General features: G+C 73.3%; 49 protein-coding genes and 1 pseudogene (1 of these 50 only partly in view). 24 read left to right on the top strand and 26 right to left on the bottom strand.

Going from position 1 to position 56,548, the window contains the following annotated elements; all coding sequences use genetic code 11:
- The first annotated feature begins 278 nt into the window (after nt 1-278).
- Nucleotides 279-1,397: a phosphoserine transaminase gene (gene serC, locus C4U44_RS11615; protein ID WP_103885619.1), complete on the top strand. Its 1,119-nt coding sequence runs from the start codon at nt 279-281 to the stop codon at nt 1,395-1,397.
- An 81-nt stretch (nt 1,398-1,478) separates the two neighbouring features.
- Here serC and C4U44_RS11610 read toward each other — a convergent pair whose 3' ends face one another.
- Nucleotides 1,479-2,498, bottom strand: a complete 1,020-nt coding sequence (locus tag C4U44_RS11610; RefSeq protein WP_103885618.1) for a WD40 repeat domain-containing protein — start codon at nt 2,496-2,498, stop codon at nt 1,479-1,481.
- 90 nt (nt 2,499-2,588) lie between these two features.
- On the opposite strand from C4U44_RS11610, the gene C4U44_RS11605 reads away from it, so the two are divergent.
- Entirely contained in the window at nt 2,589-3,584 is a 996-nt protein-coding gene (locus C4U44_RS11605) for an aldo/keto reductase (protein WP_103885617.1), read from the top strand.
- A 160-nt stretch (nt 3,585-3,744) separates the two neighbouring features.
- On the opposite strand, the gene thpR is transcribed toward C4U44_RS11605, so the two are convergent.
- From thpR to C4U44_RS11590, 3 genes are all read right to left on the bottom strand, one after another.
- Nucleotides 3,745-4,386, bottom strand: coding sequence for an RNA 2',3'-cyclic phosphodiesterase (thpR, locus tag C4U44_RS11600; protein WP_103885616.1), 642 nt, complete (start codon nt 4,384-4,386; stop codon nt 3,745-3,747).
- A complete protein-coding gene (locus C4U44_RS11595) occupies nt 4,383-5,882 on the bottom strand; it encodes an MFS transporter (protein WP_103885615.1) in 1,500 nt (499 codons plus the stop codon). The genes thpR and C4U44_RS11595 overlap by 4 nt, the downstream gene beginning before the upstream one ends.
- 98 nt (nt 5,883-5,980) lie before the next feature.
- Nucleotides 5,981-6,358: a MarR family winged helix-turn-helix transcriptional regulator gene (locus tag C4U44_RS11590; RefSeq protein WP_103885825.1), complete on the bottom strand. Its 378-nt coding sequence runs from the start codon at nt 6,356-6,358 to the stop codon at nt 5,981-5,983.
- A 234-nt stretch (nt 6,359-6,592) separates the two neighbouring features.
- Between C4U44_RS11590 and C4U44_RS11585 the strand changes: the two genes are divergently transcribed.
- Nucleotides 6,593-6,874: a hypothetical protein gene (locus tag C4U44_RS11585; RefSeq protein ID WP_103885614.1), complete on the top strand. Its 282-nt coding sequence runs from the start codon at nt 6,593-6,595 to the stop codon at nt 6,872-6,874.
- Here C4U44_RS11585 and C4U44_RS11580 read toward each other — a convergent pair.
- Nucleotides 6,844-8,298: an NCS2 family permease gene (locus C4U44_RS11580; RefSeq protein ID WP_103885613.1), complete on the bottom strand. Its 1,455-nt coding sequence runs from the start codon at nt 8,296-8,298 to the stop codon at nt 6,844-6,846. The two genes, C4U44_RS11585 and C4U44_RS11580, sit on opposite strands and share 31 nt — an antisense overlap.
- Nucleotides 8,299-8,481: 183 nt before the next feature.
- Between C4U44_RS11580 and C4U44_RS11575 the strand changes: the two genes are divergently transcribed.
- Together C4U44_RS11575 and C4U44_RS11570 are read left to right on the top strand one after the other, a co-directional pair.
- Nucleotides 8,482-8,835 carry a DUF2530 domain-containing protein gene (locus tag C4U44_RS11575; RefSeq protein ID WP_103885612.1) on the top strand — a complete coding sequence of 118 codons (354 nt, stop codon included), beginning with the start codon at nt 8,482-8,484 and terminating at the stop codon, nt 8,833-8,835.
- 38 nt (nt 8,836-8,873) lie between these two features.
- Nucleotides 8,874-11,264, top strand: coding sequence for an HAD-IC family P-type ATPase (locus C4U44_RS11570; protein WP_103885611.1), 2,391 nt, complete (start codon nt 8,874-8,876; stop codon nt 11,262-11,264).
- A 123-nt stretch (nt 11,265-11,387) separates the two neighbouring features.
- Here C4U44_RS11570 and C4U44_RS11565 read toward each other — a convergent pair whose 3' ends face one another.
- The 3 genes from C4U44_RS11565 to C4U44_RS11555 all read right to left on the bottom strand — a co-directional run bounded on the left by C4U44_RS11565 (nt 11,388) and on the right by C4U44_RS11555 (nt 19,492).
- Nucleotides 11,388-14,513 (bottom strand): S53 family peptidase, encoded by a 3,126-nt coding sequence (locus C4U44_RS11565; protein WP_160145018.1) that lies wholly within the window; start codon nt 14,511-14,513, stop codon nt 11,388-11,390.
- A 412-nt stretch (nt 14,514-14,925) separates the two neighbouring features.
- A complete protein-coding gene (locus tag C4U44_RS11560; protein WP_235031987.1) occupies nt 14,926-18,306 on the bottom strand; it encodes a sacsin N-terminal ATP-binding-like domain-containing protein in 3,381 nt (1,126 codons plus the stop codon).
- Nucleotides 18,307-18,550: 244 nt separating this feature from the next.
- Entirely contained in the window at nt 18,551-19,492 is a 942-nt protein-coding gene (locus tag C4U44_RS11555; protein ID WP_103885608.1) for a DUF3027 domain-containing protein, read from the bottom strand.
- 252 nt (nt 19,493-19,744) lie between these two features.
- On the opposite strand from C4U44_RS11555, the gene C4U44_RS11550 reads away from it, so the two are divergent.
- The 4 genes from C4U44_RS11550 (at nt 19,745) to C4U44_RS11535 (ending at nt 23,541) form a co-directional block, all read left to right on the top strand.
- Nucleotides 19,745-21,130: an MFS transporter gene (locus tag C4U44_RS11550; protein WP_407642828.1), complete on the top strand. Its 1,386-nt coding sequence runs from the start codon at nt 19,745-19,747 to the stop codon at nt 21,128-21,130.
- 124 nt (nt 21,131-21,254) lie between these two features.
- Nucleotides 21,255-21,746, top strand: a complete 492-nt coding sequence (locus C4U44_RS11545) for a hypothetical protein (protein ID WP_200823216.1) — start codon at nt 21,255-21,257, stop codon at nt 21,744-21,746.
- A 102-nt stretch (nt 21,747-21,848) separates the two neighbouring features.
- Nucleotides 21,849-22,643, top strand: a complete 795-nt coding sequence (locus C4U44_RS11540) for a futalosine hydrolase (protein ID WP_103885607.1) — start codon at nt 21,849-21,851, stop codon at nt 22,641-22,643.
- Nucleotides 22,636-23,541: a 1,4-dihydroxy-6-naphthoate synthase gene (locus tag C4U44_RS11535; protein WP_103885606.1), complete on the top strand. Its 906-nt coding sequence runs from the start codon at nt 22,636-22,638 to the stop codon at nt 23,539-23,541. Before C4U44_RS11540 ends, C4U44_RS11535 begins: the two co-directional genes overlap by 8 nt.
- A 107-nt stretch (nt 23,542-23,648) precedes the next feature.
- On the opposite strand, the gene C4U44_RS43440 is transcribed toward C4U44_RS11535, so the two are convergent.
- On the bottom strand, nt 23,649-24,032 hold the full coding sequence (locus C4U44_RS43440; protein WP_103885605.1) for a cold-shock protein: 384 nt from the start codon (nt 24,030-24,032) through the stop codon (nt 23,649-23,651).
- Between the two features lie 254 nt (nt 24,033-24,286).
- On the opposite strand from C4U44_RS43440, the gene C4U44_RS11525 reads away from it, so the two are divergent.
- Nucleotides 24,287-24,595: a hypothetical protein gene (locus C4U44_RS11525; RefSeq protein WP_103885604.1), complete on the top strand. Its 309-nt coding sequence runs from the start codon at nt 24,287-24,289 to the stop codon at nt 24,593-24,595.
- Here the strand turns inward: C4U44_RS11525 and C4U44_RS11520 are convergent.
- Together C4U44_RS11520 and C4U44_RS11515 are read right to left on the bottom strand one after the other, a co-directional pair.
- The gene (locus tag C4U44_RS11520; protein WP_265737318.1) at nt 24,574-25,203 is read right to left on the bottom strand and encodes an HAD family hydrolase; all 630 of its coding nucleotides are present in this window, start codon (nt 25,201-25,203) and stop codon (nt 24,574-24,576) included. The genes C4U44_RS11525 and C4U44_RS11520 overlap by 22 nt on opposite strands.
- A 174-nt stretch (nt 25,204-25,377) precedes the next feature.
- Nucleotides 25,378-26,415 (bottom strand): hypothetical protein, encoded by a 1,038-nt coding sequence (locus tag C4U44_RS11515; protein WP_103885603.1) that lies wholly within the window; start codon nt 26,413-26,415, stop codon nt 25,378-25,380.
- Between the two features lie 89 nt (nt 26,416-26,504).
- Here C4U44_RS11515 and C4U44_RS11510 point away from each other — a divergent pair, with 89 nt between their 5' ends.
- Nucleotides 26,505-28,976 carry a helicase C-terminal domain-containing protein gene (locus tag C4U44_RS11510; protein ID WP_103885602.1) on the top strand — a complete coding sequence of 824 codons (2,472 nt, stop codon included), beginning with the start codon at nt 26,505-26,507 and terminating at the stop codon, nt 28,974-28,976.
- A 33-nt stretch (nt 28,977-29,009) separates the two neighbouring features.
- Here C4U44_RS11510 and C4U44_RS42400 read toward each other — a convergent pair whose 3' ends face one another.
- Nucleotides 29,010-29,495, bottom strand: a complete 486-nt coding sequence (locus C4U44_RS42400; RefSeq protein WP_407642822.1) for a VanZ family protein — start codon at nt 29,493-29,495, stop codon at nt 29,010-29,012.
- A gap of 160 nt (nt 29,496-29,655) precedes the next feature.
- Between C4U44_RS42400 and C4U44_RS42395 the strand changes: the two genes are divergently transcribed.
- From C4U44_RS42395 to C4U44_RS11485, 4 genes are all read left to right on the top strand, one after another.
- Complete coding sequence (locus C4U44_RS42395) at nt 29,656-30,213, top strand: hypothetical protein (RefSeq protein WP_235032030.1); 558 nt, start codon at nt 29,656-29,658, stop codon at nt 30,211-30,213.
- A gap of 10 nt (nt 30,214-30,223) precedes the next feature.
- A complete protein-coding gene (locus tag C4U44_RS41500) occupies nt 30,224-30,442 on the top strand; it encodes a hypothetical protein (protein ID WP_160145017.1) in 219 nt (72 codons plus the stop codon).
- 1,050 nt (nt 30,443-31,492) lie between these two features.
- Nucleotides 31,493-31,804, top strand: coding sequence for a hypothetical protein (locus tag C4U44_RS41490; protein WP_103885599.1), 312 nt, complete (start codon nt 31,493-31,495; stop codon nt 31,802-31,804).
- 239 nt (nt 31,805-32,043) lie between these two features.
- Nucleotides 32,044-33,672 (top strand): DNA repair helicase XPB, encoded by a 1,629-nt coding sequence (locus C4U44_RS11485; protein WP_103885598.1) that lies wholly within the window; start codon nt 32,044-32,046, stop codon nt 33,670-33,672.
- Between the two features lie 22 nt (nt 33,673-33,694).
- Here C4U44_RS11485 and C4U44_RS11480 read toward each other — a convergent pair whose 3' ends face one another.
- Together C4U44_RS11480 and C4U44_RS41900 are read right to left on the bottom strand one after the other, a co-directional pair.
- A complete protein-coding gene (locus tag C4U44_RS11480; RefSeq protein WP_103885597.1) occupies nt 33,695-34,207 on the bottom strand; it encodes a hypothetical protein in 513 nt (170 codons plus the stop codon).
- Nucleotides 34,208-34,320: 113 nt separating this feature from the next.
- Nucleotides 34,321-34,491 (bottom strand): hypothetical protein, encoded by a 171-nt coding sequence (locus C4U44_RS41900; protein WP_200823215.1) that lies wholly within the window; start codon nt 34,489-34,491, stop codon nt 34,321-34,323.
- Nucleotides 34,492-34,910: 419 nt separating this feature from the next.
- Between C4U44_RS41900 and C4U44_RS11475 the strand changes: the two genes are divergently transcribed.
- A complete protein-coding gene (locus C4U44_RS11475; RefSeq protein WP_235032022.1) occupies nt 34,911-36,965 on the top strand; it encodes a HelD family protein in 2,055 nt (684 codons plus the stop codon).
- Between the two features lie 38 nt (nt 36,966-37,003).
- Here the strand turns inward: C4U44_RS11475 and C4U44_RS11470 are convergent, their stop codons facing one another.
- The 3 genes from C4U44_RS11470 to C4U44_RS11460 all read right to left on the bottom strand — a co-directional run bounded on the left by C4U44_RS11470 (nt 37,004) and on the right by C4U44_RS11460 (nt 39,160).
- Entirely contained in the window at nt 37,004-37,714 is a 711-nt protein-coding gene (locus C4U44_RS11470) for a copper homeostasis protein CutC (protein WP_103885596.1), read from the bottom strand.
- 84 nt (nt 37,715-37,798) lie between these two features.
- Nucleotides 37,799-38,479, bottom strand: a complete 681-nt coding sequence (locus C4U44_RS11465) for an HD domain-containing protein (protein WP_407642821.1) — start codon at nt 38,477-38,479, stop codon at nt 37,799-37,801.
- Between the two features lie 30 nt (nt 38,480-38,509).
- Entirely contained in the window at nt 38,510-39,160 is a 651-nt protein-coding gene (locus C4U44_RS11460; RefSeq protein WP_103885821.1) for a ScbR family autoregulator-binding transcription factor, read from the bottom strand.
- 119 nt (nt 39,161-39,279) lie between these two features.
- Between C4U44_RS11460 and C4U44_RS11455 the strand changes: the two genes are divergently transcribed.
- Both C4U44_RS11455 and C4U44_RS11450 read left to right on the top strand, forming a co-directional pair.
- The gene (locus C4U44_RS11455; protein WP_103885594.1) at nt 39,280-40,224 is read left to right on the top strand and encodes a ScbA/BarX family gamma-butyrolactone biosynthesis protein; all 945 of its coding nucleotides are present in this window, start codon (nt 39,280-39,282) and stop codon (nt 40,222-40,224) included.
- A gap of 219 nt (nt 40,225-40,443) precedes the next feature.
- Nucleotides 40,444-41,103, top strand: a pseudogene (locus C4U44_RS11450) (HAD family hydrolase); the annotation flags it as partial.
- A 74-nt stretch (nt 41,104-41,177) separates the two neighbouring features.
- Here the strand turns inward: C4U44_RS11450 and dhaL are convergent.
- The 3 genes from dhaL to C4U44_RS11435 all read right to left on the bottom strand — a co-directional run bounded on the left by dhaL (nt 41,178) and on the right by C4U44_RS11435 (nt 44,226).
- Nucleotides 41,178-41,879, bottom strand: a complete 702-nt coding sequence (dhaL, locus tag C4U44_RS11445; RefSeq protein ID WP_103885592.1) for a dihydroxyacetone kinase subunit DhaL — start codon at nt 41,877-41,879, stop codon at nt 41,178-41,180.
- A gap of 50 nt (nt 41,880-41,929) precedes the next feature.
- Complete coding sequence (locus tag C4U44_RS11440; protein ID WP_103885591.1) at nt 41,930-42,937, bottom strand: dihydroxyacetone kinase subunit DhaK; 1,008 nt, start codon at nt 42,935-42,937, stop codon at nt 41,930-41,932.
- A 503-nt stretch (nt 42,938-43,440) separates the two neighbouring features.
- Nucleotides 43,441-44,226 carry an AraC family transcriptional regulator gene (locus C4U44_RS11435; RefSeq protein WP_103885590.1) on the bottom strand — a complete coding sequence of 262 codons (786 nt, stop codon included), beginning with the start codon at nt 44,224-44,226 and terminating at the stop codon, nt 43,441-43,443.
- Nucleotides 44,227-44,280: 54 nt separating this feature from the next.
- Here C4U44_RS11435 and C4U44_RS11430 point away from each other — a divergent pair, with 54 nt between their 5' ends.
- Both C4U44_RS11430 and C4U44_RS11425 read left to right on the top strand, forming a co-directional pair.
- Nucleotides 44,281-45,513, top strand: coding sequence for an MFS transporter (locus C4U44_RS11430; protein ID WP_103885589.1), 1,233 nt, complete (start codon nt 44,281-44,283; stop codon nt 45,511-45,513).
- A gap of 96 nt (nt 45,514-45,609) precedes the next feature.
- Complete coding sequence (locus C4U44_RS11425; RefSeq protein ID WP_103885588.1) at nt 45,610-48,159, top strand: excinuclease ABC subunit UvrA; 2,550 nt, start codon at nt 45,610-45,612, stop codon at nt 48,157-48,159.
- Between the two features lie 257 nt (nt 48,160-48,416).
- On the opposite strand, the gene C4U44_RS11420 is transcribed toward C4U44_RS11425, so the two are convergent.
- The gene (locus tag C4U44_RS11420) at nt 48,417-48,677 is read right to left on the bottom strand and encodes a DUF4031 domain-containing protein (protein WP_103885587.1); all 261 of its coding nucleotides are present in this window, start codon (nt 48,675-48,677) and stop codon (nt 48,417-48,419) included.
- 7 nt (nt 48,678-48,684) lie between these two features.
- Nucleotides 48,685-49,020 (bottom strand): hypothetical protein, encoded by a 336-nt coding sequence (locus tag C4U44_RS11415; protein WP_103885586.1) that lies wholly within the window; start codon nt 49,018-49,020, stop codon nt 48,685-48,687.
- Nucleotides 49,021-49,102: 82 nt separating this feature from the next.
- On the opposite strand from C4U44_RS11415, the gene C4U44_RS11410 reads away from it, so the two are divergent.
- From C4U44_RS11410 to C4U44_RS11395, 4 genes are all read left to right on the top strand, one after another.
- Entirely contained in the window at nt 49,103-50,071 is a 969-nt protein-coding gene (locus C4U44_RS11410) for a MurR/RpiR family transcriptional regulator (protein WP_103885585.1), read from the top strand.
- 122 nt (nt 50,072-50,193) lie between these two features.
- The gene (murQ, locus tag C4U44_RS11405; RefSeq protein ID WP_200823213.1) at nt 50,194-51,138 is read left to right on the top strand and encodes an N-acetylmuramic acid 6-phosphate etherase; all 945 of its coding nucleotides are present in this window, start codon (nt 50,194-50,196) and stop codon (nt 51,136-51,138) included.
- A gap of 246 nt (nt 51,139-51,384) precedes the next feature.
- Nucleotides 51,385-51,879, top strand: a complete 495-nt coding sequence (locus tag C4U44_RS11400) for a glutathione peroxidase (protein WP_103885583.1) — start codon at nt 51,385-51,387, stop codon at nt 51,877-51,879.
- Between the two features lie 105 nt (nt 51,880-51,984).
- Complete coding sequence (locus C4U44_RS11395; protein ID WP_146088242.1) at nt 51,985-52,794, top strand: hypothetical protein; 810 nt, start codon at nt 51,985-51,987, stop codon at nt 52,792-52,794.
- Nucleotides 52,795-52,896: 102 nt separating this feature from the next.
- Here C4U44_RS11395 and groL read toward each other — a convergent pair whose 3' ends face one another.
- From groL to thrC, 4 genes are all read right to left on the bottom strand, one after another.
- On the bottom strand, nt 52,897-54,522 hold the full coding sequence (gene groL, locus C4U44_RS11390; RefSeq protein ID WP_103885581.1) for a chaperonin GroEL: 1,626 nt from the start codon (nt 54,520-54,522) through the stop codon (nt 52,897-52,899).
- Between the two features lie 320 nt (nt 54,523-54,842).
- Nucleotides 54,843-55,046, bottom strand: coding sequence for a cold-shock protein (locus tag C4U44_RS11385; RefSeq protein ID WP_009339379.1), 204 nt, complete (start codon nt 55,044-55,046; stop codon nt 54,843-54,845).
- A 491-nt stretch (nt 55,047-55,537) separates the two neighbouring features.
- Nucleotides 55,538-55,813, bottom strand: a complete 276-nt coding sequence (locus C4U44_RS11380; protein ID WP_103885580.1) for a ubiquitin-like small modifier protein 1 — start codon at nt 55,811-55,813, stop codon at nt 55,538-55,540.
- On the bottom strand, nt 55,810-56,548 hold the 3' portion of the coding sequence (gene thrC / locus C4U44_RS11375; RefSeq protein WP_103885579.1) for a threonine synthase. Its footprint extends 560 nt past the window's final position; 739 of the gene's 1,299 nt are visible here — the last part of the coding sequence; the start codon falls outside the window, past its right edge; it ends in the stop codon at nt 55,810-55,812. Before thrC ends, C4U44_RS11380 begins: the two co-directional genes overlap by 4 nt.

The following is a 56,548-nucleotide window of genomic DNA, read 5'->3' as shown; positions in this document are numbered from 1 at the left end:
TTCCGGCCGCCGCGCGAACGACCGCCCCCGACGCCGGCGGGTTCAGGGAGGGTGCCGTACCGGTACGGCACCCTCCCTGGACCCGAGCGGGGAGCGCCACCGGCCGGATTGGCGGAAACCCTCCGTGGGGCTGCGCAGCCCTCGCCGGAAGAGTCCGCGGACGGGGTCGCAAGGGGCGCCCGGTGTCCTCCGAAGGGTGCTGCCACAGGTGGGCGGCCCGCCGTCTCATCCGATGGAACGCGGGCGGCAACAGGCCGTTAACGGACTACGCTGCCGACGTGGCCGATATTGAGATCCCCGCTGACATCAAGCCCGCCGACGGACGGTTCGGGTCGGGCCCCTCCAAGGTGCGGACGCAGGCGCTCGACGCGCTGGCCGCCACCGGGACGTCCCTGCTGGGCACTTCTCACCGCCAGGCGCCGGTGAAGAACCTGGTCGGGCAGGTCCGGGACGGCGTGCGCGCGCTGTTCTCCCTCCCCGACGGCTACGAGGTGGTGCTCGGCAACGGCGGTTCCACCGCGTTCTGGGACGTCGCCACCCACGGTCTGATCAGCGCCAAGTCGCAGCACCTCTCCTTCGGTGAGTTCTCCTCGAAGTTCGCCAAGGCCTCGCTCCAGGCACCGTGGCTGGCGGATCCGACGATCGTGAAGTCCGACCCGGGCACCCACCCGGAGCCGGTCGCGGAGGCGGGCGTCGACGTGTACGCCCTGACCCACAACGAGACGTCCACGGGCGTCGCGGCCCCGATCCGCCGGGTGGCGGGCGCCGACGACGGCGCGCTCGTCGTGGTGGACGCCACCTCCGGCGCGGGCGGCCTGCCGGTCGACATCACCGAGACCGACGTCTACTACTTCGCACCGCAGAAGTCCTTCGCGGCGGACGGCGGGCTGTGGTTGGCGGTGTTCTCGCCGGCTGCCCTGGAGCGCGCCGCGTCCGTCGCCGCGTCGGGCCGGCACATCCCGGCGTTCTTCGACCTGCCGACCGCGATCGACAACTCGCTGAAGAACCAGACCTACAACACCCCCGCGGTGGCCACCCTGTTCCTGCTCAAGGAGCAGCTCGAGTGGATCAACGGCCAGGGCGGTCTGGACTGGGCCGTCAAGCGCACCGCCGACTCCTCGTCGCGGCTGTACGGGTGGGCGGAGAAGGCGTCGTACGCGACCCCGTTCGTGGCCGACCCCGCACAGCGCTCCCAGGTCGTCGGCACCATCGACTTCGAGGACGGCATCGACGCCGCGGCGGTGGCGAAGGTGCTGCGGGCCAACGGCATCGTGGACACCGAGCCCTACCGCAAGCTGGGCCGCAACCAGCTTCGGGTCGCGATGTTCCCTGCCGTCGAGCCGTCCGACGTCGAAGCGCTCACCGCGTGCATCGACCACGTCATCGGGCAGCTCTGACCGCCCCATCGACCTGGCCCGTGAGGGCTGCCGTCCGCGGCGGCCCTCACGGGTGGTCCGGCATCCGGACCTCATCGTGCGTCAGCCGCGTCGGCGGCGAGCCACCCTGCGCAGGCCGTAGCCGGCGGCGGCGATGGCCGCGAGCACGATGAACCCGACCGTCCTGCCACCGGAGTTGTCGGCCTTCTTCACGCCGGCGTCCGCGGCCGGGCGCGGCGATGTCGCGGACGGCGTCGGGGTGGCATGCGCCACCGGGGTGACGCTGTCCGGCAGTTCGTCCCCGCTCAGGCCCTCCTTCCACACCTCGCTGTCCTTGCCCTCGCTGCCGTACAGCAGCGAGCGGCCGTCGGGTGTGAAGGTGACGGACTCGCCCTGGGGCTGGATAGGGAGTCCGAGGGAGTCGATCTTGCGAGGCCGGCCGTCGACCCACCGGTAGTCGATGGCCCACAGGTAGCCGCGCAGCACCAGGCGGCTGCCGTCCGGGGAGAAGGCCCCGTCGGTGACCCACGGGACGTCCCCGATCCGCTTGAAGACGTTCACGCCCGTGCTGCTGAGCTGGGCGGGGCCCTCGTAGAGATGCCCGCCCTTCTCGTTCTTGCTGGCGATGTAGACCCGGCCGGTCTTGGGCTGCACCATCAGAGCCTCGGCGTTGCGCGGCCCGTCGTCGTACCGCACGGTGAAGCGGGTGACGTCGACGGTCTGGCTGGTGAGGTTGCGCGGTTCGGGGAATCGGTAGATCCACACCTCGGACCAGGCTCCGTCGAGGTTGTCGCCGATGTCGGCGACGTACAGGTCACCGTCGGGGCCGAGCGAGATCGCCTCGACGTCGCGAGGGTGGATGCCGCGCATGGTGAGGGTGGCGACGGTCTTCCCGGTGGCCGCGTCCACGCCGTAGACGTAGGGTCCGTCCCCGCTGTCGTTGTGCGTCCAGTACACGCCCGGGTGCAGCTTGCTGGCAGCCAGGCCGCTGGACTCGGTGATCCGCGGATCGCTGATCCGGAACGCCGCGGAAGGCCCGCTGTCGGCGATCGCGGGGGTGGTCGAGGCGCAGCTCAGGGCGAGGACGGCGCCGGCGGCGGCCACCGGAAGGTACGTACGCATGGCCCCAAGCGTGCCATCCGCCCCTGGGTGGGGCGTCAACCGAGTGCCCCCCTTGATTCGAGCGCACTCGAAGAGCTTGTCTTTGGTGTCATGAAGTACACACAGCTCGGACGCACGGGCCTCAAGGTCAGTCGCCTGGTACTCGGCACGATGAACTTCGGTCCGCAGACCGACGAGGCGGACAGCCACGCCATCATGGACTCGGCACTCGCCGCCGGGGTCAACTACTTCGACACCGCCAACGTCTACGGCTGGGGCGCCGACAAGGGCCGCACCGAGGAGATCCTCGGCAGCTGGTTCGCCCAGGGCGGCGGCCGGCGGGAGAAGACCGTGCTGGCCACCAAGGTCTACGGAAACATGGCGGCCGAGGGCGAGGAGTGGCCGAACTTCGACCGGCTCTCCGCGCTGAACATCCGCCGCGCGGTGGACGCGAGCCTGAAGCGGCTGCGCACCGACTACATCGACGTCTACCAGTTCCACCACGTCGACCGGGCCACGCCGTGGGAGGAGATCTGGCAGGCGATCGACGTCCTCGTCCAGCAGGGCAAGATCCTCTACGCCGGATCCAGCAACTTCGCCGGCTGGCACATCGCCCAGGCCAACGAGGCAGCCGCCCGCCGCGGTTCGCTCGGCCTGGTCAGCGAGCAGTGCCTGTACAACCTGGCGGTGCGTGACGCCGAGATGGAGGTGATCCCGGCGGCGCAGCACTACGGCCTGGGGGTGATCCCGTGGTCGCCGCTGAACGGCGGGCTGCTCGGCGGCGCGCTGCGCAAGCAGCGGGAGGGCGGCGGCTCGCGCTCCGTCGGCGGCCGCAGCGCGGACGCGCTGAAGTCGCCCCAGCAGCGCGACCAGATCCAGGCGTACGAGGACCTGTGCGACAAGCACGGGATGGACCCGGGTGACGTGGGCCTGGCGTGGCTGCTGACCCGGCCGGGCGTGACCGGGCCGATCGTGGGCCCGCGGGTGCAGGGGCAGCTCGACTCGGCGCTGCGGGCGGTGGAGCTGGAGCTGTCGGAGGAGTTCCTCGCGTCGCTCGACGAGATCTTCCCGGGCCCGGGGGCGTCTCCGGAGTCCTTCGCCTGGTAACAGGGGCCGGGACCGAGCGGCGGGCACGGGCGAAGCGTCGGGTGCCGGGCGTGGGCCGCCGGGGTCAGTGGACCGCGGCGGCCACGACCACCACCGCCAGCAGCAGGACGAAGGCGGCGGTCATCACGCGGGTGCGGGTCTTGGGGTCCACGCTCCGAGGTTATCCGTCCGCGCCCGCCGGGCCGCCGCCCGGGCCCTCACCCTGCCCGGGGCCCTGACCCGGGCGCTGCGTGCGGCCGAGCGGGAAGACGGCCAGAGTGTCGTAGTGCGGCTGCTCCCCCGGCACCCCGGAGCGCGGCGGGACGCTGGCGACCAAGGCGAGGGTGTCGACGCTCCAGGAGGAGCCCTGGAAGGCGGCCAGGGCGTCCACGAGGGGCCGCAGGGGCACCCGGGCGGAGCGCGGGGTGCGGGCGAGGGTCAGATGGGCCAGGAAGGCGTGCTGCTCGCCGGCGGGCGGAGCCCCGGCGCGGCGGGCCGCGGCCCGCACGGACCCGGCGAGGTGGGACAGGGCGCGCACGTCCCCCTCCGCACCGGTCCACAGGGCACTGTCCCCGAAGTGGCCGGCGCCGGCCAGTCGCAGGGTGTGCGGCTCGTGCCTGCGGGCGGCGCGGGCGAGGCGTTCGTCGAGTTCGGGGCGTACGTCGTCGGGCACCTCACCGAGGAACGCGAGGGTGAGGTGCCAGCCGTCGGTGGCGGTCCACCGCAGATCCCGCGCGCCGGGCAGGCGCCGCACGGGTGCGAGCGCCGCGGTGAGTTCGGCCACCGCGGCCGGAGGCGGCAGGACCGCCGTGAAGAGTCTCATGCGGCGGAGGTCAGGCGGCCGCCGGAGGAGTCGGAGGCTGCCTCGGGGCCCGATGTAGCCCCTCGGGTACCTGACCCCGGGCCGCCCTCCGCGTCGGGCGTCTCGGGCGCGTCGGGCGCCTCCAGTGCCGGGCTCGCCGACGAACCGCCGGCCCCGGAGCCCTCGTCGGCGCGCTGGCCCTTGGGGACGAAGGCGATCAGCGGCTGGTTGCCGCGCCGGCCGGGCCGTAGGTTCACCCGCAGCCGCAGGCCGCCGGCCCGGGCGAGCACCAGCCCGACCCCGACCGCACCGGCGGCGGAGACCAGACCGCCGGACAGGAAGCCGATCCGGGCGCCGAAGTTGTCGGTGACCCAGCCCATCACCGGGCCGCCGACCGGGGTGCCGCCGACGAAGACCATCATGTACAGGCTCATCACCCGGCCGCGCATGACCGGGTCGGTGGCGAGCTGGACGGTGGCGTTCGCGGTGGTGTTGAAGGTCAGCCCGAACACGCCGATCGGCACCAGGAGGATCGCGAACAGCCAGAAGGTCGGGGCGACGGAGGCCAGGACCTCCAGCATGCCGAAGACCAGGGCGGCGGCGACCAGCATCCGCAGGCGGGTGCGGGTGCGGCGTGCGGCGAGCAGGGCGCCGATCAGGGACCCGGCGGCCATCAGGGTGTTGAACAGCCCGTAGGTGCTGGCGCCCGCGTCGAAGACCTTGTTGGCGAAGGCGGACAGCCAGATCGGGAAGTTGAAGCCGAACGTGCCGATGAAGCCGACCAGCACGATCGGCCAGATCAGCTCCGGCTTGCCGGCGACGTAGCGCAGGCCCTCGCGGAGCTGGCCCTTGCCGCGCGGGGCGCGTTCGATCTTGTGCAGCTCGGAGGTGCGCATCAGCAGCAGGCCGGTGAGCGGGGCGATGAAGGACAGGCCGTTGATCAGGAAGGCCCAGCCGCTGCCGACGGCGGTGATCAGCACACCGGCGACCGCGGGGCCGACGAGGCGGGCCGCCTGGAAGTTCGCGGCGTTCAGGGAGACGGCGTTGCGCACCACCTCGGGCCCGACCATCTCCACGACGAAGGTCTGCCGGGTGGGGTTGTCGATGACGGTGACCATGCCGAGGAGGAAGGCGATCGCGTAGACGTGCCAGACCTGGACGACGCCGGACAGGGTGAGGGCGGCCAGCATCAGCCCGAGCACGCCGAGGGCGAACTGGGTGCACAGCAGGATCTTGCGCTTGGGATAGCGGTCGGCGATGACGCCGCCGTACAGGCCGAACAGCAGCATCGGGAGGAACTGGAGCGCGGTGGTGATGCCCACGGCGAAGGACGAGCCGGTGATGCTCAGCACCAGCCAGTCCTGGGCGATACGCGACATCCAGGTGCCCGTGTTGGAGATCACGGCACCGGTCGCGAAGAGCCGGTAGTTGCGGATCTTGAGCGAGCTGAAGGTGCCCGTCTTCTCCGCGGGACGGTCAGGTTCGGTTGCGGTGTCTGGTCCGGCTGCCGAACTCAATCGGTACTCGCCTGCCTTTCCTGGTCATGACGGCGCGGCGGCCCCATCGGGGCTCGCCGCGGGGGCGGTCACGCGCGGGTCGCGCGATGACCTGCGGTTCACAGGTGAGCCAACTTCTCCAGGACGGGGGCGGCCTGGCGCAGGATCGCCCGCTCCTCGTCGGTGAGTCCTTCGGCCAGTTCGGCCAGCCAGGCGTTCCGCCGGTCGCGGCTCTCGGCGAGCATCGCCTCGGCCTGCGAGGTGCGGCTCACCACCACCTGGCGGCGGTCGTCCGGATGCGGTTCCCGGCGGACCAGTCCCTTGCCCTCCAGCATCGCCACGATGCGGGTCATCGACGGCGGCTGGACGTGCTCCTTGCGGGCCAGCTCCCCCGGCGTGGCGGAGCCGCAGCGGGCCAGGGTGCCCAGCACCGACATCTCGGTGGGGCTCAGCGACTCGTCGACGCGCTGGTTGCGCAGCCGCCGCGACAGTCGCATGACTGCGCTGCGCACATCGCTCACCGCTGCGCGGTCGTCCTCGGACAGTTCGCTCACGTTGTTTAGCTTAGCTTATTACTTTGGCTAAGTACAATCGGCGCGAAACAGTTCCGCGGCCACCCGTGAGGGGCCGAACCCGGGCCCAAACCTCGCACCCCCCGCATCTCACCCGTACGGGTGATATTGGCGCGGAAAGCGACACGCCCGCCCGTGATGTGCGGGGACGGTGGTCGCATGGCATCGAGAGTGCTCAGCCTCCGGATTGACGCAGAACTGTGGGACCGGATCCGCGACCATGCCGCCCGCCGCGGGATGAGCGCCCAGGACTACGTGGTGCGGACGCTCATCCGCGACGACTTCGACGAACGCTTCCAGACGGCGGTCGAGGAGACCGACCGCTTCTACGCCGCCGCGCCGCAGCCCGACCGGGAACCCCCCGGCGGGCCGGGCCCGGCCGCCCGGGACCCGGCGGGGGTTCCCCGCGCTCAGACCAGGCCGAGGGCGGGCATCAGGTAGTAGAAGGTGAAGACCGCGGCCACCAGGTAGAGCGCGACCGGCACCTCGCGCCAGCGCCCGGCCACGGTACGCAGCACGCAGAAGGTGATGAAGCCGATGCCGATGCCGTTGGTGATGGAGTACGTGAACGGCATCAGCACCATCGTCAGGAAGGCCGGGATGGCGAGGGTGTAGTCGCTCCAGTCGATCTCCCTGATCGAGCCGGACAGGATCAGGAAGCCGACGGCGACCAGCGCGGGGGTCGCGGCCTGCGCGGGCACCATCTCCGCCAGTGGCGACAGGAAGAGCGCGAGCACGAACATCAGACCGGTGACGACGCTGGCCAGGCCGGTCCTGGCGCCCTCGCCGACCCCGGCGGTCGACTCCACGAAGCAGGTGTTCGCCGAGGAGGAGGTCGCGCCGCCCGCGGCGGTTGCGATGCCGTCGATCATCAGCACCTTGCTCATGCCCGGCAGGTCGCCCTTCTCGTTCAGCAGACCGGCCTCGTCGCTGACGCCCAGGATGGTGCCCATGGCGTCGAAGAAGCAGGACAGCAGCACCGTGAAGACGAACAGGATGCCGGTGAGCACGCCGACCTCGTGAAAGCCGCCGAAGAGGCTGACCTTGCCGATGAGGCCGAAGTCGGGGTTGGCGACCGGGTCACCCGGCCACTTGGGGACGGTCAGCCCCCAGTTCGCGGCCGGTACGTGGGCGACCCGGTCGACCACCACCGCGAGCACCGTCATCGTGACGATCGAGATCAGGATGGCGCCGGAGACCTTGCGGATGATCAGGCCCAGGGTCAGCAGGGTGCCGAGCACGAAGATCAGCACGGGCCAGCCGGTGAGGTGGCCGTCGCTGCCGAGCTGGACCGGCACCGTGGTGTGGGCCGCGTCCGGGATGCGGGTGACGAAGCCGGAGTCGACCAGGCCGATCAGCAGGATGAACAGGCCGATGCCGATCGCGATGCCCTTGCGCAGCCCCAGCGGCACCGCGCTCATGACGCGTTCCCGCAGCCCGGTCGCCACCAGCAGCATGATCGCCAGGCCGGCGAGCACCACCATGCCCATCGCGTCCGCCCAGCTCATCCGCGGGGCGAGCTGGAGGGCGACCACCGTGTTGACGCCCAGGCCGGCGGCAAGCGCGACCGGCACGTTGCCGATGACGCCCATCAGCAGCGTGGTGAAGGCGGCCGTGACGGCGGTGGCGGTGACGAGCTGGCCGCCCTGCAGGTGGTGGTGGAACTTGTCGGTGGCCGAGCCGAGGATGATCGGATTCAGCACGATGATGTACGCCATCGCGAAGAACGTCGCCAGCCCGCCGCGGATCTCGCGGGGGATGGAGGAGCCGCGCTCCGAGATGCGGAAGTAGCGGTCCAGGCCGGCGGCAGGCGGCCCGCCGAGGGGCGGGCGCGCGTCGACCGGAGCGGGGGCCGTGGGGGACATGCGGGTCCTCAGGGTGCTTTTATCGCCAGGGGTTGGGCGATCGTACGAATGATTTCGGTCAACGAGTGACCGTTTCAGTATGAACAAACAGGAAACCAGACGCTATCTCCGCGCGTAGAGGCCGGTGCCCTCGGGGCGACCCCGCCCTTCTGAGCCCCCTGCATGGCCGCATACGATGGGGCCATGAGCAAGGAGCGGACCCCCCTGCGCGAGGCCCCCGAGCCGCTGGAGGCCAACGACGTCGCGACGATCACCGTCGGCGTGATCATCTGGTTCGTGCTCTTCTTCGTCCAGCTCCCCTTCTACGGCTGGTACTCCGACCACGGGCACACCTGGTTCATCTGGACCTGCCTGGCCGGCGGCGCGTGCGGACTGCTGGGCCTGATGTACGTCCGGGCCCGGCGCGACGCGATCGCCCGCGCCCGGGCCGCCGCCGAGCCGGCGCCCGACGTCTCCGCCGCGCCGGGTGCGACGCTCGCCGACCCCGGGGCCAGCTCCGACTCCGGCCCCGGCTCGAAAAAGCCGCAGAACGGGTGAACGGGTAGAAGCCACCCCCTGCACGTACCGTCAGCACCATGACGGAACGCGCGGACACCGAGGTCGTGCCTGCCCGACTGCCCGGGCTGAGCAGTGACCAGGTCGCACAGCGGGTCGAGCGGGGCGAGGTCAACGACGTTCCGGTGCGCTCGTCGCGCTCGACCACCGAGATCGTCCGAGCGAACGTCCTCACCCGGTTCAACGCAATCATCGGCGTGCTCTTCCTGGTGATCCTGGTGGTGGGTCCCCTCCAGGACGGCCTGTTCGGGTTCGTGATCGTGGCGAACACCGCGATCGGGATCTTCCAGGAGCTGCGGTCCAAGCACACCCTCGACAGCCTCGCGGTGATCGGCGAGGCCAGGCCGATGGTGCGCAGGGACGGCACGGCCACGGAGATCGGCACCTCCGAGATCGTGCTCGACGACCTGATCGAGCTGAGCCCCGGCGACAAGGTCGTGGTGGACGGGCGCCTCGCGGAGGCGGACGGGCTGGAGATCGACGAGTCGCTGCTGACCGGTGAGGCCGACCCGGTGCTGAAGCGCCCCGGGGACGAGGTGATGTCCGGCAGCTTCGTGGTCGCCGGCGGCGGCGCGTTCACCGCCACGAAGGTCGGCCGCGAGGCGTACGCGGCGCAGCTCGCGGAGGAGGCGTCGCGCTTCACCCTGGTCGACTCCGAGCTGCGCAACGGCATCAGCCGGATTCTCAAGTGGGTGACGTGGATGATGGTGCCGACCGCGGTCGGCCTGATCATCAGCCAGTTCACGGTGGAGAACCACGACTGGCGCGAGGCGGTGCGCCGTACGGTCGGCGGCATCGCGCCGATGGTGCCCGAGGGGCTGGTGCTGCTGACGTCGGTGGCGTTCGCGATCGGCGTGGTGCGGCTCGGCCGCCGTCAGTGCCTGGTGCAGGAGTTGCCCGCGATCGAGGGCCTGGCCCGGGTGGACGTGGTCTGCCTGGACAAGACGGGCACGCTCACCGAGGGCGGGATGGACGTGACCGGGCTGCGGATGCTCGACGGCGCCGACGAGGCCTTCGTCGGCCGGGTGCTCGCCGCCCTCGGCCGCTCCGACCCGCACCCCAACGCCAGCCTCCAGGCGATCGTCGCGTCCTATCCGCCCGCACTGGCCGAGGGCTGGCGGGGCACCGGCACCCTGGCGTTCAGCTCCGCCCGCAAGTACAGCGGCGCCGCCTTCACCGAGCCCGGCGGCGGCGCCGCCCGCTGGCTGCTGGGCGCCCCCGACGTCCTGCTGCCCGAGGGGCACGACGCGCTGGCGGAGGTGGACCGGCTCAACGACGAGGGGCTGCGGGTGCTGCTCGTCGGGCGCACCGAGCGGGAGTTGGACGACCCGCGGGCGGCGGCGGAGATCGTCCCTCAGGCCCTGGTGGTGCTGGAACAGCGGCTGCGGCCGGACGCGGGCGACACCCTGCGGTACTTCGCCGAGCAGGGCGTGCACGCCAAGGTGATCTCCGGCGACAACGCGGTGTCGGTCGGCGCGGTCGCCGCGAAGCTCGGGATGCCGGGCGCGCAACGGCCCGTCGACGCCCGGCGGTTGCCGGCCGGCCGGGACGAGATGGCCGAAGTGCTGGACGAGGGCGCCGTCTTCGGCCGGGTCACCCCGCAGCAGAAGCGCGACATGGTCGGCGCGCTCCAGTCCCGCGGGCACAACGTGGCGATGACCGGCGACGGCGTCAACGACGTACTCGCCCTCAAGGACGCGGACATCGGCGTCTCGATGGGCTCCGGGTCGGAGGCCACCCGCGCGGTCGCGCAGATCGTGCTGCTGGACAACAGCTTCTCCACGCTGCCGTACGTGGTCGCCGAGGGGCGGCGGGTCATCGGCAACATCACCCGTGTCGCCACGCTGTTCCTCACCAAGACGGTGTTCTCGGTGCTGCTTGCGCTGCTGGTGGTGTTCTGGCAGATCCCGTACCCGTTCCTGCCGCGCCATCTGACGCTGCTGTCGACGCTGACGATCGGGGTGCCGTCCTTCTTCCTGGCGCTGGCGCCGAACAAGGAGCGGGCCAGACCCGACTTCGTCGGCCGGGTGATGCGCTACTCCACCCCGGCCGGCGTGGTCTGCGCCGTCGCTTCCTTCGTCGCGTACCTGGTGGCCCGCCACCACTACACCGGCGCGGGCGCGTTGGACGCGGAGACCAGCGCGGCGACGCTCACGCTGTTCCTGATGGAGGTGTGGGTGCTGGCGATCGTGGCCCGGCCGTACACGTGGTGGCGGATCGGCCTGGTCCTCGCGATGGTGCTGGGCTTCGTGGTGGTGCTGGGCGTGCCGTGGCTGCAGAGGTTCTTCGCTCTGCGGCTGGTCGGTGACGAGGTGCCGTGGACCGCGGTGGGGATCGCCGCGGCCGGCGGGGTGGTGCTGGAGTTCTGCTGGGCATGGGTCAGCCGCCGTGAGGCCCGAGCCCAGAGTTGAACGCCCTCTGGGCGCAAGGGCGGTGGCGCCCGGTACGGCAGCGGGGCCGGCGCCGCCCTCGCGGGTGGCGCCGGCCCCGATACGTCGGTTCAGCCGGAGAGGCTTCGGCTCAGCCGGAGACGGTCACGTGTAGTACCCGAAGAGGTCCGCGACCACCTGCACCGAGCCGGTGTTGACGTGGAAGTCGACCTTCCCGTCGGTGACCGGGACCGTGACGAGGTTGGCGATCGTCTGCCCCTTCGACCAGTTGAGGTTGGACGCCGTCGGCCGGGTGGTCCCGTCCGGGTAGACGACCAGGTAGGCGCCGTCGCTGGTGCCGCTGACCACGGTCACGTTGAGGACGACCGCCTTGGCGTGCGCCAGCACGTTGCCGTCGTTCAGGCTGAGCGCCAGGGTGCTGGTCGACGCCAGCGCCCCCGCCTTGGACGCGCCGACACCGGTACGGGTGTCCAGCAGCCGGGTCGGGCCGGCCGTGTGGTACAGCGCGCCGCCGGTGTCGGCCGAGTAATAGCCGAAGACGTCCGCCACGAAGTGGGTCGTCCCGGTGCTGGCGTTGTAGAAGTCGACCTTGCCGTCCGCGCCGACGGGCATGACCACCAGGTTCGGCACCGTCTTGCCCTTGAGCCAGTTCAGGTTCGAGGACTCGGGACGGGTCGTGCCGTCGGGGTAGGCGATCAGGTGGCCGGTGGAGGTCTGGCCGGTCGCGGTGACGTTGAGCACCACCGCGGTCGCGCCCGTGGCAGGAACCCCGCCGGCGCCCGCGATCTGGAGCGACAGCACGCCGTTGGACTTCACCGGTGTGGTCGTGGTGACGCCGACCTTCGAGCGGGTGTCGAGCACCCGGGTCGGGCCGGTCGGGTAGTACGTCGCACCGTCGGTCGCGGTGGAGTAGTAGCCGAAGACGTCCGCGACCAGGTGGGTCGTCCCGCTGCTGGCGTTGTACAGGTCGACCTTGCCGTCCGCGCCGACCGGCACGACCACCAGGTTCGGCACCGTACGGCCCGTGACCCAGTTGAGGTTCGAGGCGGTGGGCCTCGGGGTGCCGTCCGGGTAGGCGGTGAGGTAGCCGCCGGCCTTGGTGTCGGTGACGGTCAGGTTGAGCACCACGGCCGTCACGCCCGTCGCGGGCACCGCGCCGCCGGCGCTGCCGGCGACCTGGAGGGACACGGTGCCGTCGGCGGCGACCGGCGAGGTGCCGGAGCGGCCGATGTCGTGCCGGGTGTCCAGGATGCGGGTCGGGTTCACCGAGGTGAAGGTCCCCGCCTGCGTCTGCGGCACCGCCGTGCACAGGCCCGAGATGACGCTGCGCGCGTGCGGCGTGCCCAGCCCGGTGGCCAGGTCGTAGCCGGCGCCGCTCGCCGCACTGTAGGAGCCGGCCGGCTGGGCGCCGGTGTGGGCGAGGTAATTGGTACCCGTGGTGATGTCGCGGAACGCCGAGGACGGCAGCTTGTACAGCGCCGGGTTGACGAAGCCCACCGGGCCGTTGGCGGCGCAGCCGAGGTCCAGGTCGGCCTGCGCCGCGAGCGCGGCCCACGTCGGCGAGGCACCGCTGGTGCCACCGATGATGTACCAGGGCTGACCCTCCGCCGAGGTGTACCCGGCGGCGATCAGGTAGCCGGTCTTCGGGTCACCCAGCGCCGACACGTCCGGTACCTGGCGGCAGGTCTCACCCGCGGGCGCGTTGCAGACGTCGGCGTACCCGGGAGCGGTGACCCCGGTCTGGTAGTCGGTGGTGGCGTCCATGCTCCACGCGGTCGACACGCCGCCGCCCGTGGCACCGGGGTTGAGGTCGTCGGCGTCCCGGCCGACTTCCTCGCTGTTCCAGGTGCGCTGGGTGCTGCCGCCGGACCCGGTCATCCGGGTGCCGCCGACCGACAGGACGTACGGCTGGCCGGCCGGGTCGTCCACCGAGAGCAGCGAGCCGTTCGGGTCGAGGCTGGTGCCGGTGTTGTTCGGGTCGTACCAGCAGTCCGAGGAACCGGAGTCGCCGGACGCCGCGGTGACGGTCTGGCCCTGCGCCGCGGCCTGCTCGAAGATCAGGCTCTCCGCGGACATGAAGGCGTCCGTCTGGTCGACGGTGCATCCGCCCCAGCTGCTGGAGATCACCTTGGCGCGGTCGTCGCTGACCATCTTCTGGTAGACGTCCAGGACGTTCTGCTCGGTCGCGTTCTCCGCGTCCGGGCCCTGGTAGACCAGCAGGGACGCCTGGGGCACGAGGCCGATGAGGTCCTCGATGTCGAGGGCGGACTCCATGCCGTAGCCGATGTTGGCGTTGGCCGCGATCTTCGGGCCGCCGTCGACCTTGACCGCGCTGACCGACACCTTGGTGCCGTAGCAGGACTGGTAGGCGGCGATGTCCTTTGTGCTGTAGTTCTCCAGCTCGAAGATGCCGACGGACACGCCGGTGCCGACGTTCGGCTGGTTGGCCATGCCGTAGGCGCTCGCCAGCGTGCTCGCGCTCCAGTAGTCGGTGCCGTCGGAAACCCCGCCGCTGGTGAGCAGGGACTTGATGCTCGAGCACAGCACCGGGGTCTTGCCCGCGATGTGCGGGGAGACCGTGCCGGACGCCTGGGACCCGGCGGATGCGGGAGCGACCACCTTGGCCGCGGGCTTGGCGGCGAGGTGCGAGTGGACCTGGGCGAGCGTGTTCAGACCGGTGATGCCGGAGATGTCGGCGGCGGCGTCCGCGCGCAGCGAGGGCGCGGTGGTGTTGGCCACGCCGTGCCGGCCGTCGCTCGTGCGGTAGCCGGTGAAGCCGGTGTGCAGCGCCTTGCCGGCCGCGCCGACCGTGGTGTGCACCGGCAGCGTCAGGCCGTCCGACTCCAGCGTGCCGACGGTCAGGCCCTGGGCCTTGAGCGCGGTGCGCACCGTGGCGACGGCCGCGGGGCCGGCCCCGAACTCCGTGCCGAACGTGCCGGGCTTGAGGTACTGGTGGTACAGCGGCGAGCCGGGAGTCGACACGTCCGCGATGAACTTCTTCAGCCCCGCCGGGTCCCGCGGTGCCAGCACCACGCCCAGGTCGAGGGCGGTGTCACTGCTCGGCGCGGTGGTGCGCACCGCGCCGTGCGGCAGGTGCGGCGCCGCGCCGATCCGCTGCGGCGCGGGGGTCCCCGAGCCGCTGTCGGCCACGGCGGCGGGTGCCCCCGCCGCGACCATCGCCAGCGTGGCGACGGCGACCACCGGGCCCAACACGCCCGTCCGTCCCGCCCCCCGCCGCACGCGCCCCGCTCTGCGGCCAGCCATGCCCATGCACAGTCTCCTTCGTGGTGTGCTGCACCCGGCGGCATCGGCCGCGACGGCACCACGCAAGGGCACTTCGCGCAGGACGCCCATCCCACCGGGCACGCCTGCGCCGTTGATGCTGAAGTTTCGTTCCCCCAGACGGCGGGCCTCGCGGTCCGCGCTGGTTGTACGTGAGCCCCCCTGCGGTGTCACCGCGGTGAAGAACAGGTGTCCTTCATGTGCGCGAGTGCCAGCGTTGCTTTGTATCAGCTATGGAGAGTGAATGGTCAATCAGGTGTGCGAATTTACTCTTTCTTGGTACCGCTCCTGAACGCGGCCTCCGCCGGTTCGGGGACCTTGCGGTGAATCGGCGGCTTTCGCGCACCGACCACCGGTCCCCGAACCGGCGGAGCGGGCAACCCGGGGAAACGGGTACGGGTCAGTCGAACCAGCGGGCCTGCGCCAGCTCTTCGGTGCGGGTCGGGTCCTCCAGCAGCGCGGCCAGTTCGAACCGCCGCTCCCAGCGGCCGGCCGCCCAGGCGAGCCCGGCCGCGACGCCCTCCACGGTGGCGCCGTGCAGCACCCCGTCGACCCAGCGCCAGTCCACCTCGGTGCCGCCGGTGAGCAGCAGCTCCTCGTGCTCGACGTACGTGGCCGGGGCGCCCGGCAGCAGGTCGCGCACGGCCGCCAGCACGTCGTGCGGCTCGCCCTGCGAGACCACGTCCGCCTCGACCGTCTCGCTCAGCCGCCGCACCTGGAAGAGTTCGGCCAACTCGGCCGCCAGCCGCGGCGGTACGGGCAGCAACGGCAGCCCGTCGGCCAGCGGCAGCAGGTCGGGCGCGTCGGCGACCAGCGCGTCCCCGGCGTCGACCACCACGACCTCGCCGTCGCGCACCGCCCGCAACTCGTCCGGGAGGGTGACCTGTTCCGGATCGAGCTCCGCCAACGCCGCGTAGAGGCGGTGGAGTTGTGCCGGACCGACGGGCCGGTCGGGGTCGGCGAGCCGGGTGAGGAGTTCGGCGGCGCCACCGGGTTCGGTGAGCAGCGCGTCGACCGTGGTGCGCACGCCGAGGGCGCGCAGCACCTGCGCGTCGACGGAGCTGTCGGTCTCGGCCTCGTCGTAGAGCCCGGCCAGCAGCCGGTCGCCGCCGGCCGCGCGCAGCCCGACGGGGCGCCGCCCGCCGAGCACCGGGTGGTCCCGCAACCACCAGGCGGCGTACGGCCGTACGGACTCCGTGGTGCCGTCGGGGAGCAGAACCCGCACCTGCGCGGTCACCGCGTCGCGCAGCGGCGGCCGGGACAGCAGGGCGAGCGCCTGCGGCCAGGCGTCGTCGTCGACCAGGTCGAGGTCGCGGACGCCGATCACCTCGGTGGCGACCGGCGGCACGTCGGCCTCGGGAAGCTGGTCGAGGACGTCCTCGCACCACACGTCGACCGCGTCAAGCAGCCCGACGTCGTCGGGTTCGGCCCAGTCGGTGTCGCGCGGGTCGAGGTCGTCGGGGTCGAGGACCACGTCGGCGGCGCGGACCAGGGCGAACGTCGCGAGCACGCCCACGGCGGTGAGCGGCTGTTCGCCCCAGCGGAGGGCCAGGTCGGCGTCGACGGCGGCGAGTTCGCCCTCGCGCAGCACGGACTCCAGCGGGCTGCCGGGCAGCACCAGCTCGCCCGCGGGGGCGAGTTCGCCGTCCTCGTCGGGCAGGGCGAGCGCGGCCAGCCACGGCTCGTCGCCGGGCGCGAGCCCCGCGGCTGCCGCCAGGCCCAGCACCGCGTCCGCCAACTCCTCGGCGTCCAGGCTGCTTTCGTCGTCCCAGGCGGCGTGGTCGTCGTCGAGGGAGGCGGCCACCGCGGCCCGCACCTGGGGGCTGGTCAGGATCGCGCGGGGCGTCGCCGGGGCGGCGCCCAGCTTCTCCAGCAACGGGTGCGCGGCCTCGGCGTGGGCGACCCGCAGGCCGAGCCGCGCGAGGACGGCCGGATCGACCCCGTCGACGCCCGTACCGGCAGCGCGCCCGCTCCCGAAGTGCTCCAGGCCCTCGGTACTCTCGCCCGGGCCGGCCGGCTCGCCGAACCCGCCCAGCCCGTCGGCGGGTACGTCCGTCCCGCCGTACAGCTCGTCGGCCCGCGCCGGGTCCCGCCCCGCGTCCCCGTCCCCCGGCACCGGCAGCAGCACCTGCCGCGGGCCGACCACAGTACGGCCGTCGGCGAGCGGCACGGGAAGCCCGCTGAGCACGTCGGAGTCGGTGCCGGCGAGCGCGTCGTAGAGCCGCCACCACCAGCCGGCGGGGCGTTCGGCGCCCGCCAGCCGGTCCACCGCATCGCCCAGGGAGAGCCGTGCGACGCCCAACTGGCGCAGCGCGGGGCGCCGTTCGAGGCTCGCGGGCAGCAGCGTCGGCAGCACCTCGGCGAGCACCCGGACCGCCTCGGCGGTGGCACCCTCCACGATCTCGGCCTCCACCGGGCGCAGCGCCTGCCCGTCCCCCGCCAGCCGGCCGCCGTCGTCCCAGGCGTCCGGGTCCGGCGCGGGGCCGCCGGCCTCGTGCCCGGCCGGGTCGGGCTCCGCGGCGCGCGGCAGGAACGGCGTGCGCGGCAGCGCGTCGAGGACGCGGCGGCGCAGTTCGGCGTCGAGGGTGCTCTTGCCCAGCGGTCCGGGCACCAGGTCCACCACGCCGGCACCGCTCGGCCGCCATCCGGCCAGCAGCCGGACGTACGCCTCCGCGGCGCGGTCCAGCAGGAAGTCGGTGAGCGGGCCGGGCGCGGCGTGCCGGCGGGTCGGGTCGAGCGGGAAGGTGGCCAGCAGCAGTGCGGGCAGGCCGAGCGGTTCGTCGGTGGGGGTGGGCGCGTGCACGACGCCCGCGGTGCGCGGCGCGGCCGGGGCGCCCTCCGGATCCACCGGCACCGCCCAGGTCACCGACCAGACCGGGCGCAGCCGCTCCTCCACCGGGCGGTCGGCGAGCAGTTCGGGGGCGAGGGCGCCGCCGGCCGCGTCGACCCGCCAGCGGGTCGGGGCGTCGCGGGAGCTGTCCTCGATCAGCACGTCCCCGCCGTCGAGTTGACGCCGGGTCAGGGTGCGCACGCCTTCGGGGGTCTCGATGACCACTTCGGCCAGGCCGGCCAGCGCGAGCAGCAACGCGTCGTCCACCGCGGCGAGCAGACGGGTCGTCAGGTCCTCGGCGGAACCGTCGCGCAGCGGCAGCACCACCACGGTGTCGTACCCCTCGGGGGCGCTCCCCTCGGCGGGGAACGGCAGCCGCAGCAGCGGCACATGACCGTCACGGCGCCGCAACTCGTCGGCCAGGTCGGGCAGTTCCGCGGTCAGCGCGCGGGCCTCGCCGAGCGACCAGCGCACGCCGCCGGCGCGGCTGAGCACGGCGGGCTCGTCGGTCACCGCGAGGACGGCGGCGAAGCCGATGCCGAAGCGGCCGACGACCGCCTCGGCGGTGTCGTCGCGCTTCGCCGAGGCGCGCAGCGTCGACAGCGACTCCACGGCGGCAGGGTCGAGCGGGGCGCCGGTGTTCGCGGCGGCCAGGCAGGCGAAGGAGGAGCCGGTGCCGTCGGCGGCACCCGGGTCCGCGTCGTGCAGGGTCAGCCGGAGCCGGCCCGGCACCCCGGCGCGGGTCGCGGCGTCGGCGGCGTTCTGGGCGAGTTCCACGATCAGGCGGTCCCGATGGCCGCCGAGGGCCAGGTCCTCCTCGGCGTTGGCGTCCTCGCGGAACCGGGCGGCGGACGCGGACCACGCGGTCAGCACGGCCTGGCGCAGGGAACCGGTACGGAAGGGGTCCGGCCGGCCTTCCGGGGTCGTACGGATCACGCCTGGGCGGGTCACTGGGACCTTTCTTCCACGCTGCGGGTCCCGGCCGCTCCGGGCCCCTTCTGGCTGACCGTACCGCCAAACGGGCCTGCGGGGCGCCTCGTCCCCCCGCGCTGCCCGGTCCGCCCGTTTTCCGGCGACCGCCCCTTTTCCGGCGACCCCCCGACCGTGGACGGGACGCTCTCCCGGGTCCCCGCGACTCGCTCCGCGCCGGACCCGCGCCGCCTTACGGCGCGGGCCTTACGGCGAGGGACGCGCCTTAGGGCGCCTCCTGGTCGTCGTCGTGGAGGTCGTCGAGCACCATCGGCGCGGGCTCCGGAGTCTTCGGCATCACCGCGGCCTCGGAGTGGCCGCCGCAGCCGTAGGCGAGGGAGACGAGGTTGCCGTCGGCCGGGGAGTACTCGTTGGCGCAGATGCCGAAGGCCTGGCCGAGGGAGCCGCCGATCGGCACCAGGAAGCCGCAGCTGACGCAGTTGGCGGGCGCGGCCTGTGCCATCGGCGTCTTGGGGCCGAAGTTCTCCTCCCAGCGGTCCGCGGCCGTGTGCAGGCCGTACCGGGACAGCACCCGGGCCCGGCCGAGCCCGAGCTGGTCGGCGACCGCGCGGATCTCGGCGATGCTCGGGGCACCGGTGACCACCTCGCCCGCGGTCCCACCGGAACCGGTACCGCCCGCGGCGGGACCGGTGGCGGCCGCGCCGCCGCCCTCAGGTGCGGCCCCGGCGCGCTCGGCCTTCGCGTCCTCCGCGCCACCGGTGCCGCCCGGGACCTCGGCGACCTCCGTGACCTCGGCGACCTCCGCGGGCGCCGTCACCGCGCTCGCGCCCTCCCCGGTCCACCCGGGCTCCAGCCGCAGGTCGTCCGCCTCGGTGGGCAGCAGGTCGCCCGGGCCCATGTCGCCCGGCCGCAACCGCTCGCTCCAGGGCACCCACTCCGGGGCCAGCACGGAGTCCGGACCGGGCAGCAGCACCGTCTCGTCGATCGTCACCACCTTCGCCCGGGACGCCCGGGTGAGCGTGGTCGCCCACTGCCAGCCGCGGTAGGCGGCTTCGGTGCACGCGAAGAGATGGGTGACCACCCGGTCGCCCTCGGCGACGACACCAAGGTGCTCGCCCACCGACTCCGCGCCCACCGCCTCCCTCGTCACGGCCAGTGCGACATCGACCGCCTCGGCGCACAGGCGATCAGGGGTACGGCTTCGCATCGCAGGACTCACAGAAATCGTTTCTCTCTCTACGCCGTCTCACGTGTGCGCTCGTGGGCGGGCGGACCCGAAGGGCGGAGAACCTGGGCGGAGCGGACCGACGGACCGCTTCTACGCCTGAGTTCCCTGCTTCCCGGCCCTGCCCGAGCGTCATCGGGCGCACCTGTTGTCACCCATTCTGCGTGATCGCACGCTACCGGTGCGCACCATGCGCGCAAAGGAGGGGGTGCGACCTGAACCAATTGGGGCAGGATTGCGGACGTGGCACGAACCGTGACCGCGGGCTCAGGGCCCGCACGCAGGGCCGGGCGCGCCCTCACGAGCGGCGTGGGACGTTCGGCGGGGGCGGTGCGCCGTCGTATCCGCCGCTCGACACACGCCGGCGGCGCGGGCGAGTCGGGCCTGGCGAAACTCATCGAACTGCACGCGGTCAACTCCGCGGGCGACATGATGATCACGGTCGCGCTCGCCAGCACGGTGTTCTTCTCGGTCCCCAGCGGCGAGGCCCGTAACCGGGTGGCGCTGTACCTGCTGATCACGATGGCACCCTTCGCCCTGCTCGCGCCGGTGATCGGCCCGATCCTGGACCGCCTGCAGCACGGCCGCCGGGCCGCGATGGCGATGTCGATGGTGGCCCGCGCGGTGCTCGCCTGGACGATGGCCGGGGTCGTCTCGACCGCCGGGCTCGGCCTGTACCCGGCGGCGCTGGGCAGCCTGGTCGGTTCCAAGGCGTACGGCGTGGTCCGCAGTGCGGTGGTGCCGCGGCTGCTGCCGGACCGCACGACCCTGGTCAAGGCGAACTCGCGGGTCACCCTCTCGGGTCTGCTGGCCACCGCGGTGGCCGCGCCGATCGGCGCCGGCCTGCACCTGATCGGCCCGCAGTGGCCGCTGTATGGCGCCTTCGCGATCTTCATCTTCGGCGCGGTGCTGTGCATGGCCCTGCCGAGCAAGGTGGACTCCGCCCGCGGCGAGGGGAAGGCGCGGCTGACCGCCGACGAGGAGGCGCCGCCGGAGCCGTCGGGCATCCCGGGGCGCAAGCCGGGCCTGCTGGGCGTCGGCTCGTCGGTGCTGCACGCGTTGCAGGGCAACTGCGGGCTGCGCGCGCTGTCCGGCTTCCTGACCATGTTCCTGGCGTTCATGCTGCGCGAGCATCCGATCGGCGGGCTGTCGCCGGCGCTGTCGCTCGGGGTGGCGGGCGTCGCGGCCGGCGCGGGCAACGCGCTGGGCACCGCCCTGGGCGCCTGGTTGAAGGCCCGCGGGCCCGAGGTGATCATCGCGACGGCGCTGATCTGCGCGCTGTCCGTGGCGACCGTCGCGGCGGGCTGGTTCGGCCTGGTCACGGTGGCCGCGGTGACCGCCACCGCGGGAATCTCGCAGGCACTGGCGAAGCTGTCGCTGGACGCCCTCATCCAGCGCGACGTGCCGGAGGAGGTCCGCACCTCCGCCTTCGCCCGGTCCGAGACGGTGCTCCAGCTGTCGTGGGTGGTCGGCGGCGGCATCGGCATCGTCCTGCCGCTGAACGGCTCGCTCGGGATGGCGACGGCAGCCGGCCTGGTGCTGATCGCCTTCTTGGTCTCGGTGCGCGGGCTGCTCGGGGCCGCACGGCGCGGGTCGTCCACAAAGGCGCGCGTGGCCTGAGCCGCGCCGTCCGCGCGGCATCCCTGTCTCATCTGTGCGGCGTCTGTGCCGCATCCACCCCCATCTGCGCGGACACGGCGCACCCGGCCGCCGGGCGGAGGGGCCCGCCCGGTAGCCTCCTGCCATGAGCATTCGCCGCACCGCCACCGCCCTCGGTGCCATTTCCCTCGGGTTGATCTCCCTCACCGCCTGCAGCAAGCCCGCCAAAGAGGCGACGGTGACCGTGGGCAGCAAGTCCGTGATGGCGTCGGCGAGCAAGGCGTGCTACGCCAAGGGCGCGTTGCTGCCGCAGGAGGTGTTCGCCGCCTGCCTCCAGGCGAAGCCGAAGCACCACATCACCGTGCCGGTGGGCGACACCGTGCGGATCGGCGTGGACCCGGCGATCGCCGACAAGGGCTGGCTCATCGTGCAGAACACCTCGCTCGCCAACGACGAACTCCTCAAGGACAAGACGTACTTCACGGTGGACAGCGCGGAGTTGTTCCACGTGCAGGACCCGCAGACCGGCCAGAGCACCGTGGTGAAGAGCGTGACGTTGAACATCGTCGAGTCCGCCGACACCTCCGGCTCCAAGGTGTCCCGGGTGATCTCCTTCGAGCTCCGCCGCGACCACTGAGCACGCGCCGGGCCCGCGCCGGGACGCGGCCGAAGCCCGGGGGCCCGGCGGCCCGGGTGAGGCCCGCACCGGCGGGATCGTGAACGAAGAGGCGGTGGGACCATGAGCGGCACGACCTCGCCGGTCCGGCGCCTGCTTGTGGTGACCGCGGTGGCCGCCGAGCGCGAGGCGGCGGCCGCGGGCCTGGCCTCGGCCCTCGTACCCGGCGCGGTGACCACGGACTCCCTTGCGGACGGCGCCCCGGCGACCCCGTTCGAGGCCGCAGCCACCGCAACCGGCCCCACCCCCGCACCGCACCCCCTCGCACTGCACGCCACCGTGCTGGCCGGCGGCGTCGGCCCCGGCGCCGCTGCCGCCACCACCGCGGCCGCGCTGGCCCGCGCGGAGGCGGCCGGGCGGCCGTACGACCTGGTGGTCAGCGCGGGGATCGGCGGCGGCTTCGCCCCGGCCGTACCGGTCGGCTCGGTGGCCGTGGCGAGCGCGATCGTGGCGGCGGACCTGGGCGCGCAGACGCCCGACGGGTTCGTGCCCGTGGCCGAGTTGGGCTTCGGCACCTCGCGGCACCTGCCCCCGCAGCCCCTGGGCCGGACGGTGGCCGAGGTCCTCGCGGCGGCGTACGGGCCGGTGCTGACGGTGTCCACGGTGACCGGCAGCGCCGAGCGGGCCGCCGAGCTGGCGGACCGTCACCCCGGCGCCGTGGCCGAGGCGATGGAGGGCTTCGGCGTCGCGGAGGCGGCCGGAGCGGCGGGCCTGCCGGTGCTGGAGATCCGTACGGTGTCCAACGCCGTCGGCCCCCGCGACCGGGCGGCCTGGCGGATCGGCGAGGCGCTGGAGGCCCTCACGGCCGCGTTCGGGAAGTTGCCGGGGGCGATGGGAGTTGGGACAGAGCATGGGTGACGAGCAGAGCGCACAGGCAGCGACGCGGGCAACGGCACAAGGGCGGACCGGGGGCGGGCAGGAGCCGCTGCGGATCGCGTACTCCCCGTGCCCGAACGACACCTTCGTCTTCCACGCCTGGGCGCACGGCCTGGTCGACGGCGCGCCGGCCCTGGACGTGTCGTTCGCGGACATCGACCTCACCAACGGGATGGCCGAGCGCGGCGAGTTCGACGTGCTGAAGGTGTCGTACGCGGTGCTGCCGTGGGTGCTGGACGAGTACGCCCTGCTGCCCTGCGGCGGCGCGCTCGGCCGTGGCTGCGGGCCGCTGGTGCTGACCCGGGAGCCCGGCACCGAGCTGTCGGGGAAGACCGTCGCGGTGCCGAGCGAGCGGTCGACGGCGTACCTGCTGTTCCGGCTGTGGGCGGCGACGGAGGTGGCCGGCGGCGTCGGGAAGATCGTGGTGCTGCCCTTCCACGAGATCATGCCCGCGGTGCGGGACGGCCGGGTCGACGCCGGCCTGGTGATCCACGAGGCCCGCTTCACGTACCAGGACTACGGCCTGCACAAGCTCGCGGACATGGGCGAGCACTGGGAGGCCACCACCGGGCTGCCGATCCCGCTGGGCGCGATCATCGCCAAGCGGTCACTGGGCGAGCAGCGGCTCCGCGAGCTGGCCGACGCCGCCCGCGCGTCGGTGCGGCGGGCGTGGGACGAGCCGGAGCTGTCCCGGGAGTACGTCCTCGCGCACTCCCAGGAGATGGACCCGAAGGTGGCCGACCAGCACATCGCGCTGTACGTCAACGAGTTCACCGCCGACCTCGGCGAGGACGGCTACGCGGCGGTCCGCGGGCTGCTCACCCGTGCCGCGGACGAGGGCCTGGTACCGCCGCTGCCGGCCGGCGCGCTGGCATTCTGAAAACCCGCGGATTCGTGACAGGTGTGACGTGAATTACTCCGCGCGGCTTTACCGGAACCGGTCGTTCCGGTAAAGCCTCCCTAAAGGGGATGCAGCGGCCCGGCCGGTCAGACGTCGAGCTGGTCGGCGACCACGCGCAGCACCGAGGCGATCTTGTGGCCGTGCGCCTTGTCGGGGTAGCGGCCGCGCTGCAGCGAGCGCGCCACGTCCTCCAGCAGCGAGGTGAGGTCCTGCACGATCGGCAGCAGCTCGTCCGGCTTACGGCGCTGAGCAGCCGCGACGGACGGCGCCGGATCGAGCAGCGTCACCGAAAGCGCCTGGTCACCGCGCTGTCCCGCGACCACGCCGAACTCCACGCGCTGGCCGGGCTTGAGGGCGGCCACTCCTTCGGGCAGCACCGAGGAGTGCACGAAGACGTCGCCGCCGTCATCACGGGAGAGGAAGCCGAAGCCCTTCTCGCTGTTGAACCACTTGACCTTGCCGGTAGGCACGTCCGACCTCGTCCTCATTGCTCGGTGTCGCCCGAATTTTCTCGGAGCTGGTTGAAGTTACTCGAAATTACCCGAACCCGCCGGGAAGTGCTGGGAAATTGCCCGAAAGTGCCGCCGGCAACTCCCGGGCCAGGACTCAGGGGGCTGCCGAAGGTCCGTCGGCTGCGGGCCGGCTGACCGTCACTACGGGACAGGACGCGTGCCGACCCCGGCTCCGTTCCACTCCGTCCACCCCACGGACCTACCCTTGTCAGGTGAGCAAACAAACCCTGGGCCCCGGTGACCTGCTGGTCCGCACCGGTGCCATCACGTTCCTGGTGGGCACGGTCGGCACCGTCGTGACGATCGCGCCGCTCCTGCTGCACACCAAGCGGCTGCCCACCCCGGCGTATTTCGTGTCGATGCTGATGGGGCTCGGGTTGCTCCTGGCCCTGCTGGGGCTGCTGAGGACCGCGCTCGCCCAGCGTCAGGCCGCGGCCGCGAGCAACGCCGCCACCGCAGCGCTGCGGGAGCGGGCGATGGCGCGCGAGGCGGAAAGCGGTCAGGCCGCCGCGGAGCGGTAGTCCGCGAGCCAGGCCGGGAACTCCGTCAGGTCGGCCAGTATCACGTCGGCGCCCGCCGCCAGCAGTTCCGCGCCGTCGCACGGTCCGGTCAGCACCGCCACCGACAGCGCGCCCGCGGTACGCGCCCCGCGCACGTCGCCCACGTGGTCGCCGACGTAGACCGACGCGCCGTACTCGATCAGCGCCTCGGCCTTCTCCTCCGCCCACAGCCGGCCGCGCACCTCCGCGTCGATGCCGAGGTGGTCCAGGTGCAGTTGCGCGTTCGGGCCGTGCTTCGCCGTCACCACCACCGGGCGGCCGCCCGCCGCGCGCACCGCCTCGACCGCCGCGACCGCGCCGGGCATCGCGGTGGTCGGCAGGATCGCGTGGTCCACGTAGAGGGTGCGGTAGCGGTCGCCCATCTCCGCGATGACCTCCGCCGGGAACCAGTGCGCCAGTTCCTCGTCCAGCGGCGGGCCGAGCCGGGACACGACCAGCGCCGAGTCGACGAAGGTGCCCGTCTCCTCGGCCAGCCGGTCCCACACCGCCTTGATGCCGGGGCGGGAGTCGATCAGGGTCATGTCGAGGTCGAACCCGACGGTCAGCGGGGCGGCGAGGTCGTTGGTCACCCGGCCATTGTCTCCGACCGGGCAACCGGCCCCTCCGGCCGGGCCCGCGGCCGGCACCGGCTCACCGAACTGCGAGCGCCGGCTCACGCAGGGCTGCCGGTACCGGCGCACCCGGAGCCGAGGGCAGCGGGTCACGCAGAACCAACGCGGACTCCCTGCGAACTCAACGCGGACTCACGCGGAGCGGCGCGCCCGCCACACGAAGTACACGGCGGAGCCGATCGCGGCGATGCGGACCGCGGTGGGAAGCACGTCCTGGACGGCGTTGCCCATCTGCCCCTGCGCCACCGGCGTGCCCCAGCGCCCCGCGCCCCGCCCCCAGAACCAGACCAGGTAGCCGACGGCGGTGGCCCCGGGCACCCCGAACACCGCGATCTTGGCCTGCGTGCGGGTGAGCGCGCGGGAGAGGTAGCCGGCCAGCCAGCCCAGTCCGAGCGGGATCCAGGAACCGATCACCGCCCCGGCGACCAGGAGCGCCGCGGCGAGCAGCAGCATGGGGCTGCCCCACCGGCGGACCCGGGCCCGGGCGCCGCCGCCCGCACCGCCGCCGGGCCGCAGCAGACCGCGCAGCCCCTTCCGCCGCCGCGGTCCCTCCACGGCCGGCCCGCCCCCGTCAGCGGCCCCGCCCTCGCCCGCCCCGTCGCCGGCTTCCTCCGCCACCGCACCCGGCAGCCGCGGCAGTTCCTCCCCCGGCCCCTTGCCCGCCAATTCCTCGTCGTCGAAGGGGATGAAGATCCCGCCGGTCATCCCCGGCAGCCCCGCCACCTCGTCGCCGGACCGCAGCCGCGGCTCGCCGAGCCCGCCGCCCCACCACTCCGGCTCCCGCCCGTCCCGCGCCCGCGGCCGGGCCTGCGCGTCCTGCGCGCGCGCCTTCGGCACGCCCGCCCGCCGTTTCGCGTAAGGACCGTACGAACCGGGCGCGGGCTCCCCGGCCGGCGGCTCGTGGGCACCGGCGCCCGAGGTCGCGCCCGGGCCCGATCCTGCGCCGCCGCTGGAGCCCGCCGCCGCCTCGACCACCTCGTCGGGGCTGCCGAACCGGCCGAGGATGCGCTGCACCGACGCCGGGTTGTCCCCGTCGCCCCGGGCCTGCTCGATGTCCTTGCGCAACTGGTTCACCAGGCGCATCCGGTCCGCCGCGGGCAGCGCGGTCTGCGCCAGGTCGCCGACCCGGCTCAGGTAGTCGAAGACCAGCCGGTCGCTCTCCACGCCCACCGCCGGGCTCCTTCCGCCGTCAGCCCCACCGCCGCCCGCCACGACGACCGTACCCGTCCCCCTCATCTCGTGCGGCTAATGTGGGACGGATGGATACGGCAGAGCCGCGCACCCTTGCGGAGGACCTGCGCGCACGTGACGACGACGCGCTGGCCCGCCTCCTGCGCGCCCGGCCCGACCTGCTCACCCCGGTGCCCAACGACCTCACCCAGCTCGCCACCCGGGCCGCCACCCGCGCGTCCGTCCTGCGCGCCCTGGACCAGGTCGACGCGTTCACCCGCCAGGTCGCCGAGGCGCTCGCGGTGGCCACCGACCCGTGCACGTACGAGGCCCTGCACGTGCTGATGGCGGGCACGCAGGCGGCCGGCGGCGCCCCACCCCTCGGCGAGGCGCTGCCCGCCGACCGCGCCGCGGCCGTCACCGCCGCCCTGCCCGACGCGCTGGAGCGGCTGCGCGCCCGCGGTGTGGTGTGGGGTGGCGAGGACCGGCTGCGGCTGGTGCGCGCCGCCCGGGACGTGCTGGCCCCCTCTCCCGCCGTGGCGTCGGCGACCGGGCTCGGCCCGTCCGTTGGCGAGGCGACCGCGGGCATGTCGCCCGCCCGGTTGCAGGAGATCGTGGCCGACGCGGGCCTGCCCGCCACCCACGACCCGGTGAGCGCGACCCGCGCACTGGCCGAACTGTTCGCCGGATCAGGTGGGTTGGCACCGCTGCTCGGCACCGCGCCGGAGGGCGTGCGGACCGTACTCGACCGGCTGGTGTGGGGGCCGCCCTACGGCGAGGTGCGCGACGCGACCGTGCCGGTGCGGGCGAAGGCCGCGACGACGGCCGTGCAGTGGCTGCTCGCCCGCGGACTGCTGCTGCCCGCCGGCCCGCAGAACGTGGTGCTGCCCCGCGAGGCGGCCCTCGCCCTGCGCGGCGGCCGCGCGCACCGCTCCCCCGAACCGGCGCCCCCGCCGATCGCATCCGTGCCGCGCACCGCCCGCACCGTCGACCTCACCGCGGCCGGCCAGGCGCTCACCGCGGTCCGCACCGTCGCCGAGGTGCTCGCCGCCTGGGACACCGGCGGCCCGGCCGTGCTGCGGGCCGGCGGGGTCAGCGTGCGCGACCTCAAACGGACCGCGGCCGCCCTCGACCTGCCCGAGCCGCAGGCCGCCTTCTGGATCGAACTCGCCTACGCGGCGGGGCTGGTGGCGGCCGACGGCGAGGTCGACGAGGTGTACGCACCGACCCCGGCGGCCGACGGATGGGCCCAACTCCCCGCGGAGCAGCAGTGGTCGGCGCTCGTCGCCGCCTGGCTGACCGCCACCCGGACCTCCGGACTCGTCGGCAGCCGCGACCCCAAGGGCCGGGCGCTGTCCGCGCTCGGCCCGGACCTGGACCGGCCGCTCGCCCCCCAAGTGCGCCGTGCCGCCCTCGACTTGCTGGCCGAACTTCCTCCCGGCGCGGCCGCGGACCGCGACGCGCTGCTGGCCCGGTTGCGCTGGAACCGCCCGTTGCGGCCGGGCGCCGAGGCGCTGCGGACCGACCTGCTCGACTGGACGCTGCTGGACGCCGAGGTGCTCGGTGTGACCGGCCGCGGCGCGCTCGCCGCGCACGCCCGCCCGCTGCTGGCCGGCGACCCGACCGGCGCGGCCGGCCGGCTCGGCCCGCTGCTGCCCGAGCCGCTCGACCACGTGCTGCTCCAGGCCGACCTCACCGCCGTGGCCCCCGGCCCGCTGGTCGCCCCGCTCGCGGAGATGCTCGGCGTGCTCGCCGACATCGAGTCCAAGGGCGGCGCCACCGTCTACCGCTTCACCCCCGCGTCGGTACGGCGCGCGCTGGACGCCGGCCGCAGCGCCGCGGAGTTGCAGTCCTTCCTCACCGCCCACTCGCGAACGCCCGTGCCCCAGCCGCTGAGTTACCTCATCGACGACGTGGCCCGCCGGCACGGCACGCTGCGGGTCGGCGCGGCATCCGCCTACCTGCGCTGCGACGACGACAGCGTGCTGGCCGAACTCCTCGCCGACCGCCGGGCGAACGGCCTCGGCCTGCGCCGGCTGGCCCCGACCGTGCTGGCCGCGCAGGTCGACCCGACGGCCCTGCTGGAGCGGCTGCGCGCGATGGGGCTGGCCCCGGCCGCCGAATCGCCCGACGGGGACGTCCTGATCACCCGGCCCGACGCCCGCCGCACCCCACCGCGTACCCCGCCCCTGCCCGTCACCGACGGCCCGCCCGTCCCCGACGACGCGCTGCTCGGCCTCGCGGTCAAGGCGATCCGGGCCGGGGACCGCGCCGCCACCGTCAGCCGCAGCACCCCGGCCCCCCGCGACGACGGCGGCCTGCCCCGCAGCCCGGCCGCCGACACCCTCGCCACGATGCAGGCGGCCACCCTGACGGGCGAGTCCCTCTGGATCGGCTACGTCAACGCCGAGGGCGCCGCCAGCCAGCGCGTCATCGCCCCTCTCCGCGTCGAGGGCGGGTACGTCACCGCCTACGACCACACCGCGGACGAGACCCGCACGTTCGCCCTGCACCGCATCACCGGCGTCTCCACCCTCGCCGAGACCGACAACCCCTCCTGAGCCGCTTTCCCGGCGCCCGCCCCCGGTCACCGGTCAGGTCTCGGGCTTCCCGGGGGCCGGAGGAGGAGGCGTGCCGTAACCGAAGCGGTGGTACCAGTGGGTGCGGCGCGGGTGGAGCGCCCGGCCGAGGCGGCGGCCGAGGGCGAGGTAACCCAGCAGCGCGCCCGCGGTGTTGAGGATGACGTCGTCGATGTCGAAGGCGCGGCCCTCGACGATGGCGCCCTGCGTCGTCTCGACCACCAGCATCACCAGCGCGGTGACCACGACGACGCGCACCAGCCCCCGGGTCCGGGGGAAGAGGGTCGGCAGCAGGATGCCGAACGGGACGCCCAGCAGGATGTTGCCGCCGATCTGCTTGATGGTGTCGCGGGTGTCCGGCTGGTCGAGGTAGGCGCGGATCGAGGCGCCCGGGCGCAGATTGGTGTGCACGAGCGCGTCGGACCCCGGCTCCGGCACCAGCGTCACCTTGGCCAGCGCCACCGCGAAGGCCACCATCGCCACGACGAGCACGGCGAGCACGAGCCCCCGGGCCGCGAGAGCCGCGACGGAACGGCGCTGGAGCAGCGGTGCCGGAGGAGCGGGGGGAGCGGAAGGCGCGTCCGCCTTCCGGCGGGTCCACCGCGACGTCCGGGGCTCCCCCGGGCCCGCGGACTTCCCGGATCCTGACGGCTTCGTCGACGTGGCCGACCTACCCGCCCTGGTCGGCCTGGCCGTTTTGGTCGGCTTCTCGGGCTCGGCCGGACCGGCCCTCCCGGAGCGCGGCCACCATGCGGCGAGCGTACGGCGCGGCGCGGGCGCCGGCCCGGCGGCGGTCGTACGGCTCCGCCCGGACCCGGACCTCGCCGGGGACTTCACCGCGCGCTTCGCCGTGCCGCCGGACTTCGCGCCGCTCGCGGACTTCGCCTTGCCGCCGGGCTTCGCCTTGGCTGTGGACCGCGGCGCGGCCGCGGGCTTCTTCGGCGTGGCCCTGGGCTTGGCTCCGGCCTTGGCTCCGGCCTTGGCCGCCGGAGCGGCCTTGGCCTTGGACGCGGGCTTCGGAGCCGCCTTCCGCGGCGTCGTCGGTTCGGTCGCCCCGCTACTCGATCCGGAGGACGGATCGGCACGGAAACGCGGGACTCGTAGCGCCATGGACCGCGGCCCCCTCGAATTAGGCACTGTCCCTGCGCCGCTTACCCGCGACCGGCCGCCGTACGCCGTGGGAAGGCGTACGACGGCCGGTCGGCTGTCGGATCGGTGAACCCTCAGACGTGAGGCGTCAGTTGTGGCGCCCGCGCCTGCGGCTGAAGATCACCAGCGCACCACCGGTACCCAGCACCGCCACGGCGGCCGCGCCGGCCCACTCGACCTGTGCGGAGGCCCCGGTGTGCGGGAGGCTCGGCGGGGTCGAGGTGGGCGTGCTCGGCGTCGTGGGCGGGGTGCTGGGGTGGTGCGACGGGTGGTGCGACGGCTGGTGGCTCGGGTGGTGACTCGGGTGCTGCGAGGGGTGATGGGACGGAGGAGTGCTCGGGGGCGTGGTGGGCGGGGTCGTCGGAGGGTGGCTGGGGTGGTGCGACGGGTGGTGCGACGGGTGATGCGACGGCTGGTGGCTCGGGTGGTGACTCGGGTGCTGCGAGGGGTGATGGCTCGGGTGGGACGACGGGTGGTGTGAGGGGTGACCCGGGTGGTGCCCAGGGTGATGTCCGGGGTGGTGACCCGGGTGGTGACCGGGGTGGTGGGACGGCGGAGTGCTCGGGGGCGTGCTGGGAGGCGTGGTCGGCGGGGTCGTGGGCGGCGTGCTGGGCGGGGTGGTCGGCGAGCAGCTGTCGCTGGGCGTGGGGCTCTCGCTCGGCCCCGAGCCGCCGTAGCCCGGAGTCGGGGAACCGTACCCGTCGGAGTCCGAGGAGCCCTGGCCGGAAGCCGAGGAACCCTGGTCCCAGGACGTCGAGCCCTGACCCGACGCCGAAGAGCCCTCGTCCGAAGACGCGGAACCCTCGTCCGAAGAGGTCGAGCCCTCGCCGGAAGCCGAGGAACCCTGGTCCCAGGACGTCGAGCCCTGACCCGACGCCGAAGTCCCCTCGTCCGAAGACGCGGAACCCTCGTCCGAAGAGGTCGAGCCCTCGCCCCAAGCCGAGGAACCCTCGTCCGAGGACGTCGAGCCCTGACCCGACGCCGAAGAGCCCTCGTCCGAAGACGCGGAACCCTCGTCCGAAGAGGTCGAGCCCTCGCCCCAAGCCGAGGAACCCTCGTCCGAGGACGTCGAGCCCTGACCCGACGCCGAAGAGCCCTCGTCCGAAGACGCGGAACCCTCGTCCGAAGAGGTCGAGCCCTCGCCCCAAGCCGAGGAGCCCTCGTCCGAGGAGGCGGAACCCTGGTCCGAGGCTGAAGAACCCTGGTCCGACGCCGAGGAACCCTCGTCCGAGGAGGCGGAGCCCTGGTCCGAGGAGGCGGAGCCCTCGTCGGAGGCCGAGGCGTCATGGTCGTGGGAGGCCGAGCTGCTGCCGTCCTGCGCCGCGGAGGCGTCGTGGTCGGCGGGCGGGGTGGACGGGTCGTCGCCGCCCGGCCACTGGCTGCCGTTGGGCCACGACTCGCTGTCGCCGCTGGGCGACGACGTGACGTCGCTCTTCGGCGGCCACTCGCTGCCGTTCGGCCAGGACGCGTCCGACGGACCTGCGGCGGCCCCGTGCGCGGCGGCCGACCCGCCGTCGTCCAGGGTGGCGGCACCGGCCGGGGAGCCGGGCAGCAGCAGGCCGGCAGCGGCCATGACTGCCGCGCCGACGACGGCCGTGGACGCCGCGACGGCGCGGAACGTCCCCCGGCGGCGCGGCTCGATGGGGGGATTCGTCTGCTGATGATCCATGGGGGCAGAAAACATCACATACGACTGTTCATCTTGTATGCGCGGCAAGTGCCGCGCGCAGATTCGCCTGTCCGGCCGCATGCGGATCGCCCACAGGGCGGGCACAGCGGTCACACAGCGACGACAGGGCTCAACCCCGCACGACCACATCCCCCATCAACGCCGCGCCCGGCCCGACCGGCGCGGCGAAGTACAGTTGTCTGTTCGCACGCCAGCCGCCGGAGGCCCCCCTTGTCCTGCCTGATCGTCCAGAGCGACAAAACACTCCTCCTGGAGGTCGACCACGAGCAGGCCGACGCCTGCCGCCGCGCCATCGCCCCGTTCGCCGAGCTGGAGCGGGCGCCGGAGCACATCCACACCTACCGGGTGACACCGCTGGGCCTGTGGAACGCCCGCGCGGCCGGCCACGACGCCGAGCAGGTGGTGGACGCGCTGGTCGAGTACTCCCGGTACCCGGTGCCGCACGCGCTGCTGGTGGACGTGGCCGAGACGATGGACCGCTACGGGCGGCTGCGGCTGAGCAAGGACCCGGCGCACGGCCTGGTGCTGACCACGACCGACCGCCCGGTGCTGGAGGAGATCCTGCGCTCGAAGCGGGTTCAGCCGCTGGTCGGCGCCCGGATCGACGAGGACACCGTGGTCGTGCACCCCTCGGAGCGCGGCCAGATCAAGCAGGTGCTGCTGAAGCTCGGCTGGCCGGCGGAGGACCTCGCGGGATACGTCGACGGCGAGGCGCACCCGATCGAGCTCGACGAGACCGGCTGGGCGCTGCGCCCGTACCAGAAGCAGGCCGTGGAGGGCTTCTGGCACGGCGGGTCCGGCGTGGTCGTGCTCCCCTGCGGCGCGGGCAAGACGCTGGTCGGAGCGGGCGCGATGGCGCAGGCGAAGGCCACCACGCTGATCCTGGTGACCAACACCGTCTCGGCCCGCCAGTGGAAGCACGAGCTGATGAAGCGCACCTCGCTCACCGAGGAGGAGATCGGCGAGTACAGCGGCACCCGCAAGGAGATCCGCCCGGTCACCATCGCCACGTACCAGGTGCTCACCACGAAGCGGAAGGGTGTCTACCCGCACCTGGAGCTGTTCGACTCCCGCGACTGGGGGCTGATCCTCTACGACGAGGTGCACCTGCTGCCGGCGCCGGTCTTCAAGTTCACCGCCGACCTCCAGGCCCGCCGCCGGCTCGGCCTGACCGCGACGCTGGTGCGCGAGGACGGCCGCGAGTCGGACGTGTTCTCGCTGATCGGGCCGAAGCGCTACGACGCGCCCTGGAAGGAGATCGAGGCGCAGGGGTACATCGCGCCCGCCGACTGCGTCGAGGTCCGGGTCAACCTCACCGAGTCCGAGCGGTTGGCGTACGCCACGGCCGAGACCGAGGAGAAGTACCGCTACTGCGCCACCACCGCCTCGAAGCGGAAGGTCACGGAGGCGCTGGTGGCCAAGCACGCGGGCCAGCAGACCCTGGTGATCGGGCAGTACATCGACCAGCTCGACGAGCTGGGCGAGCACCTGAACGCGCCGGTGATCAAGGGCGAGACGACGAACGCCCAGCGCGAGAAGCTGTTCGAGGCGTTCCGGCAGGGCGAGCTGTCGGTGCTGGTCGTCTCCAAGGTGGCGAACTTCTCCATCGACCTGCCCGAGGCGACGGTCGCGATCCAGGTCTCCGGGACGTTCGGCTCCCGCCAGGAGGAGGCGCAGCGGCTCGGCCGCGTGCTGCGGCCGAAGGCCGACGGCCACGAGGCCCGCTTCTACTCCGTGGTGGCCCGCGACACCATCGACCAGGACTTCGCCGCGCACCGCCAGCGGTTCCTGGCCGAGCAGGGCTACGCCTACCGGATCGTGGACGCGGACGACCTCTGACCGTCCGCGCACCGGCCGGGCCCTACGTCGCGGCCGGCAGGTTGAAGTAGATCAGCAGCGAGATCAGGGCGAGCACCGGCGCCGCAAGGGCGGTCAGCTCGCGGGCCGTGCGCAGGTGCCGCGGCAGCGCCCAGCTGGTGAGGAGGGCGACGAGCCCGGCGACGAACAGGCACGCGCCCATGATCAGCGCCTGGTCCAGCGCCTGGCAGCCGTGCGCGCTGCAGGGGTCCGTGGCCATCCCCGACCCCAGGGTGTAGAGCCCGCCGACGGCGAGCATCGGCACGGCGCACACCCTGGCGACGAGCGGCGCCACGTACGCGTACCGGTCGGGGTCGGGCGACGGGCCGCGGACGACCCGGCGTGGCCGGGGCGGGCCGGCGTCCGGCTCGGCCGGTTCGGGCGGGCCGGAGGGGGCCGCCGGCGCGGCCGGGAGGGTGATGCGCACCACGCCGAGGTCCTGCCAGCGCGGGTGCGGCCGGGCGGGCTCGGGACCGTCGTTGCCCCGGCCGTGCGAGGAGGAGGAGGTCGTCGTCATACGACCATCAGACCGCCGCGGGCCGCGCGGCGGATCCGCGCCCGTACTCACGTGGCGCGGCTGAGTTACTCAGTCGTAGGTGGGGGCGGAACCCGGGACGGGCTGCAAGCGCCTCAGTGGCGCGCGCTCTCCGAGCCGAGGATCACCACGTCGACGGCGGCCGTGACGAACACCTTGACCGCGCGCAGCGCGTTGCCGAGGACGTGCCGCGGCTGCCCCTCGCCGCTACCGAGGGCCGAGCTGCCGTGGAAGGCGGGACCTGGGGAAACTGTGCTGGTGGACATGCCTCCACGGTAAGGACGCGAGGGGCCCCGACGCGTCGGACGAAGGGCGGACATCCGGGCCGCCGTTTCCGCCCTCAGGTCTACCCGCGACCCTGAGTCCGGGCCGGGGGCTACCCCGAGGGCGGATCGGGGTGGCGGCGCCGTGGCCCCGCGGCGCGCGACCGCGCGACCCGGGAGAAAACGGTTAGCGCCGCCGAACCCGGGGGCGTATAGTTCCGCGTCTTGCCGCCTCCCGGACGGGAGTGCCGCCGCCCGGACGGAAACCGGCCGGCCCCTCGTGCCACCACCACGTGCGTACGCGACGCCGTACGCCCCCCTGCTCAGCCGGAGGCAAAGCCGTGCCCTCGCACGCCCGAAAGCAGTCCGCCTCGCCGACACCCGCGCCCAGGTCCGGTGCCGCGGACCGGCCCTCGTCCGCGGTGCCGGACCCCGCCGGCCCGCTGGCCCGCGAGCGCGCCCACCTCGCGTCCTCCCGGTCGGCGCTGCGCGCCATGCGCCATGACGTGGAGTCGCTCGACATCAGCGACGTCACCGGGAACTGGGTCAACGCGAAGATCCTGGCCGGCGAGATCGAGGTCCGCATCAAGGCCCTCGCCGACCTCGCCGGCACCCCGCTGTTCTTCGGCCGCCTCGACTACCTGCACGCGCCCGGCACCGAGGTCGCCGAGGGCGCCGGCGGCGAGAGCTTCTACATCGGCCGGCGCCACGTGCACGACGCCGAGGGCGACCCGATGGTCATCGACTGGCGCGCCCCGGTCTCACAGCCCTTCTACCGCGCCTCGCGCGCCGAGCCGATGGATGTCCGGCTGCGCCGCCGCTTCGGGTACACCGGCGGCGAGCTGACCGCGTACGAGGACGAGCACCTCACCGACGCGACCGAGACGGACACCTCCAGCCGGCTGCTCCAGACGGAGATCGAGCGGCCCCGCGTCGGGCCGATGCGGGACATCGTGGCCACGATCCAGCCCGAGCAGGACGAGATCGTCCGCGCGGGCGTGACCGGCACGGTCTGCGTGCAGGGGGCGCCCGGCACCGGGAAGACCGCCGTCGGCCTGCACCGGGTGGCGTACCTGCTGTATGCGCACCGGGAGCGGCTCGCCCGCACCGGCACCCTGGTGATCGGGCCGAACGCGTCCTTCCTGCAGTACATCGAGCAGGTGCTGCCCGCGCTCGGCGAGCTCCAGGTGAAGCAGGCGACCGTGGACGACCTGGTGGCCCACGTCGAGGTCCGCGGCGCCGACCCGGCCGGGACGGCGCGGCTCAAGGGCGACGCCCGCATGGCGGAGGTGCTGCGGCGGGCGGTGCGGTCCGGCATCCGCATGCCGAAGGAGCCGGTCGTGGTGGTGCGCGGCTCGCGGCGCTGGCGGGTGCCGGCCTACGAACTGGAGGAGATCGTCCGCGAGATGACCGACCGCGACATCCGGTACGGCGCCGCGCGCGACGCACTGCCGCAGCGGATCGCGCACGCGGTGCTGGTGCAGATGGAGCGGTCCGGCGAGGCCCCCGACGACCGGGTGCAGGACGCCGTCGCCCGCAATCCCGCGGTGAAGGCCGCGGTCAAGGAGTGCTGGCCGCCGGTCGACCCGGCCAGGACGGTGCTGCGGCTGCTGTCCGACCGGGAGTTCCTGGCCTCCTGCGCCGACGGGCTGCTGACACCGGAGGAGCAGGAGGAGATCCTGTGGGCGAAGCCGGCCCGCGGGATCGGTTCGGCGAAGTGGTCGGCGGCCGACGCGGTGCTGATCGACGAGGCCACCGACCTGGTGCAGCGCACCGGGTCGCTCGGGCACGTGGTGCTGGACGAGGCGCAGGACCTCTCGCCGATGCAGTACCGCGCGGTCGGGCGGCGCTGCTCCACCGGCTCCGCGACGATCCTCGGCGACCTCGCGCAGGGCACCACCCCGTGGGCGACGTCCTCCTGGGCCGAGGCGCTGTCCCACCTGGGCAAGCCGGAGGCCCGGATCGAGGAGCTGACCCGCGGCTTCCGCGTGCCGCGCGAGGTCATCGCGTACGCGTCCCGGCTGCTGCCGTCCATCGCCCCGGGTCTCGCGCCCGCGACCTCGGTCCGCGAGTCCCCCGGCGCACTGTTCGTCCGCCCCGCCCCCGAGGACGGGCTGGACGCGGCCGTGGTCGCCGCCTGCCGGGAGTCCCTCGCGCACGAGGGCTCCATCGGCCTCATCGCGGCCGACCCGCGCATCCCCGCGCTGGCCGCCGCGCTCGGCGCCGCCGGGCTGCCGCACCTGTCCCCGGGCGAGGAGACCTCGGCGGAGGCCCGGCTCACCCTGGTTCCGGCGTCCCTCGCCAAGGGCCTGGAGTACGACTACGTGGTCCTGGACGACCCGGCCGCGATCGTGTCGGCCGAGCCCGACCACCGGACGGGGCTGCGCCGGCTGTACGTCTGCCTCACCCGCGCGGTCTCGGGCCTGACGGTGCTGCACGCCGCCCCGCTGCCGGGCGCCCTGGCGGAGGCCGGGTGACCGTCGAGGCGCCGCACGAACCGCGCGGGTCGATACGGCTAGCCGACCGCCACGGGTGAGTCGAGGGCCTCGCGCCAGGTGCGGACCGCGGTGACGTCGACGGGTCCGGCCCATCCGCCGGGTCGGACCGCGCCGCCGACGTGGAAGCCGTTGAGCCCGGCCGCGCGCAGGGTCGGCACGTGGTCGAGGAGGAGCCCGCCGCCGACCAGCAGGTGCGGCTCGTAGCCGGGTTCGCCGGAGCGGGCGGCCTCGTCGCAGAGCACGGTCAGCCCGGCCGACACGCCCTTCGCCGATCCGGCGGTCAGGTAGGTGTCGAGGCCGGGCAGGCCGGCGAGTTGCAGGCGCAGCCCGTCGCGGTCGGCGGCCCGGTCCATCGCGCGGTGGAACGTCCACCGGCAGCCGTCGATCACGTCGACCACCGCGTGGATCGCGTCGAGGTCGGCCCGGCCCCGCACGTCGAGGAACCCGAGCACGAACTCCTCGGCGCCCTCCGCCCGCAGCGCGAGCGCGGCCTCGCACAGGGCGTCCAGCGCGCGGGCGTCGCCGGCACTGAACCCGTCCGACAGGCGCAGCATGACGCGCAGCGGGATGTGCACCGCCGCCCTGATCGCGCCGAACGTCTCCCGGGAGGGCGTCAGCCCGTCCGCGTCCATATCGGTGACCAGTTCGAGGCGGTCCGCCCCGCCGTCCTGCGCCGCGACGGCATCCTCCGCGCCGAGGGCGATCACCTCGAAGATTGGTCTAGACATATGAGCAAGGGTGCCACACCCGTCCCTCCCGCGCGAGAGCCGGGGTCCGCGCCGCGCCCCGGAAACGGCGGGCGGGGCGCCGCGTCACGCCTCCAGCAACTCCAGTTCGGTGCCCACGTTGCGGCGGGCCACCGACTCCCAGCGCTCGTACCCGTGCTGCGTACGGAACAGCCGGGGCAGCGCCAGCAGCCGCCGCAGCACGTCGGCGCGGCCGGCCCGGAAGTCCTCGTCCGGCACGAAGGCGTACTCCTCGCGGACCGCGGCGGCATAGGCCGCGTACGCCGCCGGGTCCCCGGCCAGGACGGCCAGGTCGGCGTCGCACAGCACCTCGCCGTCGGCGTCGCCCTCGGCCGGGTCGTGGTCGACGGTGAGCCGCACCAGCCGCGCGACCTGCGCGACGCGCTCGGCGTCCACCCCGGCCTCGGTCAGCGCGCGTTCGGCCAGCACCGCGCTGCGCTCCTCGTTCTCGCTGCGGTCCGGACGGTAGACCACGTCATGGAACCAGGCGGCCAGCGCCACCGCGTCGGGGTCCTGTGCGTACACCGTCAGTTCGGTGGCCCGTGCCAGCACCGCGACGAGGTGGTCCAGGGTGTGGTAGCGGCGCTGCGGCTCGGCCCACCGCGCGAGCAACTCCCGTCCGTACGCCGCCGGATCCGGTGCGTCGGGGTCGTCCCCCTGGCAGCGGCGCAGCAGTTCGCACCACTCCGCGAGCAGGGCGTCGTAGCGGGGGTGGGCGACGGCTGGGGTCTCGGGCATGCGGATCATTGTGCACGGCGGCCCCACCCGCGCGCCCCGTCACCCCCGTGACGTGACCAGGCAGGTGGGGCGTGTCGCACCCGCCCGCGCGAGCAGTCCGGCGGCGTCGGGTTCGGCCTGGAGGCCGGCCAGCAGCAGCAACCACAGGTCGTACAGGCGGTCCTCGATCCGGTCCCGGCCGTCGAGCGCGTCGGACACCGTGTGCATCCCGAAGAACGCGTAGACCAGCCCGGCCGCGGCCGTCTCGGGCGCGAGGCCCGCCGCCAACTCACCCTGCTCCGCGGCCTCCCGCAGGAACGAACCCACCGTGTCGATCCAGCCGACGAAAGGCGCGGGCAGTTGGGCGTCGATGGCGCGCCGTTCGGTCCACAACCGCGATCCCGCCCTGACCACGACGTCGTCGCGAAAAGCGCGGGCGACGTCGAAACTCAGCGCGACCAGTTTCTCCAACGCGGACGACTCCGCCGTCCGCGTCGAGGAGACCATCTGCGGCCAGGTCGCGAAGTGCGCCTCGACCACCGCGAGAGCCAGTTGCTCCTTGTTGCCGAAGTGAAAGTAGATCGCTCCGCTGGTGCGCCCGGACAACGCGCTGATGTCACTGATACTGGTTCCGGCGTAGCCGCGTTCGTCGAACAGCCGGGCCGCCGCCTCCACCAGACACCGGCGTGTTGTCTCCGCTCGTTCCTGCACATTCACTCCGAAAGCCGCTTCGTCGCCGACCACGGAAATGTAGCGCCTCGCCGGAAGATCGCCGCCATCCTCCCGGCAACGCACGTGCGAATCAGTCGGACGTGAGTTCTTCTTATGGTATGAATCCTTCGGTCGGGGATGGGTCCGGACGGAACTCCGGGGAGGACGATTTCGCGGGCTTGAGCTGGTCCCGCACGGTCCCCCGGGAAATGGTGCACCGGTCGTCGGTCGCCGAGGTGCTGCTGACCGACGTACGGCCGGACCGCGCGGGAGGGTTCGAGGCGGCGGCCTGCTGGCCGCGGTCGCACACCACGTTCCCGCGGGACGGCTCGGATCTGCACAGCCCGCTGCTGGTGGTGGAGACGCTCCGGCAGCTCGGCATCTACCTGCCGCTGCGGTACTTCGGCGTGGCGCCGACGGCGCACCTGCTGATCCGGGACCTGCACTTCGCCCTCATGGCCGACCGCGAGCCGCGGGCCGGCCACGGCGGCACCGAGGTGGCCTGCGCGATCGGCGTGCACGGGGTGCGCCGCGACGAGGACGGCGCCGTCACCGGACTGCGGCTGGAGGTCCGCTTCTCCTCGGGCGGCACGGAGTTCGCCCAGGCCGGCGGGGGTGCGCGGTTCCTGGCCCCGGACGCCTACACCGCCGTACGCGCCCGGCACGGCAGCGCCGCCGACCCCCCGCGGCCGGACGCGCACGGCCGCCCCGCACCCGGCACGCTGGCCGTCGCGGGCCACGGGGACGTCCTGATCGCCCGCCGCTCGGGCGTCCTCGCGGTGGAGCCGGCCGACCCGCGCCACCCGTTCTTCTTCGACCACAGCAGCGACCACCTGCCGGGCATGGTGCTGCTGGAGGCGGCCCGCCAGGCGAGCGCCGAGGCGAGCGGCGGCACGCTGCTGCGGCCCACCGCGGGCCGGCTGGTCGCCACTCGCTTCACCGAGTTCACACCGCTCGCCCGGATCGAATCGGTGCCGCACCACCGCACCTGTGTCTTCCGGATCCGGCAGGGGACCACCTGCACGGCGTACGGCGTCCTGGGATACGGCCGACACCCGGTGTGACTTATTGCAATCGCTTGACTACCTTATGCTCCCGTCCATAGCGTAACGATCGATATGTTCTTGACGGGACCCCGAATACCCCTATCGGCACGGGCTTTTCGGCCGCGCCCCGTCGAGGACCCGCGCCTGCCTGACGAAAACAGCGCATCGGCCGGCCGTCGACTGCCTCGACAGCGACCTCCGCCACGCTTTCAGGCATTCCAGAACGGACCTCCCCCCATGACCTCTCATCCCCTCTTTTTCTGGACCCCGGCGGCCATCGTCTTCGACTGCGACGGCACCCTCATGGACACCGAGCGGCACTGGGAGGACGCACGCGACCTCACGCTGCGCGATTTCCGGCTGTCGCCGGCCGAAGGCTTCGGCGCCCGCAGCAAGGGCCTGCACTACACCGAATGCGGGCAACTGATGGCCGACGAGTCCGGCCGCCCCGAACTCGGTGGCAAACTCACCGAACGCCTCCTCGCGCATTTCCGCGAACTCGTCGCCGCCGACCCGCAGACAATGCCCGGCGCGACCGAACTCGTCGCCAACGCAGCGAAGTTCGCGCCTCTCGCGGTCGCCAGCAACTGCCCGCTGGACGTCGTCGACATGTGCCTGCGCACCGCGAACCTGCGGCACCACTTCGACCACATCGTGGTCCCCGGGCCGGACATCCGCCCCAAGCCGCACCCCGACGTGTACCTCACCGCCGCCCGTCTGTGCGGCGCCGCCCCCGCGGACTGCCTCGCCGTCGAGGACTCCGCCTGCGGCATCGAGGCGGCCCTGCGCGCCGGGCTGCACACCATGGGCGTCGGCCCCTGGCCCGGGGAGGACCTCGCCGCGACCGTCGACCTGTGGGTCGCCTCACTCGACGACCCGCATATCTTCACCTGGTCCTCACGCCCGCACAGCCGTCCCTCCGGCCAGCGGCAGACGGTCCCGCCACCGGCGGAAGAGACCGTCGCGACAGGTCAGTTCAGGTGGGACCTCAAGGAGGTGACGGAGGACGTCGCGGCGGAGAAGAGCAGCGCGATCCCGACCGCTCCCGGGTCCGGGACACCGGCGGCGCGATCGCCCAGATAACTGGCCCGGCCGCGCCGGGCGGTGAGGCGGGCGGTCCGCCGCACCCCGCCCCACGCGGCGCTCGCCGCGCAGGCGAGCGCCGCACCGGCGTCGCCCGGCACCGCGCGGGCCTGCGCGTCGAGCCTGCTGCTGGCCGGGGCCAGCGCGTCCACGAGCGTCTTGTCGCCGACCGCGGCCTCCCCGACCCGCTGGATCGCGGCGAGCCCGTTGCCGGTTCCCGCCGCGAGTGCGGTGGCGGGCGCGCCGTCCCGGGCGGCCGCCACGGCGGTCGCGATCTCCTGGAGCAGCAGCCCGAACAGCGGCCCGCTGGTGCCCCCGACCTCGTCGAGGAACGCGGAGGCGGCCGCCTCCAACGACCGCGCGGGGGCGGGCGGTCCGACCGGCAGGTCCAGCCGCCGCACCGTCGCCTGGAGCCCGGCGACCAGGTTCGCGCCGAAGTCGCCGTCCCCGACCTGCTGGTCGAGTGCGGTCAGTTCGGCCTCCGTCGCGGTCGCGGCGTCGGCGAAGCGGCGCATCCACCCCTCGGTGAACGCGGTGAAGTCCTCGGGTTCGGAGGACTCGGTGATTCCGGTGCCGGTCGGTGTGAGCATCGCTGCCTCCCGTCGTCGCCTGCCGGTGGGTCCCGCCCTCGGTCTCGCCGTCAGCCGGCCCGCCCGCACCACGCGGGGGTGTCGGCCGGCGCGTCGTAGTACGCGAGGGTCGCGTCGTCGGCCGCCATCAGCGTGAGCGAGAAGCCCCGCATGTCCAGCGCGGTGACGAAGTCGCCGACGAGGGTGCGTACGGTGCTCGCGCCGCGCTTGTCCAGCAGCCGCGTCACCTCGTTCAGCACCGCGTACAACTCCAACCGGGTGATTCCGCCCAGCCCGTTGACCAGGAGCACCACCTGCGCGCGGGCGTCCAGCCGGAGCGAGTCGGCCAGCGCGGCCACCATGTCCTCGGCGAGATCGCGCAGCGACCGCTCCTGGAGGGTGCGACGGGCCCGCTCGCCGTGGATGCCGACGCCGTACTCGATGGCACCGGCCGGCAGGTCGAAGGCGGCCTGCCCGGTGGCGGGCGAGGTGTGGGCGGCCGAGGCGACCGCGAGGCTGCGGCACCGGCCCACCACGTCCGTACCGAGCGCGACCAGGTCGGACAGGCCCATTCCGGTGTCCGCGGCCGCGCCGAGGATCTTCTCGACCAGGACGGTCGCGCCGGTGCCGCGCCGCCCCGTCGCGATCTCGGCCGACTCCGTCGCCACGTCGTCGTCGACCAGGACGCGGCCGCAGGGGATGCCCTCGCGGGCCAGCCGTTCGGCGGCGATCCCGAAGTTGATCTTGTCGCCGGTGTAGTTCTTCACCACGTGCAGGACGCCGTCCTCGCCCGCGACCGCGCGGGACGCGGCGAAGATCTGCCGGTTGTGCGGCGACGCGAAGACCCGGCCGGGGCAGGCGGCGTCCAGCATGCCCGTGCCCACGTATCCCAGGTGCAGGGGCTCGTGGCCCGAGCCGCCGCCGGAGACGAGGCCGACCCGGCGGGTCGGCGCCGGCTTCAGCGCTCGGACGTAGCCGTCGCGCTCGTCCCAGCGCACGTCCCCCGCGTGCGCCCGGGCGAAGCCGGCCAGTGCGTCCCCCACCAGTTCGTCGGCCACGTTCGCAAAGTAAAGGCCCATGAGACGACCTCCCAGTCCCCTCATGCTGAGTGGTCCCCGGGACCACGGCAACCGGACCCGCCCGCCTGCCCGGTCCTGCCCGGCCCGGGACCACCTGCCGGTGGATGGCTTGTCGCGCAGTTCCCCGCGCCCCTGGGGGTGGTGCTGGTTCGTCCTCGGCCGCCGGCCCGTCGTGGCTTGTCGCGCAGTTCCCCGCGCCCCTGGTATGTGCGGCTCCTCCGCGAAAGGAGGGCAACCACCAAGGGGCGCGGGGAACTGCGCGAACAACCACGGCCGGACCGCAAGGTCCCGTGACGGCGGGACGGGGCAGGCGGGGGGCCGCGGAAGAACCCGCACATACCCAGGGGCGCGGGGAACTGCGCGCTCAGCAGGCCACCGGCAGGTGGTCCCGCAACCGGCAGGACGGGGCAGCCCGGGGGGTCAGGGACCACCGCGGACCGCAAGGTCCCGCAACCGGCAGGACGGGGCAGGCGGGTGGGTCCGGGCCACCGCGAACCGCAAGATCAGGGGGCGCGGAGACGGCCGGGGGTCGTGCCGAACGCGTGCCGGAACGCCTCGATGAACGCACTCGCATTCGCATAGCCGCAGGCGCTCCCCGTGGAGGTGACCGACCGCCCGGCGGCGAGAAGGGTGAAGGCGTGGTGCAGCCGCAACTGGGTGCGCCACTGCGGAAACGTCATCCCCAGCTCGCGCCGGAACAACCGGCTGAGCGTCCGCTCCCCCGCCCCCACCGCCGCGCCCAGCTCCGCGAGGGACCGCTCGTCCGCCGGGTCCGCCTGCAGCAGCGCGGCGACGGCCCGCAGCCGGTCGTCCGCGGGCGCCGGGAGATGCAACGGAAGCGCGTCCACCCGCCGCAGCTGGTCCAGGGCGACCCGTTCGAGATCGCCGCGCTGGACCGGGGTGTACGGGGGCCGCCCGGGGCCGGGCTCCTCCGTGAGGGCGACGATCAGCTCGCGCAGCAGCGGGCTCACCGCGAGGACGGTGGGCTGGTCGGCGCCGAGCGGGTCACGCGCGGGCGCGAAGGACAGCGTGCGCATGTCGGTGGGCCCGTGCGCCTGGTGCGCGTGCGGCACCCCCGCCGGGATCCACACCGCGCGGTACGGCGGCACCACCCAGTCGCCGAGCGGCGTCGAGACCCGCAGCACGCCCCTGCTGGGGTGGATGAGCTGGTGCTCGTCGTGGTGGTGCCAGTCGATCACCTCGCGGTGGACCAGCGCGCGGTGGGTGGGGCCGTCGAGCCGTTGGCGCGGCGCGGGCGGGTCGGTGGCCGATTGGCGGGTTGTCGGCATCACGAGACAGATTATCGGTAGCCGACCATCCTGCCCACTCGGCAGGCTGCCGGTATGACCCAGTTCGCCGATCCGGCCGCACCGCGGCCCGGCTCCTCCGGCCCGCCGGACCCGCCGGAACCGCCGGAGTCACAGCCCACTCCCGCCCGCTCCACCTGGCGGCGGATGCGCGTGTGGGGTATCGCCCACGCCGTCGACGACCTCTACCAGGGCCTGGTCCCGGCGAGCGTGCCGTACTTCGTCCTGGACCGGCACTACGGCTACGTCGCCGCGTCCGGCCTCACCCTCGCCGCCACACTCGGCAGCGCGGTGCCGCAGCCGTTCATCGGGCTCGCCGTGGACCGGATGCGGCTGGACTGGCTCGCGGCGGCGGGCGTGGCGCTCGCGGGGCTCGGGCTCGGCCTGTCCGGGATCGTCCCGTCGTACGCCGCCGTGTGGTGCCTGATCCTGCTGTCGGGGCTGGGCATCGCCATGTTCCACCCCGCCGCCGGGAAGTCGGCGCGCGAGGACGCCGGGGACAGCGCCGCCGCGATGAGCGTGTTCGCGGCCGGTGGCAGCGTCGGCTTCTTCCTGGCGCCGGTGCTCGCCACGCCCGCGCTGATCGCCTGGGGGGTCGGCGCGACCGCGCTGTTCGTCCCGCCGGCCGTGCTGACCGCGTTCGTCCTGCTGCGCCACCGCCGCCGGCAGGCCGTACCCGGGGCGCGGGCGGTCCGCGACGGGACGGACCGCTGGGGGCCGTTCGCGGTGCTGACCGGTGTCGAAGTGGTGCGCTCGGTGGCCTTCTTCGGCGTCAACACGTTCATCGAGCTGTACTGGATCCGGCACCTGCACGCCTCCCGGGGGCTGGCCGGGGCCGCGCTGACCGGGTTCCTCGCGGGCGGCGTCGGCGGCACCCTGCTGGGCGGGCGGATCGCGGACCGGATCGGCATGGTCCGCACCGTGCAGATCGGGGGCGCCCTCGCCCTGCCCATGCTGGCGGGGCTGCTGCTCACCCCGGGCGCCGTGGCCCCGCTGCTCTTCGCGGTCCTCACCGGCGCCTGCCTCAACCTGCCCTTCGCGGTGCTGGTCAAGCTCGGCCAGGACTACCTCCCGACCCGCCCCGGCACGGCCGCGGGCGTCACCCTCGGGCTCGGGGTCAGCGTCGGCGGCCTGCTCTCCCCCGTCCTCGGCCTCATCGCCTCCGCCCACGGGCCGCGCGGCGCCCTCGCGTCCCTCCTCGTCATCCCGCCGCTGGCCCTGGCGCTGGGCCTGCTGCTGCCCGAGCCGTCGCCTCATCGGCCCGGCTGACCGGTCGCCCGGGTGACGGCCTCGCTGAGACCTGGGCGGTCCGGGGGCGCGCGGCACCCGCCTTGACAGCCGTACCGCCGGTGGCAGAGTTGAGCCGTGGGCAATGATCACCAGGGCGCCTCGGACCCGTTCGTGCGGGTCAGGGGCGCGCGGGTGCACAACCTGGCCGCGGTGGACGTCGACGTCCCCCGTGACGCGCTGACCGTGTTCACCGGGGTCTCCGGTTCGGGCAAGTCGTCGCTGGCGTTCGGCACCCTCTACGCCGAGGCCCAGCGGCGCTATTTCGAGTCGGTCGCGCCGTACGCCCGCCGGTTGATCCAGCAGGTGGGCGCGCCGAAGGTGGAGGAGATCACCGGGCTGCCGCCGGCCGTCGCGCTCCAGCAGCGGCGCGGCACACCCGGCTCGCGCTCGTCCGTCGGCACCGTGACCACCCTGTCGAACCTGCTGCGGATGCTCTTCTCCCGCGCCGGGACCTATCCTCCGGGCACCACCGGGCGGCTGGACTCGGACGCGTTCTCGCCCAACACCGCGATCGGCGCGTGCCCGGAGTGCCACGGCCTGGGCGCCGTGCACCGGGTCACCGAGTCCTCGCTCGTCCCCGACCCGTCGCTGAGCATCCGCGAGCACGCGATCGCCGCCTGGCCGGGTGCGTGGCAGGGGAAGAACCTGCGCGACGTGCTGGACGCGCTCGGCTACGACATCGACCGGCCGTGGCGGGAACTGCCGCAGGAGGACCGGGACTGGATCCTCTTCAGCGACGAGCAGCCGGTGGTCACGGTGCACCCGGTACGGGAGGCCGGCCGCATCCAACGGCCGTACGAGGGCCGGTTCATGAGCGCGCGGCGGTACGTGATGCGCGCCTTCTCCGAGTCGAAGAGCGCCGCGACCCGGCGCCGCGTGATGCGGCACCTGGAGAGCGCGGTGTGCCCGGTGTGCGGCGGCAAGCGGCTGCGGCCGGAGGCGCTGGCGGTCACCTTCGCGGGGTACGACATCGCCGAGTTGGCCCGGATGCCGCTCTCCGACCTGGCCGAGGTGCTGCGCAAGGCGGCCGGCGCGGCCGCGACCGACCCGGAGGACGCCCGGGCCGGTTCCGGCGAGGCCACGGTGTCCCTGGCCGGTGACCTGGTGGCGCGGATCGGTGTACTGGTCCGTCTGGGCCTGGGCTACCTCGGCATGGACCGCGCCGCCCCGACGCTCTCGCCCGGGGAACTCCAACGCCTGCGGCTGGCCACGCAGTTGCGCTCGGGGCTGTTCGGTGTCGTGTACGTCCTCGACGAGCCGTCCGCGGGGCTGCACCCGGCGGACACGGAGCCGCTGCTGGAGGTCCTGGACCGGTTGCGGGCGGAGGGCAACACGCTGTTCGTCGTGGAGCACGACATGGATGTGGTGCGCCGCGCGGACTGGGTGGTGGACGTCGGCCCCGGCGCGGGCGAGTACGGCGGGCGGGTGCTCTACAGCGGTCCGGTGCGGGGGCTCGCGGAGGTGGCCGGTTCGGCGACCCGGGAGTACCTGTTCGGGGCCGGCGCCGCTGCCGAGGAGCCCGGGCCGCGCGAGCCGCGCACGCCGGTCGGCTGGCTGCGGCTGCGCGGGGTGAACCGGCACAACCTGCGGGACCTCGACGTGGACGTGCCCTGGGGGGTGTTCACCGCGGTGACGGGCGTCTCGGGCTCGGGGAAGTCGACACTGGTCAGCCAGGTGCTGGCGGAGGTGGTCGAGGCGCGGCTGCACCCGGACGGCGAGGCGGCCTCCGAGGAGGAGGTCGCGGGGGCCGAGGACGGGGACGACGCCTGGCAGCCCGAGGCGGCCGGCCCGGACGCCGCCGGCCCGAGCGTGCGGGAGGTCGATGGCGCCGGGACCGCCGACCGCCTCGTCCGCGTCGACCAGCGGCCGATCGGACGCACCCCGCGCTCCAACCTGGCCACGTACACCGGCCTGTTCGACGCGGTACGCCGGGTATTCGCCGCCACCGACGAGGCACGCGCCCGCGGCTACACCCCGGGCCGGTTCTCCTTCAACGTGGCCTCCGGGCGCTGCGAGACCTGCCAGGGCGAGGGGTTCGTCGCCGTCGAACTGCTCTTCCTGCCCGGCACCTACGCGCCCTGCCCGACCTGCCACGGCGCCCGCTACAACCCGGAGACCCTCGACGTCACCTACCGGGGGCGGAACATCGCCCAAGTGCTGGACATGCCGGTCGACACCGCCGCCGGGTTCTTCGCGGACGTCCCCGCGGCGGCCCGCAGCCTGGGCACGCTGCGCGACGTGGGCCTGGGCTACCTGCGACTCGGCCAGCCCGCCACCGAGTTGTCCGGCGGGGAGGCGCAACGCATCAAGCTCGCCACGGAGTTGCAGCGCATCCGCCGCGGCCACACCCTCTACCTCCTCGACGAGCCGACCACCGGGCTGCACCCGGCCGACACCGACCTGCTGATGCGGCAACTGCACGGCCTGGTCGACGCGGGCAACTCCGTCGTGGTGGTCGAGCACGACATGCGGGTCGTCGCCGGCGCGGACTGGGTGCTCGATCTGGGGCCGGGCGCCGGGGAGAACGGCGGCCGCGTGGTGGCCTCCGGCCCGCCCGCCGCCATCACCCGCACCCCCTCCAGCCGCACCGCCCCCTACCTGGCGAAGCAATTGGGCCGCCCCTGACCCTCCAGGGTGCCCCGTCCTGCCGGTCGAGGGACCTTGCGGTCCGCGGTGGCTTGTCGCGCAGTTCCCCGCGCCCCTGGCTTTGTGCGGCTCTTTCCGCGAAAAGAGGGTCACCACCCCCTGTGGGTGCGGGTCCCTCCGTGTAAAGAGGGCAACCACCAAGGGGCGCGGGGAACTGCGCGAGCAACCGGCCACCGGCAGGTGGTCCCTCAACCGGCAGGACGGGGCACCCCGGAGGGTCAGGGACACCCTGGAGATCAGGGGCGCTTCCTGCGGCGCAACCCCGCTTCGGTGAGCCGCCGCACCAGCTCCTTGCTCCCCACCTCGACCGCCCCCAACCGCACCGCCTCAAGATAACTACTCGAGGGAACGTCGTAGTGATCCCGCTCGAACGCCCGCGCCGGCGCCCCCAACCGCCGCGCGAACACGTGCAGTTCGTCGTAGGAATGATCACTCACCAGGTGCGACCAGACCCGCCCGTGACCGGGCCAGGTCGGCGGGTCGATGTACACCGTCATCCGCGCGTCACTCCCCCAGCGCGCCGACCGGGGCGACCGCCTCGCCCCGCGCCTCGCACACCCAGTGCGGGTCCGCGCCGAGCTCCGGCTCCACCGCGAGGGCGTGCGGGTCGTCGCACAGCGGGCACAGCGGCCAGCGGCCGTGCGTCTCCAGCAGCGCGTCCTGCATGTCCTGGGCGAGCAGCCCCGGCACGAACTCCGCGCCCTGCGGCCACTGCTCCAGCCACCACCGGCGCTTGCTCAGCGCGTCCTCGAGCAGCGAGACGATCTCGGCGTCGGCGACACCGCGCGCCTTCATGTCGGACAGGACACGGGCACGGGCATCGTGGAGGACGGCTTCCATCCCTCCATTGTGCAGCGGGTCGCGGCGGACACCCGGCGAGGCGGGGTTGACGTGGGCGGAGGGTGAAAATACCTTTCAGAGGGTGACCTATAGCGTGAAGGAAACTTTCTCCCCGAGCGCCCGCGCCCTCCGGGGCGTACCCGGCGCGCCCGCACCCGTCACGGCCCCCGACCCGGGGGCCCTCGCGGCCAAGGTCCGCACCCTCGCGCCGTCGATGACCCGCTCGATGCAGCGGGTCGCCGAGGCCGTCGCGAACGACCCGGCCGGCTGCTCCCACCTCACCGTGACCGCCCTGGCGGTCCGCACCGGAACGAGCGAGGCGACGGTCGTCAGGACCGCGCGGCTGCTCGGCTACCCCGGCTACCGCGACCTGCGGCTGGCCCTGGCCGCGCTGGCCGCGCACCAGGCCACCGGCGCCGCCCCCGCCGTCACCGCCGACATCGCGGTCGACGACCCGCTCTGCGACGTCGTCACCAAGCTCGCGCTGGAGGAGCAGCAGACCCTTGCCGACACCGCCTCCCAGCTCGACATGGCTCAACTGGAGGCCGCCGTGGCCGCGCTGGCGGTGGCGCGGCGGATCGACGTGTACGGCATCGCCGCGTCCGGCCTGGTCGGGCAGGACCTGGCGCAGAAGCTGCTGCGCATCGGGCTCATCGCCCACGCGCACGTCGACCCGCACCTGGCGGTCACCAACGCCGTGCAACTGCGGCCCGGGGACGTCGCGCTGGCGATCACCCACTCCGGCACCACCCAGGACGTCATCGAACCGCTGCGGGCCGCCTTCGACCGCGGCGCCACCACCATCGCGATCAGCGGCCGGGCGGACGGCCCCGTCACGCAGTACGCCGACGTGGTGCTCACCACCTCCTGCTCGCGGGAGAGCGAGCTGCGGCCGGCCGCGATGTCCAGCCGCACCAGCCAGCTCCTGGTCGTGGACTGCCTGTTCATAGGCGTCGCCCAGCGCACCTACGACGAGGCCGCGCCGGCGCTGTCCGCCTCCTACGAGGCACTGGCCCACCGGCACACCCACCGGGCACCCCGCCCGAGCTGACCGGCGGCGGCCCGCGCCCCGATCCACCCGGCTCCGCCCACCCCGTGTCCCCCTACGCCGCCGCCACGGCACCGATCGCGCAGCACCCATCCCCCCGCATCGCACCAGTCCACCCGAGAAGGATGAACGAGCCGCACATGACCGACCAGTACACCGAGTTGCGCCGGGAGTTGGAAACGCTCACCACGGAGGCGTTCCGACCCGAACTCGCCGAGATCGACCGGCTGTCCACACTGGAGATCGCGCGGATCATGAACGGTGAGGACATCACCGTGCCGGCGGCCGTCAGCCGGCAGCTCCCGGGGATCGCCGCCGCCATCGACGGGATCGCCGCGCGCATGGGCCGTGGCGGCCGGTTGATCTACGCCGGCGCGGGCACCGCCGGCAGACTCGGCGTGCTCGACGCGAGCGAGTGCCCGCCGACCTTCAACACCACGCCCGGGCGCGAGGTGGTCGGCCTGATCGCGGGCGGGCCCGAGGCCATGGTGACCTCGATCGAGGGCGCCGAGGACAGCAAGGAGCTCGCGGCGGCCGACCTGGAGGCGCTGGGGCTGACCGAGGCCGACAGCGTGGTGGGCATCTCCGCGTCCGGGCGCACGCCCTACGCCCTCGGCGCGGTCGAGGCCGCCCGCGGGATCGGCGCGCTGACCGTCGGGCTGTCCTGCAACGAGGGCTCGCCGCTGGCCGCCGCGGCCGACCACGGCATCGAGATCGTGGTCGGACCCGAACTCGTGGTCGGCTCCACCCGGTTGAAGGCCGGCACCGCGCAGAAGCTGGTGCTCAACATGCTCTCGACGATCACGATGATCCGGCTCGGCAAGACCTACGGCAACCTGATGGTCGACGTCCGCGCGTCCAACGAGAAGCTGCGGGCGCGGTCGCGGCGCATCGTCGCCCTCGCGACCGGCGCGCCCGACGCCGCGATCGAGGCGGCGCTCAGCGCGACCGACGGCGAGGTGAAGCCCGCGATTCTGACGTTGCTCGCGGAGGTTGACGCCTCCACCGCGGTGCGGCTGCTCGCCGCGTCCAACGGGCACCTCCGCGAGGCGCTTCAGGCGGCGCCCTGACCCCCAGGGTGCCCCTGCCCGCCGATTGAGGGACCACCTGCCGGGGGTGGGTTGCTCGCGCAGTTCCCCGCGCCCCTGGAAGTGCTCGGCTCCTTCCGGGTCAAGCCAGGTGGAGCCGTACATACCAAGGGGCGCGGGGAACTGCGCGACAAGCCACAGCGGACCGCAAGGTCCCTCAACCGACCCAAACAAGGCACCCTCGGAGGGTCAGGGGCCCCCGCGCGAGTGGACGTGCATGATGGGGGCATGAGCGATCTGAATGAAGTGGCCGTGCGGACCCTGGCCGGCGAGGAAACGACGTTCGGCCGGCTGGCCGCGGGCAAGGCCGTGCTGGTGGTGAACGTCGCCAGCAAGTGCGGGCTGACCCCGCAGTACGCCGCGCTGGAGGAACTGCACAAGGAGCTGTCCGGGCGGGGTTTCACGGTGATCGGCTTCCCGTGCAACCAGTTCGGCGGGCAGGAGCCCGGCACGACCGAGGAGATCGCGGAGTTCTGCTCCACGACCTACGGCGTGACCTTCCCCATGACGGACAAGATCGAGGTCAACGGCCCGAACCGGCACCGCCTCTACGACACCCTGACCGGCCACGCGGATGCGGAGGGCGAGGCCGGCGACATCCAGTGGAACTTCGAGAAGTTCCTGGTCGACCCGGCCGGCAAGGTGGTCGCCCGCTTCCGCCCCGGTATCACCCCGCAGGACACCGCGCTGCGTTCCGCGGTCGAGGCCGTCCTCCAGGGCTGAACTCCCGGTCCCATCCGGCCTCCTGGCCGCCGCCTCGCCGCCCCGGAAGGAAGCACCCCGCGGATTCGGGTGCCCTTCCGGGGCCGGGGCCCGTACGGTTCGGGTATGGCGGGTGGGGGGATCACCGAGCGGTGGCCGTCGGAGGACGCCACCGTCATCTGGTACGAGAAGCGGGAGCGGGGGCCGTTCCTCCGGTTCGTCGGGGTCGTGCTCGCCCTGCTCGGGGGCGGCCTGGCGTGGGCGCTGACCACCACGCACGCGACGGCCTGGCGGTGGGTCGAGGTGGGGCTGTTCGCCCCGGCGATCGCCTTCATGCTGATCGGTGGCACGGCGGGCGCGCTCATGGTCAGGAACCGGTTCGTCTTCGACGCCACCGGCTGGTGGTGGCTGGTCGACGACAAGGTCGCCGTGGTGCCGTGGGAGTCGCTGGCCGGCGCCGGGGTCTACTGCTCGGGCGGGACGGCCGCGAAGCCCCAGTACGCCACCCTGGAGCTCTTCCCGCGCGGGGAGTTCGACCGGGACGACCCGGTGCTGTGGAAGCTGGTCCGGGACGAGGACCCGCCCCTGCCGGGCCTGTCCCGGCTGCGCTACCGCCTCCACCTGCAGCGCCTGGTCGCCCTCCTGCCGGACGTCGAGGCGGCGGCCCGGCAGTACGCCCCGCCCGACCTGTGGTTCGGACGGGTGTGGAAGGAGAGGGACTACGTCCCCGGGCATCCGGACCGCAGGGGCCACCGCCGCCGCCTGCGGGAGCGCGCCGCGGGCCTCCCGGCGGCACCGTCCGACGCCGTGCCGTCCGGCGCCGTCCAGGGCGGCAACGGACCCGAGGACACGGTCCCTGCCGGGAGCGACCCCACCGACCGTGAACCCGCCGACCGCGAACCCACCGACCGCGAACCCACCGACCGGCCGGGCTGAACCTCCGTGTCACCGAGGGCGGTTGGCGCAACGCGCGACGGCGCCCCCTCCCGGACGGGGAGGGGGCGCCGTCGTGGCGTGCTGGACGGTGATCCCGGGGGATCAGAAGTCCATGTCACCGCCGGGCATGCCACCCGGGGCGCCCGCGGGGGCCGCCTTCTCGGGCTTGTCGGCGATGACCGCCTCGGTGGTGAGGAAGAGCGCGGCGATGGAGGCCGCGTTCTGCAGTGCGGAGCGCGTCACCTTCGCCGGGTCGATGATGCCCTCGGCGACCAGGTCGACGTACTCGCCGGTGGCCGCGTTGAGGCCGTGGCCGGGGGTCAGGCCGCGCACCTTCTCCACCACGACACCGCCTTCGAGGCCGGCGTTGACCGCGATCTGCTTCAGCGGGGCCTCGAGGGCGATCTTGACGGCGGCCGCACCGGTCGCCTCGTCACCCTCCAGCTCCAGCTTCTCGAAGACGGAGGTCGCCTGGAGCAGGGCCACGCCGCCACCGGCGACGATGCCCTCCTCGACGGCGGCCTTCGCGTTGCGCACCGCGTCCTCGATGCGGTGCTTGCGCTCCTTGAGCTCGACCTCGGTGGCGGCACCGGCCTTGATGACGGCCACGCCGCCGGCCAGCTTCGCCAGGCGCTCCTGGAGCTTCTCGCGGTCGTAGTCCGAGTCGCTGTTCTCGATCTCGGCGCGGATCTGGTTGACCCGGCCCGCGACCTGCTCGGTGTCACCGGCACCGTCGACGATGGTGGTCTCGTCCTTGGTGATGACGACCTTGCGGGCACGGCCCAGGAGGTCGAGACCGGCGTTCTCGAGCTTGAGGCCGACCTCCTCGGAGATGACGGTGCCACCGGTGAGGATGGCGATGTCGCCGAGCATGGCCTTGCGGCGGTCACCGAAGCCCGGGGCCTTGACGGCCACGGACTTGAAGGTGCCGCGGATCTTGTTGACCACCAGGGTGGAGAGGGCCTCGCCCTCGACGTCCTCGGCGATGATCAGCAGCGGCTTGCCGGACTGCATGACCTTCTCCAGCAGCGGGAGCAGGTCCTTCACCGCGGAGATCTTGGAGTTGACGATCAGGATGTAGGGGTCGTCCAGCGACGCCTCCATCCGCTCCAGGTCAGTGGCGAAGTAGGCGGAGATGAAGCCCTTGTCGAAGCGCATGCCCTCGGTGAGCTCGAGCTCGAGACCGAAGGTCTGCGACTCCTCGACGGTGATGACGCCTTCCTTGCCGACCTTGTCCATGGCCTCGGCGATCAGCTCGCCGATCTGGGTGTCGGCGGCGGAGATGGAGGCGGTGGAGGCGATCTGCTCCTTGGTCTCCACGTCCTTCGCCTGGTCCAGCAGGGCAGCGGAGACGGCCTCGACGGCCTTCTCGATACCGCGCTTGAGGGCCATCGGGTTGGCACCCGCGGCTACGTTGCGCAGGCCCTCCTTGACCAGGGCCTGGGCCAGGACGGTCGCGGTCGTCGTGCCGTCACCGGCGACGTCGTCGGTCTTCTTCGCGACTTCCTTGACCAGCTCGGCGCCGATCTTCTCGTACGGGTCCTCGAGCTCGATCTCCTTGGCGATGGACACACCATCGTTGGTGATCGTGGGGGCTCCCCACTTCTTTTCGAGGACCACGTTCCGGCCCTTGGGGCCCAGGGTGACCTTGACGGCGTCGGCGAGCTGGTTCATCCCACGCTCAAGGCCGCGCCGTGCCTCCTCGTTGAAGGCGATGATCTTGGCCATGGTGAAGTGTCCTCCGCGGACTGGGTTGTTTGCGCTCGGGACCGTGTGGTGCCCGCGACGGACGACCCGCCGGCCGCCGGTTCCTTCCCGGCACCCGCACGACCCTCACCGACCCGGCCCTGCTGTCACTCTCACGTGGAGAGTGCTAACGCCAATGATTAGCACTCACCCCCCGCGAGTGCAAGCGCCTCCGGGGTGCCCACCGCCCCCGCGCAGGCCACCGGGCCGGAACCGCGACGGAAAACGAGGGAGCCGCACCCCCGTGGGGATGCGGCTCCTCCGTGTGAAAGGTCGCGTCGATGGCCGAACGCGCCGTGAAGTCAGCCGGCGAGACGGACCATGTCCGCCTGCGGCCCCTTCTGACCCTGCGAGATCTCGAACTCGACCCGCTGGCCTTCTTCGAGGGTGCGGTACCCGTCCATTTGAATCGCGCTGTAGTGGACGAAGACATCCGCACCACCGTCGACCGCGATGAAGCCGTAGCCCTTCTCCGCGTTGAACCACTTGACGGTGCCCTGAGCCATTCCTAACTCCCCTATTGCTGGCCCTGTCGCGGCCCCGCACTTCACGGGCCCGGGTCAGACCTCACCCGTCCGTGGACCCCTTACCGCCGGGCGGTGGGGCCTCTGGGGGGCGTGCGCCGGAACGCGTCGACCGCGGCTGAATGTATCTGCACGGATGCCGTCTGCAACAGGTCAATCGGACGAGAATTCTTGGCACGACCCATCGGAAATAGTCCGAGAAAAAACGATAAGCCCGGGCAATTCGGGCCGGACATAAAGGGCGAAGCGGAGAATTCGTTCGTGAATTTGGCGATAAATCGCCGGACCGGCGTGCGATCGGCGTACGTCCGCCGCGCGATTGCCTCCGGCAACTGTACAACTCTTCAACTACTGCCCCGGCACACGGATGCCCCGTCCACCCGAAGGGGTGAACGGGGCACAAATCGCCAGAACCCGCACCGCCCGGCCCAACTACGGCCGGGCGGCGGCGGGTTCAGTTGCCGCGAGGAGGTTCAGCCACCGGCCACGGCGGGAATGATCGAGACACTCGCGCCATCCGGCACGGCCGTCTCCAGCCCTTGGGAAAATCGCACGTCGTCGTCGTTGACATACACGTTCACAAAACGTCGCAGCTTTCCGGCGTCATCGAGTACCCGCGCCGAAATACCCTTGTGCGCGCGTTCCAGCGAGTCGATCACCTCGGCGAGGGTGGAACCCTCGGCAGGCACCTCGGCCTGTCCGCCGGTGTAGGTGCGGAGAATGGTGGGGATACGTACGGAAGCACTCATGCGAGGCCAGCCTCTCGGAACGCGGCAAGGGTCGGGCGGATGGTCGCGGTCGGTCCGGTGGTCGGCGCCACCGCGTCCAAGGTCTTCAGTCCGTCGCCGGTGTTGAGTACGACGGTCTCGGCGGCCGGGTCGAGTTGCCCGGACTCGATCAGCTTCTTCAGCACGCCGACGGTCACCCCGCCCGCGGTCTCCGCGAAGATGCCCTCGGTCCGCGCGAGCAGCTTGATCGCGTCCACGATCTGCTCGTCGTTCACGTCCTCGACGGCGCCCCCGGTGCGGCGGGCGATGTCCAGCACGTAGGGGCCGTCCGCCGGGTTGCCGATCGCCAGCGACTTGGCGATGGTGTCCGGCTTCACCGGCCGGACCACGTCGTGCCCGGCCTTGAAGGCCGCCGACACCGGCGAGCATCCCTCGGCCTGGGCACCGTAGATCTTGTACGGCTTGTCCTCGACCAGGCCGAGCGCGATGAGCTCCTTCAGACCCTTGTCGATCTTGGTGAGCTGGGAGCCGGACGCGATCGGGATGACCAGGTTGTCCGGCAGCCGCCAGCCGAGCTGCTCGGCGATCTCGTACGCGAGCGTCTTGGAACCCTCGCCGTAGTACGGCCGCAGGTTGACGTTCACGAAGCCCCAGCCCTCGCCGATCGGGTCGCCGATCAGCTCGGAGCAGAAGCGGTTCACGTCGTCGTACGAGCCCTCGATGCCGACCAGTTCACCGCCGTAGACCGCGGCCATC

The organism is Actinacidiphila yanglinensis, assembly GCF_900107965.1.
Taxonomy (GTDB): Bacteria; Actinomycetota; Actinomycetes; order Streptomycetales; family Streptomycetaceae; genus Actinacidiphila; species Actinacidiphila yanglinensis.
The sequence above is the reverse complement of the archived record's forward strand: the minus strand, read 5'-3'. Positions and strand labels throughout refer to the sequence as shown.

Bases quoted from the DNA above. Each gene is read 5' to 3' on its own strand.
- C4U44_RS11395 (WP_146088242.1), top strand. From the start codon at position 51,985: ATGGCGGGTGGGGGGATCACCGAGCGGTGGCCGTCGGAGGACGCCACC.
- C4U44_RS11610 (WP_103885618.1), bottom strand. From the start codon at position 2,498: ATGCGTACGTACCTTCCGGTGGCCGCCGCCGGCGCCGTCCTCGCCCTG.
- C4U44_RS11470 (WP_103885596.1), bottom strand. From the start codon at position 37,714: ATGTCTAGACCAATCTTCGAGGTGATCGCCCTCGGCGCGGAGGATGCC.
- C4U44_RS11430 (WP_103885589.1), top strand. From the start codon at position 44,281: ATGACCCAGTTCGCCGATCCGGCCGCACCGCGGCCCGGCTCCTCCGGC.
- C4U44_RS11420 (WP_103885587.1), bottom strand. From the start codon at position 48,677: ATGACGGTGTACATCGACCCGCCGACCTGGCCCGGTCACGGGCGGGTC.
- C4U44_RS11400 (WP_103885583.1), top strand. From the start codon at position 51,385: ATGAGCGATCTGAATGAAGTGGCCGTGCGGACCCTGGCCGGCGAGGAA.
- C4U44_RS11385 (WP_009339379.1), bottom strand. From the start codon at position 55,046: ATGGCTCAGGGCACCGTCAAGTGGTTCAACGCGGAGAAGGGCTACGGC.
- C4U44_RS11465 (WP_407642821.1), bottom strand. From the start codon at position 38,479: ATGATCCGCATGCCCGAGACCCCAGCCGTCGCCCACCCCCGCTACGAC.
- C4U44_RS11455 (WP_103885594.1), top strand. From the start codon at position 39,280: ATGAATCCTTCGGTCGGGGATGGGTCCGGACGGAACTCCGGGGAGGAC.
- thpR (WP_103885616.1), bottom strand. From the start codon at position 4,386: ATGAGACTCTTCACGGCGGTCCTGCCGCCTCCGGCCGCGGTGGCCGAA.
- C4U44_RS11480 (WP_103885597.1), bottom strand. From the start codon at position 34,207: ATGACGACGACCTCCTCCTCCTCGCACGGCCGGGGCAACGACGGTCCC.
- C4U44_RS11535 (WP_103885606.1), top strand. From the start codon at position 22,636: ATGGGTGACGAGCAGAGCGCACAGGCAGCGACGCGGGCAACGGCACAA.
- C4U44_RS11440 (WP_103885591.1), bottom strand. From the start codon at position 42,937: ATGGGCCTTTACTTTGCGAACGTGGCCGACGAACTGGTGGGGGACGCA.
- C4U44_RS11570 (WP_103885611.1), top strand. From the start codon at position 8,874: ATGACGGAACGCGCGGACACCGAGGTCGTGCCTGCCCGACTGCCCGGG.
- dhaL (WP_103885592.1), bottom strand. From the start codon at position 41,879: ATGCTCACACCGACCGGCACCGGAATCACCGAGTCCTCCGAACCCGAG.
- C4U44_RS11380 (WP_103885580.1), bottom strand. From the start codon at position 55,813: ATGAGTGCTTCCGTACGTATCCCCACCATTCTCCGCACCTACACCGGC.
- C4U44_RS11435 (WP_103885590.1), bottom strand. From the start codon at position 44,226: ATGCCGACAACCCGCCAATCGGCCACCGACCCGCCCGCGCCGCGCCAA.
- C4U44_RS11555 (WP_103885608.1), bottom strand. From the start codon at position 19,492: ATGCGAAGCCGTACCCCTGATCGCCTGTGCGCCGAGGCGGTCGATGTC.
- groL (WP_103885581.1), bottom strand. From the start codon at position 54,522: ATGGCCAAGATCATCGCCTTCAACGAGGAGGCACGGCGCGGCCTTGAG.
- C4U44_RS11510 (WP_103885602.1), top strand. From the start codon at position 26,505: ATGGATACGGCAGAGCCGCGCACCCTTGCGGAGGACCTGCGCGCACGT.
- C4U44_RS11540 (WP_103885607.1), top strand. From the start codon at position 21,849: ATGAGCGGCACGACCTCGCCGGTCCGGCGCCTGCTTGTGGTGACCGCG.
- C4U44_RS11580 (WP_103885613.1), bottom strand. From the start codon at position 8,298: ATGTCCCCCACGGCCCCCGCTCCGGTCGACGCGCGCCCGCCCCTCGGC.
- C4U44_RS11415 (WP_103885586.1), bottom strand. From the start codon at position 49,020: ATGGAAGCCGTCCTCCACGATGCCCGTGCCCGTGTCCTGTCCGACATG.
- C4U44_RS11545 (WP_200823216.1), top strand. From the start codon at position 21,255: ATGAGCATTCGCCGCACCGCCACCGCCCTCGGTGCCATTTCCCTCGGG.
- C4U44_RS11565 (WP_160145018.1), bottom strand. From the start codon at position 14,513: ATGGGCATGGCTGGCCGCAGAGCGGGGCGCGTGCGGCGGGGGGCGGGA.
- C4U44_RS11585 (WP_103885614.1), top strand. From the start codon at position 6,593: ATGGCATCGAGAGTGCTCAGCCTCCGGATTGACGCAGAACTGTGGGAC.
- C4U44_RS41900 (WP_200823215.1), bottom strand. From the start codon at position 34,491: ATGTCCACCAGCACAGTTTCCCCAGGTCCCGCCTTCCACGGCAGCTCG.
- murQ (WP_200823213.1), top strand. From the start codon at position 50,194: ATGAACGAGCCGCACATGACCGACCAGTACACCGAGTTGCGCCGGGAG.
- C4U44_RS11605 (WP_103885617.1), top strand. From the start codon at position 2,589: ATGAAGTACACACAGCTCGGACGCACGGGCCTCAAGGTCAGTCGCCTG.
- C4U44_RS11575 (WP_103885612.1), top strand. From the start codon at position 8,482: ATGAGCAAGGAGCGGACCCCCCTGCGCGAGGCCCCCGAGCCGCTGGAG.
- C4U44_RS11590 (WP_103885825.1), bottom strand. From the start codon at position 6,358: ATGCGACTGTCGCGGCGGCTGCGCAACCAGCGCGTCGACGAGTCGCTG.